Here is a 55720-nt window from a genome sequence, read left to right as displayed (position 1 = left end):
CTCGCTGCTGCGGCGAGACCTGCCGCTGCTCCGCGAGGCCGCCGAGCACGTCCCGGTCGACCTCGGAGTCTCGATCGCCGTCTACGACGAGGGCCTCCAGCGCTCCGTCGAGCCGGGTGCGCCGACCGCGGCGGCCAGGCTGGCGACGGTGACCGCGGCACGGGAGGCCGGCTTCGACTGCTCGGTGTTCCTCATGCCGATCCTGCCGTTCCTCACCGACACACGGGCGCACCTCGACGAGTCGCTCCGGGCCTGCCGCGAGGCGGGCGCCAGCACGATCATGTACTCGACCCTCTACCTCAAGCCCGGGGTGAAGGAGTGGTTCCTGCAGTGGCTCGGGCAGGAGCACCCCGAGCTGGTCGACAAGTACCGAGCGCTCTACCCGGGCCGCGACGCCTACGCGCCTCTCGAGTACCGGCGCTGGCTCTCCGCGCGCATCCGCCCGCTGATGCGCGCGCACGGGCTCGAGCGCGGCGAGGAGGACCCGGCCACCGGCTCCGTCAAGTCCTCCGCCCTGAATTCGCTGGGGACGCTGCGGACCCTCGGCGGCGAGCGGCGCTCCCTCCAGCACGACGGGCTGCTGGTCGGGGAGCTCGGGCCGGAGCGCGCCGCGATCCTGCCCGGCGTCGGGCAGCCGACGCTGTTCTGAGCCGGGGGCGGGCCCGGCCGCGGCTAGGATCGTCCGCATGGTCACCCGCTCCGGTGAGCCCTCGGGCTCCTCCGCCCGGAGTGCCCGCGACGCGGCACCCCGTGCGGTCCGGCTCGGCCTGCTCGACCCGCGCGAGGACCTGCTCGCGGCGACGAGCGCGTGGATCCGCACCCACGCCCTGGACTTCGAGGTCGTCGTGGCCGCCTCCACCTGGCACGACCTGGTGACGAGCGATGTCTTCCCCACCCAGGTGGTCGTGATGGACGTCGAGCTGCGCGAGCCGATCTCGATCGAGGCGCGGATCCGGACCTGCCGGGCGGCGGGAGCCGCGGTCGTGGCGCTCTCCGCGAGCGAGGACGACGAGGTCCGCGAGCGCGCCCTGAAGGCCGGAGCCGTGCGGCACCTGGCGAAGTCGCGCTCGCTCGCCGAGGTGATGGAGCAGACCCGCGCCGCTCTCGAGATGCGCTCGGCCGACATCTCGTCCGCGCAGTGGCGGCCCCTGCCGTCCGGAGTCGCGGCGCAGCAGCGCCCGCGGCTCAGCACCGGCGAGCTGGAGGCGCTGCGCCTCTACGCATCCGGATCGAGCACCCCCGAGGTCGCCGCCAAGATGAACGTGCAGTTCGAGACAGCGAAGACCTACCTGCAGCGCGTGCGCCGCAAGTACGTCGCCGTCGGCAGGCCCGCGAGCCGCCGGGCCGACCTGATCCGCCGCGCCGGCGAGGACGGGTTCCTCCCGTGACCGGCCCCTGCTCACCCCGGGGGCCCCGCCTCCGGACCCGCCCCGAGGAGACCTGATGGCCAAGCTGTACTTCCGCTACGGAGCGATGAACAGCGGGAAGAGCACGTCGCTCCTGCAGGCCGCGCACAACTACGAGGAGCGCGGGCACCGGGTGCTGCTGGCCAAGCCGGCCGTCGACACGAAGGGCGAGGAGCTGATTGTGTCGCGGCTCGGCGTGACCCGTCCGGTGGACATCCTGTTCGAGCCCGACGGGGACCCGGTGGCCGTCTTCACCGCCGCCCGGGCCCGCGTGCTGGCCGAGTCGAAGCGCGACGTGAGTGCTCTGCTCGTCGACGAGGCGCAGTTCCTGCCGGAGTCGCACGTCGACGATCTGCTCCGGATCGCCATCCTCGAGAACGTGCCCGTCCTGGCGTACGGCATCCGCACGGACTTCCGCACCGCCGCGTTCCCGGGCAGCAGGCGACTCCTGGAGATCGCCCACAGCCTCGAGGAGCTGAAGACGATCTGCCGGTGCGGGCGCAAAGCGATCTTCAACGGGCGCGTCGTGGACGGCCGCTTCGTCTTCGACGGCGATCAGGTCGCGATCGACGGAACGGCGGTCACCTACGAGTCGCTGTGCGGCGCGTGCTACCTCCAGGAGAGCCGCGGCCGGCTCCGCGGCTGACCGGTCGAGCGTTCCTCACCGGTGCGACACCCCTCCGAAACGAGGAAGTGGGTAGCCTGACGACGTGACAACACCGGAAACGGAATTACGCCTTTCGAAGCAGCAGGAAAGGTCGGGGGAAACGATGACGGCGCAAGGGGCACCGCTGAGGCGTCGGCCGTCGTGGGAGCAGGACTACCGGCGACGGCTGCTCATCACGGACGTCGTCGCGATCGTCCTCTCCGTCTTCGGCACGCAGCTCTTCTGGTTCGACCTGAACCTGAACTCGGATCTGGGGTTCAAGAACCCCGCCGACATCGCGGTCAGCTACACCTGGGTGTCCGTCGCCCTGTCGGTCGGCTGGCTCCTCGCCCTCCAGGTCTTCGACACGCGCGACCGCCGGATCGTCGGCACCGGCTACGTCGAGTACCGCCGCGTCGTCGACGCCTCCATCTGGCTCTTCGGCATCGTCGCGATCATCGCCTACCTGCTCCAGATCCTGCTCGCGCGCGGCTACATCATCACGGCGTTCCCCGCCGGGATCGTGCTGATCTGCGTCGGCCGCCTGGTCTGGCGCTCCTGGCTCACCCGGCAGCGCCGGGCGGGCCGCTTCTCGAGCCAGGTCGTGCTCCTCGGCTCCCGCGCGAGCGTCCTGCACACCGCGCGCGAGCTGCGCCGCGGCACCGAGGCCGGCTACAAGCTCGTCGGCGCCGTCTCGACCTCGGTCGGCGGTGCGGACGCGCTGCGGAGCGAGCAGGAGCTCTCGGGCCTCGCGGTCCACGGGTTCACCGGGATCGACGGCGTCCGCGCCGTGATGGACGCCACCGGTGCCGACACGGTGGTCGTCACGAGCTCCGACGAGCTGGCGCCGCAGCGGATCCGCGAGCTGAGCTGGACGCTCGAGCCCGGGCGCGAGCACCTCGTCGTGGCGCCGAGCCTCACCGACATCGGCGGTCCGCGCATCCACACCCGCCCCGTCGCGGGCCTTCCGCTGATCCACGTCGAGACCCCGCGCTTCGACGGCCGCCAGCGGTTCGCCAAGCGCCTCTTCGACATCCTGGCGTCGACCATGCTGATCATCCTCAGCGCGCCGGTGCTCGTCGTCGTCGCCGTGCTGGTCAAGGTCACCAGCCCCGGGCCCGTGCTCTTCCGGCAGGAGCGCATCGGCCTGAACGGCGCGACCTTCGAGATGCTGAAGTTCCGCTCTATGGTCGTCGACGCGGAGGCGCGACTGGCGGCTCTCGCGTCGCAGCAGCGTGCAGAGGGGAACTCGATCCTCTTCAAGATGGCGAAGGACCCGCGCGTCACCCGGGTGGGTGCGATCCTCCGGCGCTTCAGCCTCGACGAGCTGCCCCAGTTCCTGAACGTCTTCCGCGGCGACATGTCCCTGATCGGCCCCCGCCCGCCGCTGGCCCGCGAGGTCGAGCAGTACGAGGAGCACGTGCACCGCCGCTTCCTGATGAAGCCGGGCATCACCGGGCTCTGGCAGGTCAGCGGACGCTCGAACCTCTCGTGGGAGGACACCGTCCGCCTCGACCTGTACTACGTCGAGAACTGGTCGATGACCGGCGACATCGTCATCCTCTTCAAGACCGCGCGCGCCGTCCTCGCCCGCGACGGGGCGTACTGATCGCCGGGGGGAGGGGCGCCGAGCCCCGCACCCTGTCCGTCTCGGTCCTCGAGACCCCGTTCCGCGTGGTCTTCGGACGCGGCGTCGGCGACGAGGACGCGGCGCGGATCGCCGACAGCTGGGCCGCGTGCGCGTCCGAGCCCGACGCGGGAGCACGCGACGTCCTCGCCGAGGTGGGGCACGATCCCTCCGTCCCGGTCGACGGCTCGCCCCGGGTCTCGAGCGCCACGCTCGCGCAGCTCGAGGAGTCCCTGACCTCGACCCTGACCCTCGAGGCGATCGGCGCCCGGCGCGCCGACCTGCTGATGCTCCACGCCTGCGGGATCTCCGACGAGTCCGGCCGCGTGCTGGCCTTCGTCGCCGCCTCCGGGACCGGCAAGACCACCATCGCCCGGACGCTCGGGTCCCGCTTCGGCTACGTCACCGACGAGACGGTCGGCGTGACCCCGGAGGGGCGCGTCCTGCCCTATCCCAAGCCGCTGTCGGTGAAGCCGCTGACCGGATCGGCGCCGAAGGCGCAGCTGGCCCCCGGGTCGCTCGCCCTCCGACCGGTCCCGGAGGCGCCCCTGCGGCTGGCGGGCGTCCTCCTGCTCGAGCGCCGCGACGGCGTCGGGACGCCCTTCCTCGAGCACGTCGACCCGGTCGACGCGATCGAGGATCTGGTGCCGCAGACCTCGTACCTCTCGGCCCGACCGCGGCCGATCGCCGATCTCGTCCGCACCCTCTCGGCGCTGGGCGGCGTCCGGCGACTGGTCTACTCCGAGGCCGCGAGCGTGGTGCACCTGGTCGAGGAGGTCTTCGCGTCCCTCGGCGCCGAGGCCCCGTCCGCCTGGTCCGAGGTGGTCTCCGTGCCGCTCGACGCCGTGGGCGAGGCCCTGCCCGGCACCGTCCTGCGCGCCCCTGCGGACGACGCGGTGGAGCTCCCCGGCGGCGAGCTGCTCGTGTTCTGCGGCGGCACCCTCGTGCGCCTCTCCGGCATCGGCCCGACGATCTGGCGGCACGCCGGCCGGGGATCCGATCTGCCCGGTCTCGTCGCCGCAGTGCTCGAGGAGGCGGGCCCGCCGCCCGCCGACGTCGATGCGGCGGCGGTCGTCGAGTCGGCGGTCGTCGAGCTCGAGGGCCTCGGAGTGATCACGAGAGGGACTCCGCCGGAGCCCACCCCCGACGGGTGGCACGGTTGACGCGCCTGGCGCCGAGGGCGCGGAAGCGCTGTGTCAGAATTCGGAAGAACCCGTCTCCGGCGCCCGCCGCGTGATCCGTACCAGCGAAGGAAATCTGACTCTGTGGAACTTCGAGACGTCCTCCGGCTGCTGCGCGACCACTGGATCCCGATCGTCGCGGCGATCCTCCTCGGCACTCTCGTCGCCTTCGGCTGGTCGCTGACGCAGAAGCCGCGGTACGTCGCCGACTCACAGGGCCTCGTCTCCGTCGCCACCACCGGTGCCGACGACAGCCAGGCGATCTACACGCAGCAGATCGCGCAGTCCGTCGCCAAGTCGAGCCTCGCCACGTACGTCCCGATCGCCACCTCGCGCGACGTGGCGCAGATCGCGATCGACAGCCTCGGCCTCGACGTCTCGCCCGCCACGCTGATCTCGGCGATCGCGGTGCAGGCCGACACGGTCGCCCCGGTGATGAAGGTCAGCGCCACCGCCTCCACCCCCGAGGGCGCGCAGAAGCTCGCCGACGCCTGGGTCGCGGCCATCGCCACCAAGGTGCAGCAGGTCAACCAGGAGACGGGCGTCGGCGACACGGTCTCCCTCACCGTCCTGCAGACCGCGGCGCTCCCGTCCTCGCCGGCGTTCCCGAACCTGCGCCTCGTCCTCGCGGTCGGCGCGCTCGCGGGCCTCGTCCTCGGTCTCGTCTACGCGTTCGTCCGCAACACGCTGGACCGGCGCATCCGCACCGCCGAGATGGTCGAGCGCCTGTTCGACCTCCCCGTGGTCGGCACCCTCCCCGTCGACAAGCGCCTCAGCGAGACCAACCGCATCGTCCCCGAGGCCGACACGACCGACTACATCAAGGCCGACGGCAAGCACGCACTCGCCGAGGCGCTGCGCGAGCTCCGCACGAACCTGCAGTTCATGAACATCGACAGCCCGCCGCGCATCATCGTCGTGACGAGCCCGCTGCCCTCGGACGGCAAGTCGACGGTGACCGCGAACCTCGCGGTGACGCTCGCCGCCTCCGGCCAGCGCACCGTCGTCGTCGACGGCGACCTCCGCAAGCCGACGGTCGCCAAGTCGTTCGGCCTCGTGCCCGGCGTCGGCCTGACCGACCTGCTGATCGGCAAGGCGGAGCTGCAGGACGTCCTGCAGCCGTGGGGCCCGTCCGGCAACCTCTGGGTGCTCGGAGCCGGGTCGATCCCGCCGAACCCGTCCGAGCTGCTCGGCTCCAACGGCATGGACATCCTCCTGCACGAGATCGCCCGCGAGGCCATCGTGATCGTCGATGCGCCGCCGCTCCTGCCCGTCACGGACGGCGCCATCCTCACCGCCCGCACCGACGGCGCGCTCGTGGTCATCTCCGCGGGCAGGACGACGACCGACGAGCTGGGCAAGGCGATCCAGAACCTCGAGCGGGTCAGCGGCCACACCCTCGGCGTGATCCTCAACCGCGTGCCCGCGCGCGGCCAGGTCGGCCGGGGCTACGGCTACTACTACACGAGCTACTACGGCTCCGAGCGATCGGGTGCCCGCCCGGACACGGCCGTCGAGCCCGAGCCCGCGTCGACCTCGGCCTGAGCGCCCCGCGATGATCTTCCCGGGAGACGACTCCGCCCGCCCCGCCCGCCGGAGCTGGCGACCGGACGAACCGGTTGCCGCCTCCGCCGCCCCCGTCTTCACCGTGCTCTCGGTCTGCACCGGCAACATCTGCCGGTCGCCGATGGCGGAGCAGCTGCTGCGCGCCGCACTCGCCGACGCGACATCACCCGCGGGAGGTCCGCTCTTCGCGTTCACGAGCGCCGGAGTGAGGACGCGCGACGGGCTGCCGATGGACCCGGTCTCGGCCCGCTTCTCGGCTCAGCACGGGGGAGACCCGGCCGCGCACACGAGCGCGGTGCTCGGCGACGCGATCGTCGGCGACGCCGACCTCCTGCTCACGATGACGCGCGACCACCTGGTCGACGCCTCCCGGCGCTTCCCGTCGCTCCTCCTCCGCGGCTTCACGCTGCTCGAGTTCGCCCGCGTGCTGCCGTTCGTGCTGCGGGAGGTGCCGCTGCCGACGGTCGAGGACCCCGCCGCGCGGCTCCGCGCCGTCGTGCGGCTCGCCGCCGCCCACCGCGGGCGCGCCCCGCAGGGCGAGGGCGGCGACGACATCGAGGACCCGATCGGCCGCAGCGAGGCCGTGCACGAGCGCGTGGCGGCGCAGATCGCGGCGGCTGTCGCCGACGTCTCCCGTGATCTGAGAGCATTGGCGCGGCGGTAGTCGCGCGTCCGCGGGCGCGCTGACGCGTCGCCGCATCGCATCGCTCCTCCTCACCGTCGCGACCGCGACACGAACCCGCCACGATTCGGAGAACCCCTGTGAAGCTTTCTGTCATCGGCTGCGGCTACCTCGGTGCCGTCCACGCTGCCGCCATGGCCGAGCTCGGCCACGACGTCATCGGCATCGACGTCGACCAGAAGAAGATCGACGCCCTGGCCGCCGGCACCGCGCCGTTCTTCGAGCCCGGCCTCCCAGAGCTGCTGTCCTCCGGCGTCGCCTCCGGGCGCCTGCGCTTCTCGATCGACATGGCCGACGCCGCCGGTGCGGCCGTGCACTTCGTCGCCGTCGGCACCCCGCAGAAGCCGGGCGAGAACGCCGCGGACATGACCTACGTCGACTCGGCGATCGACGGTCTCCTGCCCTACCTCGAGGCGGACTCCCTCGTCGTCGGCAAGTCGACCGTCCCCGTCGGCACCGCCGCCCGCCTGGCCGACCGCATCGCCTCCTCCGGTGCGACCCTCGCCTGGAACCCCGAGTTCCTCCGCGAGGGCTTCGCCGTGAAGGACACGATCAGCCCCGACCGCCTCGTCTACGGCGTGCCCGCAGGCGAGGCCGGAGCAGCGGCGAAGGCGACCCTCGACGAGGTCTACGCAACGGCGCTCGCGGCCGAGACCCCGCTCGTGGTCACCGACTACGCCACCGCCGAGCTGGTGAAGGTCTCGGCCAACGCCTTCCTCGCGACCAAGATCTCGTTCATCAACGCGATCGCCGAGATCGCGGAGGTCACCGGCGCGGACGTCACGCAGCTCGCCGACGCGATCGGCTACGACGTGCGGATCGGCCGCCGCTTCCTGAACGCGGGCATCGGCTTCGGAGGCGGCTGCCTCCCGAAGGACATCCGCGCCTTCTCGGCCCGCGCCGACGAGCTCGGCGTCGGCGAGTCCGTCGCCTTCCTCAAAGAGGTCGACGCGATCAACCTGCGTCGCCGTCAGCGCGTCGTCGACCTCGTCACCGAGGGCCTGGGCGGCTCCGTCGAGGGCCGCCGCATCGCGGTGCTCGGTCTGGCGTTCAAGCCGGAGTCGGACGACATCCGCGACTCGCCGTCGCTCGACGTCGCCGCTCGCCTGCACGACCTCGGTGCGACCGTGGTCGCGACCGACCCCGAGGCGATCGAGAACTCGCGCCGCCGCTACCCCGAGATCACCTACACGACCGACGTCGACGAGGCGCTGGCCGGCGCCGACGCCGTGGTCGTCGTGACGGAGTGGAAGCAGTTCCGCGCCCTCGACCCCGCGGCCACGGCGGCGAAGGTGGCCAACACCTTCCTCGTCGACGGTCGCAACTGCCTCGACCCCGCCGCCTGGCGTGCGGCCGGCTGGGAGTACCGCGGCCTCGGCCGCTGACGCGGCAGAGCCGTCGTCTCAGCGGACGCGGCTCGGCTGATCCGCCACGACGCCGGAGGTGCCGCGGAGGGGGATGTGCGCGAAGGCGTCGTCCCACTCCGCCGCCCTCCGGCGTCGTCGTGCGCGGACGACCATCCGGAGCAGGACGCCGGCGACCGCGCCGAGGAGGGCGCCGGAGGTGTTCATCACGACGTCGTCGACGGTGGCGAAGCGCGCCGAGAGGAAGAGCAGCTGGCCCGCCTCGATGAGCGAGCTCACGACGGCGCCGACGGCGACGGCGACCCACGCCCTCCGGAGCCGCAGGTTGAGGGCCAGGAGCAGCCCCAGGGGCACGAACAGGGCGATGTTGGCAGTCGACTCGATGAACGCGTAGTCGACCATCGGGAGGCCGTGCCGGGCGAACCAGGAGGTCACTCGGCCGAGATCCCCCCGCACTCCCGCATCGACGGGCGTCGGCCAGAAGGCGATCGCTGCGAGCGCGACCACGTAGGGCACGCCGATGGCGAGGGTGAGGCGGGTGAGCGACCGGGTCACGGTGCTCCTCTCGTCGGTCGTCGGGCGGGGGCGGCGACGACGGCGGAAGAACAGTCTCGCTCCCGGCTGCTGGGATCGGGCCGGGAGGCGCGGGGGAGTGGTCTGGAGGCACGCCCGTGCGCAGGACGCTCGGGACGCCGACAGGGGTGCTCGAGCCGGAGAGCGCGGGGCGGTGATCGCGCCGACTCCGTCGTCGACCGGGCTCCGGCCCGGGCGAGCATCCGCCTGCGGGCGAGCCCCGCCACAGCAGAATTCCGAGAACGCCCCGGGAACGACGAAGCCCGGCCGGATCATCGATCCTGGCCGGGCTTCTCACCGGTCGGGGTAGCGGGATTCGAACCCACGACCTCCTCGTCCCGAACGAGGCGCGCTACCAAGCTGCGCCACACCCCGGTGTGCTCATCACGGAGAACCGCTCACGAGCCTCGACAATAGTAGCCGATTTCCGGACCGCCGTCGGACACCCCTCGTCAGGCCGCCGGAGTGAGCGTGACGAGGGTCACCTCGGGCCGGCAGGCGAAGCGCACCGGTGCGTAGATCGAGGTGCCGACTCCGGCGGACACGTTGAGGTACGAGCTGCGCAGTCCGTTGTCCCACGTCGTCGAGCCGGCGACCTTGTCGCGCGGGATGTCGCAGTTGGTGACGAGGGCGCCGAAGCCCGGGACGCAGACCTGCCCGCCGTGCGTGTGCCCGGCGAGGATCACCTCGGCGCCGCGGGCGACGAAGTCGTCGAGGATGCGCTGGTAGGGCGCGTGCGCCACGCCGATGCTGACCCCGGCCGGTCCGTCCTCCGCGCCGCGCAGCTCGTCCACGGCTCCGGCGACGAGGTCGATGCGGTCGAGGCCGATGTGCGGGTCGTCGACGCCGAAGAACTCGATGCGCGTCCCCTTCACCGTGATGCTCTCGGCGCGGTTGTTGAGGTCCACCCACCCGAGCCCGTCCGAGAAGAAGCCGGTCAGCCCGTCGGTGTCGAGATCGGCCTCGTGCTGCTTGGGGTTCTTGGAGGGGCCGACGAAGTAGCGGAGCGGGTTCTTGATCCGAGGGCCGAAGTAGTCGTTGGATCCGTTGACGAAGGCGCCGGGGATCCCGGCGAAGGGCTCCAGGGCCCGGCGGATGCCGAGCACGCCGTCGCGGTGGCCGAGGTTGTCGCCGGTGTCGACCACGACGTCGGGCGCCAGGGCGAGGAGCGAGCGGATCCACTCCTGCTTCTTCGTCTGCCACGGGGCCATGTGCAGGTCCGACACGTGCAGGACGCGGATCGGCTCGGAACCGGCGGGCAGCACCGGGAACGACGTGCGCCGGACTGTGAACAGCGTCCGCTCGACGCCGATGCCCCAGGCCGCGGCGACGGCTCCGGCCGCGGCGACGGTCGCGAGGGCGGTGGTGAGGGGGCGACGGGTGCGTCCGGTCATGGGTCCTTCTCTCGCACGTCGGCCGCGAGCGCGGCCGCGTTCATTCTGCCGGACGCTCCCTCGGGAGCAGCCGGGGGTGCAGGGGCTCAGCCCGCGCGGGGCGGGGCGCCCGGTCCGGCGCTGATCTGCAGGGTGATCTCCGCGCCCCGGGAGACGCGCGACCCGGCGGGCGGGTTCGTCTGCGCGACCGTCCCTGCCGGGCGGTCGGAGGGGACCGGAGAAGTGTCGACGCGGACCGTGAAGCCGACGGAGCGCAGTCGTGCGGCCGCCGCAGAGGGGCTCTGGCCGGTGACCTGGGGCACGGCCTCCTGCGGAGCGTCGACGAGCGAGCGGACCGGCGCCGGGAACGCCGTCCCGCCGTACTTGGCGTCGGCGACGCGCATGATGCGCGGCCAGATCTGGTGGCGCACCTGACCGGCGTTCACCCGGTTGAGACTGAATCCGCGCATGGAGGTGAAGCCGGTCACGTTGCCGACCCAGGTGGCGGTGGCGACCTCGGTGCTCGCGCCGACCATCCACGTGTGCAGCGCGTCGTCCGTGGTGCCGGTCTTGCCGATGTGCGGCACCCCGGTGCGGGGGTTGGAGGGGGCGCCGGTGCCGCCCGTCACCACCTGCTGCAGGGCGTAGCCGGCGGTCGCGGCCACCTCCTCGGACATCCCCTGGCTGCACTCGGAGGCGGGCGGCGCGACGTCGGCGCCCGTGCGGTCGACGATGCGGTCGATCGCGATGGGCGTGCAGACGGTGCCCTTGTTCGCGAAGCCGGCGAAGGCCGTGGCCATCGTGAGCGGAGCGATCTCGTTGGTGCCGAGGATGGTCGGCGCGAGCTTCTGCAGCTCGGTCCCGTCGGCACGGTGCACGCCCATCGCCAGCGCCGTGTTGCGAATGCCGCAGAGGTCCAGCTGCTGGGCCATGGCGGCGAACGAGGTGTTGATCGAGCCGGTCGTGGCCTGCAGGGCCGTGGTCACTCCTCCGTTGCCGCCCTCGTCGTTCCCGGGGTTCCAGGACTCGCCGTAGTAGACGCCGTCGGGCTCGCAGCTGTCACGGAAGGTCGTGTAGGCGCGGCGGGTGCCGTCGACGCTCTCGCCGAGCGAGTGCCCCTCCTGCAGCCACTCCGCGAGGGTGAACACCTTATAGGTCGAGCCGACCTGGAATCCCGAGGAGCCGCCGTACCCGAAGTCGGTGTTGTAGTTGACGCTCGTGTAGTTGGGGCCCGTCAGGTCCGGATCGTTGGAGTAGTCCTTGTTCTGGGTCATCGCGAGGATGCGGCCGGTGCCGACCTCGACCGAGACGCTCGCGCTGCCGATGTTCACGTTCGCCATCGACTTGGGCACCCAGTCGTCGGTGGCCGAGACGGCGGCCTGCTGCAGATCGGAATCGAGGGTCGTGTAGATCCGGTAGCCGCCGCGCTTGAAGGTGGCGTCGCGCTCGTCCTGGCTCGCACCGAACGCGTCGTCGTTCTTGATGACCCAGGTGACGTAGTCGCAGAAGAAGGCCGCGACTCCGGCCGTCTGGCAGCCGGTGCTCGGCTCGGTGATGTTCGGCGTCACGGGCTCGGCGACGGCCGCCTGCGCCTGCTCGGACGTCACCTTCGACTCGAGATCCATGCGGGTGACGATGTAGTCGCGCCGGTCCCGGGTCTGCGGGTAGCCCTCCGCGGCGGGGTTCGCCGGGTCGCCGGGCCGGTCGAAGCGGAACTTCTCGGGGTTGTTCACGATCGCGACGAGCGCGGCGGACTGCGCGAGCGAGAGGTCCTTCGCGCTCACTCCGAAGTAGTAGCGGGCGGCCGCCTCGACGCCGTAGACGGTGCCGCCGAACAGGGCGATGTTGAGGTAGCCCAGCAGGATGTCGTTCTTCGGATACTCCTTCTCGAGCCCGATGGCGAGCCGCATCTCCGCGACCTTGCGCTCCGGAGTGGTCTCCGTGGCCTCGCGGTAGGCCGCGTCGCGCTCGATCGGATCGCTGAGCGCCTCCGCCTTCTGCACGAGCACGTTCTTGACGTACTGCTGCGTGATGGAGGAGCCGCCCTGGACGTCCCCGCCCATGGCCGTCGTCGCGGCCGCGCGGACGGTGCCGAGCAGATCGATGCCGCCGTGCTCGTAGAAGCGGGGGTCCTCGGAGGCGACCACGGCGTCCTTCACGAACGGCGAGATCTCGTCCCAGCCCACCTCGACGCGGTTCTGGGCGTAGAAGGAGGCGAGCAGCACGTCGCCGCCGGAGGAGTCCTTCGCGTACACGTCGCTCTTCTCGGCGAGCGTGCCGATCTCGAGGTACTCGGGGAGGTTGTCGAACATCTCCACCGTGTTGCCGGCGGCCATGCCGCTCAGCGCGATCGCCGGCGTCACCGAGGCGGCCACCAGGACTCCCGCGACGACGCTCATGGCGACGATGCCGATCAGACCGCCGACGGCGCCCCCGATGGTCTTCACGACTCTGGTCCCGCCCTGCCCCGACATAGAATCAGCGTAGTCGCCGCGCTCGGACGAGCCGCGGCGCTCATCCCGCCGACGCGCGGCGCTCAGCAGTCGTCCCGCACCGGCCGCACCCGAGGAGAGCCATGTCCGTCCCGCGCTGGGAGTACATCACCACCCCGCTGATGATCCACAACACCACGGCGATCCTGAACACCTGGGGATCCGAGGGCTGGGAGCTGGTCCAGATCGTGACCGGTCCCGAGGGCGGCCTCGTCGCGTACCTCAAGCGCCCCGTCGCCGAGGCCGGCGCGTGATCGCCGAGCGCCTCGCGGAGCTCGGCGTCGAGCTGCCGGCGGTCGCGGTCCCCGCCGGCGCCTACGTCCCCGCCGTCGTGCACGGCGGCCTCGTCTACACGGCGGGGCAGATCCCCTTCGTCGACGGCGCTCTGCCGCTGGTCGGCAAGGTCGGCGACGAGGTGTCGCCCGAGCAGGCGAAGGAGCTGGCCCGCACCTGCGCCCTCAACGCGCTCGCGGCCGTCGCCGACGCGATCGGATCGCTCGACCGGGTGACGCGGATCGTGAAGCTCACCGGCTTCGTCGCGTCCGCCTCCGGCTTCACCGGGCAGCCCGGCGTGATCAACGGCGCCTCGGAGCTGCTCGGCGACGTGTTCGGCGAGCCCGGCCGTCACGCGCGCTCGGCCGTCGGGGTGGCGGAGCTGCCCCTCGGCGCTCCCGTCGAGGTCGAGCTGATCGTCGCCTTCGACTGACGCACCGCCCCCTCCGGCCCACGCGGCGGGAGGGGGCGGCGCCCGGTCAGTCCGCGGCGATCGCGGAGGAGATCACCGCCATCACCTGCGTGTCCGCGAGCGTCGTCGTGTCGCCCACGGCACGTCCCTCCGCCACGTCGCGCAGCAGCCGGCGCATGATCTTCCCCGAGCGGGTCTTGGGCAGCTCCTGCACCACGAAGATCCGCTTCGGGCGGGCGATCGCGCCGATGTGCTCGGCGACGTGCGCCTTCAGGGTGGCCTCGAGCTCGTCGTGTCCGTGGGCCAGCGCCTCGGCCTGGCTCGCCTTCGCGATCACGAACGCGACCACGGCCTGGCCGGTGGTCTCGTCCGCGGCTCCCACGACGGCCGCCTCGGCGACGACCGGGTGCGAGACGAGGGCCGACTCGATCTCGGCCGTCGAGAGGCGATGGCCGGAGACGTTCATCACGTCGTCCACTCTCCCCAGGAGCCAGAGGTCGCCGTCCTGGTCGCGACGCGCTCCGTCACCCGCGAAGTAGCGGTCGCCGAACTTCGACCAGTAGGTCTCGACGTAGCGCTCCGGGTCGCCCCAGATGCCGCGCAGCATCGCCGGCCAGGGCTCGGTGATCACGAGCAGTCCGCCCTCGTCGGCGCCGACCGGCGTCCCGGAGTCGTCGACCACGTCGATCGAGATCCCCGGCAGAGCTACCTGCGCGGACCCGGGCTTGAGAGTCGTCACCCCGGGCAGGGGGGACACCATCATCGCGCCGGTCTCGGTCTGCCACCACGTGTCGACGATGGGGGTGCGGCCGCCGCCGATGACGTCGCGGTACCAGACCCACGCCTCCGGGTTGATCGGCTCGCCGACCGATCCGAGCAGGCGCAGGCTCGAGAGGTCGAAGCGCTGCGGGATCTGCCGGCCGAGCTTCATGAAGGAGCGGATCGCCGTGGGCGCCGCGTAGAGGATCGTCACGCCGTGCTTCTCGACGATCTCCCACCAGCGGCCGGGATGCGGGCTGTCCGGAGTGCCCTCGTACATCACCTGGGTGGCGCCGTTGGCGAGCGGGCCGTAGACGACGTAGCTGTGCCCGGTGATCCAGCCCACGTCCGCGGTCGACCAGTAGACGTCCGACTCGGGGTGCAGGTCGAAGACCGCGCGGTGCGTGAAGGCGACCTGGGTGAGGTACCCGCCGCTGGTGTGCAGGATGCCCTTGGGCTTCCCGGTCGTGCCGCTGGTGTAGAGGATGAAGAGGGGCTGCTCGGCGGGGAACGGCTTGGCGACGTGGTCGGCGTCGACCGCCACGATCTCCTCGTGCCACCAGAGGTCGCGCCCCTCGTGCCAGGCGACCTCGTTGCCTCCGCGGCGCACGACCAGGACGTGCTGGACGCTGGACTCGCCGCCGAGGGCGAGCGCGGCGTCGACCGCCGGCTTCAGGGGCGAGACGGCGCCCTTGCGCCAGCCGCCGTCGGCGGTGATGACGAGTGTCGCCTCCGCGTCGTCGATGCGCGCGCGCAGGCTCTCGGCGCTGAAGCCGCCGAAGACGACGGAGTGGACCGCCCCCAGCCGGGCGACGGCCAGCATCGCGATGACCGCCTCCGGGATCATGGGCAGGTAGATCGCGACGCGGTCGCCGACGCGGACGCCGAGGCTCGTGAGCAGGTTCGCGGCGCGCTTCACCTCGGCGGTGAGCTCGGCGTAGGTGATCGAGCGGGAGTCGCCGGGCTCGCCCTCCCAGTGCAGGGCGACGCGGTCGCCGTGGCCGGCCAGGACGTGGCGGTCGAGGCAGTTGTAGGCCACGTTCAGCTCGCCGTCGTCGAACCACTTCGCGAACGGGGGCTCGCTCCAGTCGAGGGTGCGCGTGAACGGTCGGTGCCAGTGCAGGAGCTCGCGGCTCCGGTCGGCCCAGAAGGCGAGGCGGTCGGCCGCGGCCTCGTCGTAGAGCGCGGCGGTCGCGACCGCTCCGGCGGCGAGATCGGCCGGCGGCGGGAACCGGCGGGTCTCGTGGAGGAGGTTGTCGATGGCGTTCCGGTCGGCGGCCGGGGCGTCGGGGGGAGTGGACATCTGCGATTCGCTCCTTCGCGAGTGAGACGTTCGCCGGCCCGCGCGGTCGGCGTCGCACCACCGTAGCGCCCGCCTCCAGCGGGGATCGCCGAGCGCCGCAAGCTGAGTGCGGGGCGGGTGTCGGATAAGAGTCCGCAGAGAACAGGATCCGGGCTTGGCGAATCGCGATCCGTCCCCTACAGTTGCATACGGCCGAATGAACTTCGGCCCAGCGGCGCAAGTGATTCCCCCCAATCCAGCGCCGCCGAGGCGGCACCTGTTCCCCCCAATGGGTGCCGCCCCCTTCTTCCCGCCTGATCCGGCGGACGGACGCCCCCGCTCGAGCCCTGCTCGCGGGGGCGTTTCCGCGTCGCCGGGACGTCTCCTCGTCGACTGGGCTTCTCTGCGCCGTGGGGCCCCTCCTCGGAGCGGCTCCCTGCCGAGAGCCCCGGGCCGCCCCTGCGCTCGCGTCCGGCCCGGGTCGTTCCTCCACAGGCGCCGACGCGGGCGTCTCTCCTCCGATCGGGCAGGGAGCGCCCCGGCGCGCGGAACGGGCTCCTAGCGTGCCGGGATGACCCGCGACTTCGTCCCCCTCGTCCCCGCCGAGCACCGCCGCGACCCGCTGCCGGTGCGGCCCGCCGCCGCCGGTCTCGGGCTGCTCGCGCCGCACGCCGCGGATCCCGCGGTGACCGACCTCTTCGTGAACGGCGGCGCGGGCCTCTGGATCGACCGGGGCGGTGGTGCGGAGCGGGTTCCGGAGTGGACGCTCGACGCCGCCGGAGCACGGCGGCTGGCCGTCGCGCTGGTCGCGGCCGGTGGACGGCACGTCGACGAGGCGAGCCCGTGCGTGGACGTCAGGCTCCGCCACGGGGTCCGCGTGCACGTCGTGCTGCCGCCGGTGGCGACCGGGGGAGCGCTCGTGTCGGTGCGGGTGCCGCGGTCGGACTCCTGGACGCTCGGGGAGCTGCAGGCGGCCGGGATGCTGGACGACGACGGAGTGCGGCTTCTGCGCCGGGCGGTCCGCGAGCGGTGGAACCTGCTGATCACGGGAGCCGGTGGATCAGGCAAGACCACCCTGCTCGGCGCCCTGCTCGGGTGCGCGGCGCCGACCGAGCGGATCGTCGCCATCGAGGACGTCGGCGAGCTCCGGCCCGCGCATCCGCACGTCGTCTCGCTCGAGGCGCGGCAGCCCAACCTCGAGGGCGCCGGTGCCGTGGGCCTGGACCGGCTCGTGCGGGAGGCGCTGCGGATGCGTCCGGACCGCCTGGTCCTCGGCGAGTGCCGCGGCGTCGAGCTGCGCGAGCTGCTGTCCGCGCTGAACACCGGGCACGACGGCGGTGCGGGGACCCTCCACGCGAACTCCCTCGAGGACGTGCCCGCGCGTCTCGAGGCGCTCGGGGTCCTCGCGGGGCTCGGGCCCGAGGCGATCGCCCGCCAGACGGTCAGCGCGATCGACCTGGTGCTCCACCTCGAGCGCCGCGACGGGCGGCGGCGGCTGGCGGCATTCGGGACGTTCGCGCTCGACGCGGCCGGCCGCCTGAGGGTCGAGGACGGGTCGCTCCCGAGCGCCTCGAGGTCGAGCGCGTGACGGGCCGCGACGGGCTGGACGAGGTCGCGGCCGTCGTGCACCGACTGGCCGTCCTCCTCGCGGCGGGAGTGGCTCCCGCGTCAGCCCTCGGGCATCTCGCGGGGGCGGAGGGGGCGGACAGCGGGGACGCGCGGCGGCGGCGACTGCTCCGGGCGGTGTCGGAGGAGGCCGGCCGCGGGGGCGACGTGACGGAGGCGCTGCTGCGCGGGTCGCCGGTTTCGCGGCGGAGCGGCCCGGACCGGAAGCGGCCGCGACGGCGAGCGCCGGACACCGGTGAGGCGACCGCGTGGGCGGCGCTGGCCGCCGCGTGGCGGGTGGCCGCCGACTCCGGCGCGCCGGTCGCCGCCGCTCTCGGCGAGCTGGCGGAGTCCCTGCGCGAGCTGGCGCGCGCCCGCCGGGACATCGAGGTGGCTCTGGCCGGTCCCTCCGCCACCGGGAGGGTCGTGAGCGCGCTGCCGCTGGCGGCGCTGGGTCTGGGGGCACTGCTGGGCTTCGACGTGGTCGGCGTGCTCCTCGGGACGGTGCCCGGTGCGGTCTGCCTGGTCGGGGGAGCCGGGTTGATGGCGGCCGCGCACGCGTGGACGCGGCGCCTCGTCCGAAGCGCGGCCCCGGCCGATCCGGCGCCCGGGCTCGCGCTCGACCTCCTCTCGGTGGCGCTGGCCGGTGGCGGCTCGATCGAGTCGTCGCGCGCCCGGGTCGTGGCGGCGCTCGTCGAGTGCGGGCTCGACTCGGGCGAGCGCGTGTTCTCCGACGCGGACCCGGTGCTCGCCCTCTCCGCGGCGGCGGGCGTGCCGGCCGGACGCCTGCTCCGGAGCGAGGCGGCTCTGGTCCGGGCACGGGCGTCCTCCGGGGCGCGGGAGCGAGCCGCTCGGCTCGGCGTGACCCTGATGCTGCCGCTCGGGATCTGCGTGCTGCCGGCGTTCCTGCTGCTCGGAGTGGCTCCGATGGTCGTCTCGGTGCTGCTCTCGACGTTCTCGGTGGCGGCGTGACGCGGTCGACCGCTCCTCCACAGGGGCGGGACCGGGAGGCGTCTCCACGGATCGGCCGGAGGGTCGATCGGTGGGATCGGGAGTCCGCGATCCTCGGAGGAGGGGCGCGGAGCGGGGCGGAACGGAGCAGGACGGATGAGAAGTGACACGGCGATCAGCGGCGGGGGAGTCTCCCGGAGTCGAGGACTCGGTAGGAGCAGGGATGCGGGAAGTGGTGTGCCCGGAACGAGCCGGGGCTCGAGGAGCGGCGGAGGTGCGGCGTCCGGCGGAGGAACGGGCATCGACGTCTCCGCGGGGCGCGTCGAGTGGCGCCGACCCGGGTGGGGAGGTCTCGGCGCTCTGGGCGACGAGGAGGGGTCGGCGACGGCGGAGTACGCGATCGCGACGATGGCCGCGGTCGGTTTCGCCGGGCTGCTGGTGGTCATCCTCAAGGGCGACGAGGTGCGGAGCATCCTGACCGACCTGGTGACCCGCGCGCTCACCGCGGCGGGATGAGAGGCCTTCCGCTGCTGCGCGGGCGGCTCGTCCAGGAGGAGGGCTCGGCCACTGCCGAGCTCGCGCTCGTGCTCCCGGCGGTGGTCGCGGTACTGGCGCTGTGCCTGGGGTCGGTGGCGGCCTCGGCGCAGTACGTCCGGCTCGTCGACGCGGCGGCCGACGCGGCCCGGTCCGCGGCCCGGGGCGACGATCCTCACGCGTCGCTCGCCCGGGTGGCGGGGGCGTCACTCACGGCGGGGAAGCAGGACGGACTGGTCTGCGTCGACGTCGCGGCTCGGCTCCGGCCGCTCCCGGCGGTGTCGCTCCCGGTCTCGGTCCGATCCTGCGCGCTGGGCGGAGGCGGATGATGCGCCGGCTCCCCGGGGCTGTCCGCGACGGGGAGGAGGGATCGGCCGCGGTCGTGGCCGTCGGAGTCGTCGCGGGCACGATCCTGGTGACGGCCGCCGTGCTCGCCGGCTGCGCAGGAGTCGTCGGGCACCAGCGAGCGGTCGCCGCTGCGGACGCCTCGGCACTGGCCGCGGCCGACGTCGCCTCCGGTCTGCTGGCCGGGGATCCGTGCGGGCGGGCCGGCACCGTGGCACGGGCGAACGGCGCCGAGCTCGTCCTCTGCGAGGTCGACGGCGGCGTCGCGAGAACGGAGGCGGCCGTCGCCGCGGGTCCGCTCTCCCTCACGGCGCGGTCGAGGGCCGGCCCGCCGCCCTGAGGGCGGAGGCAGCAGCGGGCGTCGTCCGGACCGAGGTCCGGGCGACGACGCGGGAGCGCGTCAGTCGGAGGAGAGTCGCTGGTACCGGTACGCGGCGGCGGTCGGCAGGGCGCCCGCGCCCTCGTCGTGCTCGAGGCCGCCGGCGAGGAGGTAGATGTAGCGGGAGCCCGCCCTCGCCCCGGGGATCTCGAGGCGTGCGGCGGGGGCCTGATCGTCGCCGTATCCCCGGCGGAGGGTCTTGCCCTCCAGCGGTCCGTCGAGGAGCTTGGCCGTGTAGGCGGAAGTCGTGGTGGTGTGCGTCGTTGCCATGCCTCATCATGCGCCGATCGGCGCCGCGCGTCACCCCCCGCCGACGGCAGGCCGGGCAGGCGGCTCCGAGGCCGTGTCCAGCGTCCTCCCGAGGTCCCCGTGTCCTCGGGAGGGGGCAGGACGTCCGGGGTCAGTGTGTATGGTGTGCCTGTCGGGCGCCCCCGCCGATGGGGACGCGTCGCCGTTCCCCGCACCACGTCGCCGCGCACCGTCTCCCCGCAGCAGGGGACGTCGGACCACTGGTCGTCCGACCCGACAGCACCAATCGAGGAGAACTGTGTCCGGCACGAAGAAGCTGGTGATCGTCGAGTCGCCGGCGAAAGCCAAGACCATCGCCCAGTACCTGGGCGACGGCTACGAGGTGCTCGCCTCCGTCGGGCACATCCGCGACCTCATCGAGCCGAAGAACCTCCCCCCGGAGCTGAAGAAGGGCCCGCTGGGCAAGTTCTCCGTCGACGTCGACAACGGCTTCGAGCCCTACTACGTCGTGTCCGACCAGAAGAAGAAGACGGTCGCCGACCTCAAGCGCGCGCTGAAGAACGCCGACGAGCTCTACCTCGCCACTGATGAGGACCGCGAGGGCGAGGCCATCGCGTGGCACCTCCTCGAGGAGCTCAAGCCCAAGGTCCCCGTGCACCGCATGGTCTTCCACGAGATCACGAAGGACGCGATCCAGAAGGCGCGCGACAACACCCGGGACATCGACACCTCCCTGGTCGACGCCCAGGAGACCCGCCGCATCCTCGACCGCCTCTACGGCTACGAGATCTCGCCCGTGCTGTGGCGCAAGGTCGGCCCCGGGCTCTCGGCCGGCCGGGTGCAGTCGGCCGCGACCCGCCTGGTGGTCGACCGCGAGCGGGAGCGCCTGGCGTTCGTGTCGGCGAGCTACTGGGACCTCGCCACCGTGCTGGCGCCCGAGTCGGACGCCGCGGCGGGCTTCAACGCCCGCCTGGCCCGGCTCGACGGCAAGCGGATCGGAAGCGGCCGCGACTTCGACGACCGCGGTCAGCTGAAGGGCGACGTCACCGTCCTCGACGAGTCCACCGCCGGTGCCCTCGCCGAGGCGCTGCGCGACCCCGCCACCACGGTCCGGGTCTCGAACCTCGAGTCCAAGCCGTACTCGCGCCGCCCCGCCGCCCCGTTCACCACGTCCACGCTCCAGCAGGAGGCGGCGCGCAAGCTCCGCTTCTCGGCGCGCCAGACGATGAGCGTCGCGCAGTCGCTCTACGAGAACGGCTTCATCACCTACATGAGGACCGACTCGCCCGGGCTCTCGCAGCAGGCGCTGAACGCCGCACGCACTCAGGCCGCGTCCCTCTACGGAGCCGAGACCGTCCCGGACAAGCCCCGCCTGTACTCCGGCAAGAACAAGAACGCGCAGGAGGCGCACGAGGCCATCCGGCCCGCGGGCGAGACCTTCCGCACCCCGGACCAGCTCTCGGGCACCCTCCGCGGCAACGACCTCCGCCTCTACGAGCTCATCTGGAAGCGCACCGTCGCCTCGCAGATGGCCGACGCCAAGGGCTCGACCGCCACCGTGACGCTGCTCGCCGAGCCGGCCGGCGACGTCGCGAAGACCGCCGAGTTCACCGCCTCCGGAACCGTCATCACCTTCCGCGGATTCCTGCTCGCCTACGAGGAGGGGCGCGACGAGGAGCGTCACGGCGCCCGCGACGAGAAGGACGCCAAGCTGCCGGTGCTCGAGGTCGGCCAGAGCCTGGTCGTCGCCGAGGTCGAGGCCAAGGGCCACGAGACCTCGCCGCCCCCGCGCTACACGGAGGCGAGCCTGGTCAAGGCGCTCGAGGAGCTCGGCATCGGCCGGCCCTCGACCTACGCGTCGATCATCTCCACCATCGTCGACCGCGGCTACGTCACTCCGCGCGGGACCGCCCTCGTGCCCAACTGGATCGCCTTCTCGGTGGTCCGGCTGCTCGAGGACTTCTTCTCCGACCTGGTGGAGTACGACTTCACCGCCGAGATGGAGGGCGACCTCGACCGCATCGCCGGCGGCGAGGAGGACCGCGTCGCCTGGCTCAACCGCTTCTACTTCGGCGGAGGCACGCACCCCGGGCTCCGACACGTCGTGGACAACCTCGGCGAGATCGATGCGAAGAGCATCAACTCCGTCCGGATCACGGACGACATCACCCTGCGCATCGGCAAGTACGGCCCCTACCTCGAGGTGGCCCAGGAGGAGGGGCAGGAGACGCCGCGTCGCGTCAACCTGCCGCTCGAGCTGGCTCCCGACGAGCTCACGCCCGCCAAGGCGCAGGAGCTCGTCGACGCCCCGGTGCAGACCGACCGCGTGCTGGGAAGCAACCCCGACTCGGGCAAGACCGTCGTCGTCAAGGACGGGCGCTTCGGCCCCTACGTGACCGAGGTCGATCCGGAGCCGGAGACCGCGGCGGATCCCGCCACCGGGGAAGTCGTCGAGCCCGCGCCCGCGAAGCGCGGCGCGAAGAAGCCCGCTGTCGTGAAGCCGCGCACCTCCTCCCTCTTCAAGTCCATGGACGTCGCGTCGATCGACCTGGCGACGGCGCTGCGCCTGCTCGACCTGCCGCGCACGGTCGGCGACGACCCCGAGAGCGGCGAGCCGATCACGGCTCAGAACGGCCGGTACGGCCCGTACATCAAGAAGGGCACCGACAGCCGGTCGCTCACCAGCGAGGACCAGATCTTCGAGGTCGACCTGCCGACGGCGCTCGAGATCTTCGCCCAGCCGAAGTACGGGGCGCGACGCGCGTCGAGCGCGCTGAAGGAGTTCGAGGCGGACCCCGTCAGCGGCAAGCCGATCCGGATCCGCGACGGACGCTTCGGCGCCTACGTGACCGACGGCGAGACCAACGTCACGATCTCCAAGGGCCTCACGATCGAGGAGATCGACTTCGAGCAGGCGGTCCAGATGCTCGCCGACAAGCGCGCGAAGGGCCCGGCCAAGAAGGCTCCGGCCAAGCGCGCGCCGGCCAAGAAGCCCGCGGCGAAGACCACGGCGGCCAAGACGACAGCGGCCAAGACGACGGCGGCTAAGACGACGGCGGCCAAGACGACCGCGGCCAAGACGGCCGCGGCCGCCAAGAAGACGACCGCAGCGAAGAAGCCCGCCGCGCCCCGCGCCACCTCCGCGAGCCGCGCGGCCGCGGCGGCCGCCGCCGAGACGTCGGACGCGACCGAGTCGTGACCGGGCTGTTCGTCACCCTCGAGGGCGGGGACGGCGCGGGCAAGACCACGCAGGCCCGGCTGCTCGAGGAGTGGCTGGGCACGCGGGGCGAGACCGTCGTCCGCACCCGCGAGCCCGGGGGCACCGAGGTGGGCCTGCAGATCCGCGAGATCGTCCTGCACCACCGCGGCGAGATCGATCCGCGGGCCGAGGCCCTGCTCTACGCGGCGGACCGCGCCCAGCACATCGGGACGCTCGTGCGACCGGCGCTCGAGCGGGGCGAGGTCGTCGTGCAGGACCGCTACATCGACTCCTCCGTCGCCTACCAGGGAGCCGGGCGGGTCCTCGACGCCGTCGAGGTCCGGCGGCTCTCGGAGTGGGCCACCCACGACCTGAGGCCAGACCTCACCGTCCTGCTCGACCTCGACCCCGCCGTCGCGCGGGGCCGGCTCGACGCGGCCCGCACCCGCTTCGACCGGCTGGAGGCCGAGAAGGCGGAGTTCCACGGGCGCGTGCGCGAGGCGTTCCTGGCGATCGCCGAGACGGACGCCGAGCGCTTCCTCGTCGTGGACGCCGCTCTCCCCGTCGAGGAGATCGCGGCCGCGGTGCGGGAGCGGGTCGCCGCGCTCCTCGACGGTGCGTCGGCTGTCGGTGCTCGCGGTTAGCCTGGTGGCATGACCGTCTGGAGCCAGCTCGTCGGGCAGGAGCACGCCATCGGCGCCCTGCAGGACGCCTCGACGCCCCGGGACGACCGTGGCCGGGAGTCGTCGTCGATGACGCACTCCTGGCTCATCACCGGCCCTCCCGGGTCCGGCCGCTCGAACCTCGCCTACGCGTTCGCCTCCGCACTGCTCTGCCGCCACGGCGGCTGCGGGGAGTGCCCCGACTGCCGCCAGGTCGCCGCCCGCTCCCATCCCGACCTCGCCGTGCTGACCACCGAGCGCGTGATCATCTCGATCGACGAGGTGCGGCGGCTGGTCAGCAGCTCGCAGTACTCGCCCTCGGTGTCGCGCTACCGCGTCATGGTCATCGAGGACGCCGACCGGATGAGCGAGCGCACGTCCAACGTGCTGCTGAAGGCGCTCGAAGAGCCGCCGGAGCGCACGGTCTGGATCCTGTGCGCCCCGAGCGAGGCCGATCTGCTCCCCACCATCCGCTCCCGCGTCCGCTCCGTGCGGCTCCGCGTGCCGAGCATCGAGGACGTCGCCGGTCTCCTCGAGCGCCGCGACGGGGTCGACCCCGAGACCGCCGAGCGCGCCGCCCGCCAGGCTCAGAGCCACATCGGGATGGCGCACCGCCTGGCGACCGACGCGAACGCGCGCGAGCGCCGCGAGGAGACGCTCCGCATCGCCCTGCGCCTCCGCGGCGTCTCGGACGCGGTGCTCGGCGCTGCGCGGATGATCGAGGTCGCGACCGAGGACGCCAAGGCGATCACCCTCGAGCGCGACGAGGCCGAGCGGCAGCAGGCGCTGCGCTCGCTCGGCGTCGAGCCCGGGGGCACCGTGCCCGCGCAGCTCCGCTCGCAGCTGCGGGCGCTCGAGGAGGATCAGAAGCGACGCGCGACGCGGAGCCTCCGCGACGGCCTCGACCGGATCCTCGTCGACCTGCTCTCCCTCTACCGCGACGTGGTGCGCCTCCAGCTCGGAGCGCCCGGCGGCGTCATCAACGAGGAGGTCCGGACCGAGATGACCGCGCTCGCCGACGCGACTCCGCCCGACCGCACGCTCGCCGTCCTCGACGCGATCGCGACCGCCCGGCAGCGGATCGACGCAAACGTCTCCCCGGTCCTCGCTCTCGAGGCGCTGCTCGTCGTTGCGGCGCGCCGCCCGGTGGCCGCGTGAGGCGGGGGCGCCGGTCGGCCGTCGTCGTCGCGCTCGCCGCGGCCGCGTCCCTCCTGACCGGCTGCTTCGCGCCCGGCCCGAGCGTCGACCGGACCTCCACCCCCTATCCGCAGACCGTCGACGACTCGCTGGAGCGCTACTACTCGCAGGTGCTGGTCTGGGACGACTGCGGCGACGGCGCTCTCTGCACCGACGCGACAGTCCCGCTCGACTGGGACGACCCCTCGGGGGAGACGGCGTCGATCGCCCTGGTGCGCCGACCCGCGACGAAGGGACCGGCGATCGGCTCCCTGCTCGTGAACCCGGGCGGACCGGGAGCGTCGGGCGTCGACTTCATCCGCGACAGCGCCGACTACGCGGTCGACTCCGCGCTCGCCGCCCGGTACGACGTCGTCGGCTTCGATCCGCGCGGAGTGGGCGCCTCCACCGCGGTCTCCTGTCTCGACGCCGCGGGCCTCGACTCCTACCTCTACGACATCACGCCGGGGGAGCGGGGCAGCGACGAGTGGATCCAGGCGCAGCGCACGACCGCTGCCGCGTTCGCCGCCGCCTGCCAGGAGCGCAGCGGGCCACTGCTGCCCGAGGTCGGCACCCCGAGCGCCGCCCGTGACCTCGACGTGCTGCGCGCGGCGCTCGGCGACGAGACGCTGCACTACCTCGGCTACTCCTACGGCACGTTCCTCGGAGCGACCTACGCCGGGCTGTTCCCGGACCGGGTCGGCCGCCTCGTCCTCGACGGCGCTATCGATCCGGCGGCCACCTCGTTCGACGTGGTGCGCGAGCAGGCGAAGGGGTTCGAGAGCGCACTGCGCGCCTACCTCGCCGACTGCCTCCGCTCGGACGACTGCCCGTTCACCGGCACCGTCGACGCGGGGATGGCCCAGCTGAAGCGCATGCTCGAGGACGTGGACGCCTCGCCGATCCGGGCCGCCGACGGCCGGGAGCTCGGCGCGAGCACGCTGTTCACCGCGATCGTCTACCCGCTCTACGACGCCACGGCGTGGGGAGCGCTGAGCGAGATGCTGGCCGGCGTCCGCCGGGGCGACCCCGCGGTCGCGTTCCAGTACGCGGACGCCTACAACGGGCGCGACGCGGACGGCCGGTACGCGGACAACACCACCGAGGCGTTCCTCGCGATCAACTGCGTCGACTACTCCTACGACGCCGACACCGCCTCGATGCGCGCCGACGAGGCCGCTCTCGAGCAGGCCGCGCCGACCATCGGCCGCTACATGGCCTACGGCGACATCCTCTGCAGCGAGTGGCCGGCGGCGTTCGAGGGCTCCCGCGAGCCGATCACCGCGGAGGGCTCGGCGCCCATCCTGGTCGTGGGCACCACGAACGATCCCGCGACGCCCTACGTATGGGCGCAGGCGCTCGCGGGCGAGCTCTCCGCCGGTCACCTGGTCACCTACGACGGCGAGGGCCACACGGCCTACAACAAGTCGACGTCCTGCGTGAACGACGCGGTCGACGCGTACCTGCTCGAGGGGACCGTCCCGGAGGTGGATCCGCAGTGCTGACCGAGCAGGAGCGGTCCCGCGAGCAGCAGCCCGGGCTTCGCGAGCGCAAGCGCCTGGCCACGCGGCGGGCGATCGAGATCGCCGTCCTCCGCCTCGCTAGCGAGCGCGGGCCGGAGCGCGTAACCATCGACGACGTCTCGCGCGCCGCCGACGTCTCCACGCGCACCTTCTTCAACTACTTCGCCTCGAAGGAGGACGCGCTGGTCGGCGGGCTCCCGGTCATCGCCGACGAGACGGCGGCGGCGTTCGTCGCGGGCCGGGGCGCCGTGCTCGAGGACCTGCAGCGGGTCTTCGTCGCCGCGATGGAGGAGCCGCTCGAGGAGGACCGGGAGCTGCACGTCCTCCGCCGCGCGCTCTTCCGCGAGCACCCGCATCTGGTCGGTCTGAAGATCGCGGGCATGCGCGAGTTCGAGCTCGCGGTCGAGGGGCTCGTCGCCGAGCGTCTCGGCCAGGAGGACGACGACGCGGAGCGGGTGCGCAGCCGGGCGCGGATGCTGACGCTCCTCGGGCTCGCCGCCGTCCGCCACGCCTGGGCGGCCTGGGTCGATCACGACGGCCGGGAGGCCCTGCCCGGACGCATCGCCCGCTCCTTCGAGGAGCTCCGCGGCGCGCTCGCCTGAGCCGAGCGCGGCGGTCGCCGCCGCCGTCGCGGAGCCTCTGCTCGACCGCGCCGTCCTGATTCACGCCCGGGGGCGCGAGCAGGCTATGCTGTGTAATCGTGTCCGGGGCTCAGGCCCCGCGTGCACGCCGCCTTAGCTCAGTCGGCAGAGCGTCTCACTCGTAATGAGAAGGTCGTGGGTTCGATTCCCACAGGCGGCTCCCTCTCCCGTCATCCGCGACGTCCCGGCCGGATCCGCGAGTTCCCGGCCTCATCCGCGGCGTCCAGGTCGCGTCGAACTCGCGTCGCTACCCTGTTGCGGATGACCGACACGCCTCCTCCCCGCCGTCGCCGCACTCTCGTGGTCGCCGCGGTGCTCGTGGCCGCCGTGCTCGGTGGCGGCGCCTTCGGCGTGGGGACGGCCCTCGGCAGCGCCGCGGAGCCCGGGGCGCTGCCCGTCGTCTCGACCCCGACCGCCACCGCGACTCCCGCACCGACGCCGACGGCCACGGCGCGGCCCACCGCCGAAGCGGCGGCCGAGGCGCTCCGCACCTGCTCGGTGGCGGGGCTCGCCGCCGACCCGCGCCTGGGCTCGATGCAGGCGCGTGTGGTCGACGCCGCGACGGGCGAGGTCCTGTTCGACCGCGGGGGCGGGACCGCGTCCCGCACCGCCTCCGCCCTCAAGATCCTCACAGCCGCGTCGGCGCTCGCGGTCCTCGGCCCGGACACGCGCATCGCCACCACCGTGGTCCGCGGGAGCGAGCCCGGAAGCGTCGTCCTCGTCGGCGGGGGAGACCTCACCCTGACCCGGCTCCCGACCGGCCGGGAGTCGACCTACGCCGGAGCGGCCCACCTCGACGACCTCGCGGCGCAGGTCGAGAGCGCCTGGGAGGCGGACCCGTCCACCGCCGGGACGCCGATCACGTCGCTGGTGCTCGACTCCTCCCTCTACTCGGGCGAGACCTGGCAGCCGAGCTGGAACCGCAAGGAGCAGGTCGACGGCTACATGCCCGAGATCACGGCGCTCCAGGTGGACGGCGATCGCGAGGACCCCACGGCCTCGACCTCCGAGCGCGGCACGGATCCGGTCGGCCGGGCCGGAGAGGCGTTCGCCGACGAGCTGGACGGCTCGCCCGTGGTCTCCACCGGGACCGCTCCCGCGGGCGCCGCGGTTCTCGGCACGGTGGAGTCGGCTCCGGTCGGCACGCTCGTGCAGCAGATGCTGCTCGTCTCCGACAATGCGATCGCCGAGATGCTCGCGCGGCTCGTCGCGATCCGCACCGGCGCGGGCAGCGAATTCGCTGCCGAGCAGGCCGGTGTGCTGCAGGGGCTCGCCGGTTACGGCGTCGACACGTCCGGGATCGCGATCGTCGACGGCTCCGGCCTGAGCGACGACAACGCGGTCGCGCCGGCGTACTTCACCGAGCTGCTCCGGAAGGTGCAGGCCCGCGAGGGGCAGCTGGGGATCCTCCTGGACGGCCTGCCGGTGTCGGGCCGGACGGGCTCGCTCTCCTACTCCGACCGCTTCGCCGGCGACAACGCCGCGGCCGACGGCGCGGTGCGCGCGAAGACGGGCTGGATCGACACCGGCTACACACTGGCCGGCGTGGTCACCGCGGCGGACGGCACCGAGCTGACCTTCGCGGTCTACGCTCTCGGCGACGTCTCCGACTCGGCGAAGACCGCGATCGACACCCTCGTGACGGGCGTCTACCGCTGCGGATCCTCGCTCTCCGACTCCTGACCCGGACGGGTCGACCTCCCGCTCCTCCTCTCCACCTCCTCCCGGAAGGCCCACGATGACCACCGCACTCCTGATCGTCGACGTGCAGAACGACTTCACCGAGGGCGGCGCGCTCGCCGTCACAGGCGGCGCGGCCGTCGCCCAGGGCATCACCGCGCATCTGGCGGCGCACGCCGACCGGTACTCCGCGGTGCTGGCCTCCCGCGACTGGCACGAGGGCGACTCCGACAACGGCGGCCACTTCGCGGTGGAGCCGGACTTCGTCGACAGCTGGCCCGTCCACTGCGTCGCCGGCACGGACGGCGCGCGGTTCCACCCGGCCCTGGACACCGCTCGGATCGACGTGCAGATCCTCAAGGGGCAGGGCCGCCCCTCCTACTCGGCCTTCGAGGGCACGACGGAGGCGGGCGAGGAGCTCGGCGCCGTGCTCGCGGAGCGGGGCGTCACCGCGCTCGACGTCGTGGGACTCGCGACCGACCACTGCGTGCGCGCCTCGGCACTCGACGCGCGACGGGCGGGGCTCGAGGTCCGCGTGCTCGAGGACCTGATCGCGGGCGTCTCCGAGGAGGCGAGTGCCGCGGCGCTGCGCGAGCTCACGGAGGCGGGAATCCGCGTCGAGCGGTCCGTCTGAGGGCTCGTCCCTCCACAGGGCTCAGGGAGGCGCAGGTCCTCGAGGCTCCCGGCGACCCCGCCCCCGGAGCGATCGCCCGTCCTACACTGGGAGGACGAGAAGCTCCTCCTGGCGCGGTCTGCGCGCTCCGATCCGAAGAAGTGGTTCCCTCCTGTGACTGATTCCGTCGCGTCCCGCGCCGCCGAGACCGCTCTGCTCGCCCGCATCCCCACGCAGCTGCTGATCGGCGGTGAGTGGGTGGACGCCTCCGGCGGCGGCTCGATCGACGTCGAGGACCCGGCCACCGGAGCGGTCCTGGTCTCGATCGCCGACGCGACTCCGGAGGACGGGGTCCGGGCGCTCGACGCCGCCGTCGCCGCCGGTCCGTCGTGGGCCGCGACGGCGCCGCGGAAGCGGGGCGAGATCCTCCGGCGGGCGTTCGACCTCCTGCAGGAGCGCACCGAGGAGTTCGCGCTCCTGATGGCGCTCGAGATGGGCAAGCCGGTCGCGGAGGCGAGGGGCGAGGTCGTGTACGGCGGCGAATTCCTCCGCTGGTTCGGCGAGGAGGCGGTGCGCATCAGCGGACGCTACGGAGTCTCGCCCGAGGGCAGCGGCCGGATGATCGTCTCGCAGCACCCGGTGGGCCCCTGCTACCTCATCACCCCCTGGAACTTCCCGCTCGCGATGGCGACGCGGAAGATCGCTCCGGCGCTGGCGGCGGGCTGCACCGTCGTCGTGAAGCCGGCCGAGCTCACTCCGCTCACCACGCTCGCCTTCGCGGCACTGCTCGCCGAGGCGGGGCTCCCCGACGGCGTGCTCAACGTGGTCACCACGTCCTCGGCGGGAGCCGTGTCGGCTCCGATCCTGTCGGATCCCCGCCTGCGGAAGGTGTCCTTCACCGGCTCCACGCCCGTCGGGCGCACGTTGCTGCAGCAGGCCTCCGAGAACGTGCTGCGGACCTCGATGGAGCTGGGCGGCAACGCGCCCTTCGTCGTGTTCGAGGACGCCGACCTCGACCGGGCGGTCGAGGGCGCGATGCTCGCGAAGTTCCGCAACATCGGCCAGGCCTGCACGGCCGCCAACCGCTTCTTCGTGCACGAGTCGATCGCCGAGGAGTTCGCCGCGCGGATCGTGGAGCGCGTGCGCGCTCTGCGCGTCGGCCGCGGCACCGAGGACGGAGTGACCATCGGCCCGCTGATCGACGAGCGCGCGGTCGAGAAGGCGTCCGCGCTGGTGGAGGACGCCGTCTCCCGCGGCGCGCGCCTGCTCACCGGCGGCGATCGGATCGAGGGGGCGGGCCACTTCTACCGGCCGACGGTGCTCGCGGGGGTCGACCGGGAGAGCGAGATCCTGCGCACCGAGATCTTCGGCCCGGTCCTCGCGATCGTGCCGTTCACCGACGAGGACGACGCCGTCGCGCTCGCCAACGACACCGAGTACGGACTGGTGTCCTACGTCTTCACGCGCGACCTCGCCCGCGGTCAGCGGATGATCGAGCGGCTCGCCACCGGGATGATGGGCCTCAACGTCGGCGTGGTGTCGAACGCGGCGGCGCCCTTCGGCGGGGTGAAGCAATCGGGCCTCGGTCGCGAGGGCGGACTCGAGGGGATCCACGAGTACCTCAGCACCAAGTACACGCTCACCCCCGACCCCTTCGCCTGATCCGGTGGAGCGGATCGAGGTCACCGCGCTCGACGACCCGAGGCTGCGCGACTACGCGCACGCGACCGACGTCGCGCTGAAGAACGCCCGCGGCCCGCACGGCCTGTACATCGCGGAGTCGGCGCTCGTGCTCGAGCGCGCGATCGCCGCCGGGCACCGGCCGCGCTCGGTGCTCGCCCTCGGCGGTTCGGCCGGCGAGGCCGAGCGCCTGGTCGGCCGCTTCGACGTGCCCGTCTTCACGGGCACGGGTGAGCTCCTGGCCGAGCTCACCGGGTACACCCTGCACCGCGGCCTGATCGCGGCGATGGACCGGCCCGTGCTGCCCGACCCGGCCGGCCTGCTCGCGGGAGCGCGCCGCGTCGTCGTGCTCGAGGACGTGGTCGACCCGACGAACGTCGGCGCGATCTTCCGCTCGGTCGGGGCCATCGGAGCCGATGCCGTGCTGGTGACGCCGCGCTGCTCCGATCCGTACTACCGCCGCGCCATCCGCGTGAGCATGGGAACGGTCCTCCAGGTGCCCTGGACGCGCGTCGGCGACTGGCCGTCGACGCAGCGGCTCCTGCACGGAGCGGGCTTCACGATCGCGGCGATGGCTCTGACCCCGGAGGCGGTGCCCCTGCGGGACTTCGCCGCCCGCGCTCCGGAGCGCGTCGCCCTCGTGCTCGGCACCGAGGGGCAGGGTCTCACCGCCGAAGCGCTCGCCGCCGCCGATGTCGCCGTCCAGATCCCGATGCGGCACGGAATCGACTCGCTCAACGTCGCTGCGGCGTCGGCGGTCGCGATGTGGGCGCTCGCCGAGCCCTCCTGAGAGGTGCGCCTGTGCCCCGTTGGGGGTGCCACTGAGACCTGAGAGCGCGCCCAGCGCTCGCCGGAAGCATCGACTGCGCTACCGTGGCCGCACTCCTGCCCGCAGCCGTCACGAACGAGGTCGTCCATGCTCCTGCGCACGACGCTCCGCCCGCCCGTCGCGCTGCTCGTCGGAGTCGCGCTCGCACTGAGCCTCACCGCCTGCTCCGGTCCCGCCGCGGAGGTGCCGGACGGGACCGTCCGCGACTCCGGCTCCGTCGCGACCGCCGCCCCGGCGCCCACCGGCACAGCCGATCCCGAGAGCGGCGCGCGCATGACCCGCCTGATCAGCGACTGCCTCGCCCGCTACGGCCTGAGCGACCGGCCGCCGCTCGCGAGCCCGCTCGCGGAGGAGGAGGTCCGCCTGGCGGCGCAGCGCGCCCGGGACGCGTACGACGCCACCCTGACCGACTGCTCGGCGCAGGCGCTCGCGTCCGGAGAGCCGAGCAGTGATCCGACGGGGGAGCCCGGCAGCGAGCCGACCGACGATCCCGACGCCGACTCCACCCCCGCTCCGGCGGGCTGACCGTGCGACTCGAGGGGACGTCCGCGCTGATCGCGGGGGGAGCGTCCGGACTGGGAGCCGCGACGGCGACGGCGCTCGACGCCGCAGGAGCGCACGTGGTCGTGCTCGATCTGCCGCACGCGGTGGAGGCCGCGCGCCTGCCCGCCTCCGTGCAGCTGATCGCCGGGGACGTCCTCGATCCTGACGCCGTCTCGCGCGCCGTGGAGGCGGCGGGGGAGCTGCGCGTCGCCGTGAGCTGTGCGGGCGTGGCCACACCCGGGCGGCTGCTCGGACGCGACGGGCCGCTGCCGCTCGAGCAGTTCGAGCGGGTGCTGCGGATCAACACGACCGGGACGCTCAACGTGCTGCGCCTCGCCGCGGCCTCGATCGCCGAGCGGGAGCCCATCGACGGGGAGCGGGGAGTCCTGGTGACGACCGCCTCCGTCGCCGCGTTCGAGGGGCAGATCGGACAGGCGGCCTACGCCGCGTCGAAGGGAGCCGTGGCGGCGATGACTCTGCCGCTCGCGCGCGAGCTCGCCGCCCGGCTCGTGCGCGTGGTGTCGATCGCACCGGGCACGTTCGACACGCCCCTGCTCGCCGGGCTGCCGGACAGGGCCCGCGAGGCGCTCGGCTCGGCGACGCCGCATCCGGCCCGCCTCGGACGCCCCGAGGAGTTCGCGGCCCTGGTGCGGCACATCGTCGAGAACCCCATGATCAACGGCGAGACCATCCGGCTCGACGGGGCTCTGCGGCTGCCGCCGCGCTGAGGGACGAGCGGGCGCAGGCTGCCGGTCGAGACGTGCGGGCGTCTCGACACGCCGCTGCGCGGCTGGTCGACCGGCATGAGGCAGCGGCGGTCGCGAGACGCCGCTGCGGCGTCCGTCAGACGAGCAGCTGGTGCTTGGCGAGGTCCCGGTAGAGCGGCGTCGACTCGACGAGCTCGGAGTGGGTGCCGACTCCCACGACCTCGCCCCTCTGCAGCACGACGATGCGGTCGGAATCGACCACCGTCGACAGGCGGTGCGCGATCACCAGCAGGGTCCGGTTCTCGGCGACCGCGTCGATCGCCAGGCGCAGGCGCTGCTCGTTGAGGCCGTCGAGGCTCGACGTGGACTCGTCCAGCAGCAGGATCGGCGGGGCCGCCAGGAGCGCGCGGCCGATCGCGAGGCGCTGACGCTCACCGCCCGAGAGCATCACTCCGCTCTCGCCCACCGGCGCGTGCAGGCCGAGCGGGTTGCGCTCGAGCACGTCGGTCAGGTTCACCGCCTCGAGCACCCGGAGGCAGTCGGCGTCGTCGGCGTCGGGGCGGCCGAGGACGAGGTTCTCGCGGATGGTGCCGGCCAGGACGGGGGCGTCCTGCTCGACGTAGCCGATCTGCGCGCGGAGCGCGTCGCGGTCGATGGCCGTGATGTCGACGCCGCCGAGTCGGACGACGCCGGCCTCCGGGTCGTAGAACCGCTCGATGAGGGCGAGGATCGTGCTCTTGCCCGCTCCCGACGGTCCGACCAGGGCGGTGCGCTTGCCGCGCGGCACGGTGAAGGAGACGCCGCGCAGGACGGTGCGGTCGCGCTCGTCCGCCACGGCCGCCGCGTCGGGCACGGCGCCCTCCTCGTAGGAGAACACCACGTCCTCGAAGGAGATGGCCTCCTCCGCCACGCCGGCGCCGAGGCCGCCCGCGGAGGCGTCGCCGTCGCCCTCGATCGGCAGGTCGATGATCTCCTGGATGCGGCCGAGGGCGCCCAGCGCCGAGTTCACCGAGGTGATGGCGCCGATGAAGTTGCCGAGCGGCATCACCATCATGAAGAGGAAGAGGATGAACGAGACCAGCTGGGCGATGTCGATCGCGCCGGACGCGACGCGGTAACCGCCGACGCCGAGGACGGCGAGGAAGGCGACCTGCATGGCGATCCCCGCCACCGGCACCACGAGGGCCGAGACGTGCGCGACGCGGATCCCGAGGCGGTACGCCTCCGTCGCGTGCTGGTCGACGACCGCGATCTCACGGTCGGTGGCTCCGGCGGCACGGATCGTCCGGACGGCGCTGATGGCGCGCTCGACGGCCGCGGCCAGATCGCCGACCTTCTCCTGCGCCTTGCGGCTGGCGGTGCGGATGCCGCGGCCGAGGGTCAGCGCGAGCCCGAGGGCCACCGCCACCACCGCCACGATGATCAGCAGCAGCACCCAGTCGATGACTGCCATCGCGATGATCGCGCCGACGAAGACGAGGGAGCCCGCGATCGAGTCGACGAGCCCCTGGGTCAGCACCGCGCGCAGGAGCGTGGAGTCGGAGCCGACGCGCGAGACGAGGTCGCCGGTGCGGCGCGCATCGAACTCCCGAATGGGGAGGCGCAGCAGCCGCGCGACGAGGCGGCGGCGGCTCGAGAGCACGATCCCCTCGCCGGTGCGCTGGAGCAGGTAGTGCGCGAAGCCCGAGATCAGCCCGGAGGCCACGACCAGGCCGACGAGGGCCCACACCAGCGGGCCGAGATCGAGACCGGACTGGACCCGGGTGATGACCTGGCCGACGAGCAGGGGCTGGCCGAGGCTCGCCGCCGCTCCGAACAGGCTGAGGACCACGACGACCGAGAGGATGCCGCGGTGCTCGAGCAGGTAGGGCACGAGCTGCGAGAAGGAGGCGCGGGGTCCGTCGTCGCGGGAGGGTCGTCGTCCGCCGCGCCGGGAGGTGGTGGTGCTCATCGCCGTCCATTCTGCCCCGTCGTCGCTGCGAGCAGGCCGCCAGAGGGCGGGCCCGGTGCTCAGGGAGGCGGCGGAGACGCGGACGGCCCGCCGGGGGATCCCGACGGGCCGTCCTCTGCAGGGAGTCCTACGACACGTTGTCGTGGTACGACGCGTTCTTCGTCTCCTTGGAGAGCAGGAGCGCGATCAGCGTCAGCACGGCCGCGGCGCTGAGGTAGAGGCCGACCAGCACGGTGCTGCCGCCCGCCGCCCTCCAGAGCGCGACCGCGATGATCGGCGCGAGGGCCGCTCCGAGGATCGACGCGAGGTTGTACGCCATCGCCGAGCCGGTGTAGCGGACGTTGGTCGGGAACAGCTCGGGGAGGACGGCGCCCATCGGGCCGAAGGTCAGGCCCATCAGCGTGAAGCCGAGGATCAGGACCGCCATGACGCCCGCGAAGCCGGCGCTGAACAGGGGCACGAAGAGCAGGCCGAACACGAGGATCGCCGCGGTCACCACGAGCAGCGTGCGGCGGCGGCCGAAGCGCTCCGCGAGCGGGCCGGAGACGAGCGTGAAGATCCCGAAGAACACCACGCCGACGATCAGCATGACGAGGAAGTCGTTGCGCGTGTAGCCGAGGCCCGGAACCGCGCCGTCGACGGGTGAGGTGCCGTAGGTCAGCGTGAACGTGGTCATCAGGTAGAAGAGCACGTAGGTCGCCAGCATGATGAAGGTGCCCAGGATGAGCGGGCGCCAGCTGGTGACGAAGACGCGGGCGAGGGGCAGCTTGGCGACCTCGCCCTTCTCGACGACCTTCTGGAACGCGGGCGTCTCGACGAGCTTGAACCGCACGTAGAGCCCGATGATCACGAGCACGGCGCTCGCCAGGAACGGCACGCGCCAGCCCCAGGCCGCGAACGTCTCGTCGCTCATCGTGCTCGCGAGCACCAGGAACAGGACGTTGGCGACGATGAAGCCGATCGGTGCGCCCAGCTGCGGGAAGGTGCCGTAGATGGCGCGCTTGCCGGCCGGTGCGTTCTCGGTCGCGAGCAGCGCGGCTCCGGACCACTCGCCGCCGAGGCCGAGGCCCTGGCAGAAGCGCATCACCACGAGCAGGAACGGAGCGAGGAACTCCCAGCCGGGCGTGAGCGCGGTGGGCAGGCAGCCGATCAGGAAGGTCGCGACGCCCATGGTGAGCAGTGAGGCGACGAGGGTGCCCTTGCGGCCGACGCGGTCGCCGAAGTGGCCGAAGATGATCGACCCGATCGGGCGCGCGATGAACGCGACGCCGAAGACGGCGAAGGAGGCGAGGAGGGCCGTGGCCGGGTCCTCGTTGACGAAGAAGAGCGACGGGAAGACCAGGACGGCGGCGGTCGCGTAGGCGTAGAAGTCGTAGAACTCGATCGAGGTGCCGATGAGGCTGGCGAGGATGACGCGGCCGCGGGAGTTCTGCGGGGCGGCTGCTGGCGCGTCGGAGACGGCGGGAGAAGACATGAGGGAGGGGCTCCGTGTGGACGGCGACTCCCCCTGAGCCGGCGGGGCGGGGCGTCGATCGGGCGTCGCGGACCGCTGGGGCGAGGGGGAGGAGAGAGGGGTCGCTCGTGACGACCCGACCACTTTACTCCGTGTTCTCCCAGGTTCGTGTGCGGGCGGCCCCAGGACGGGGGCCGCCCGCAGTGGTTCAGCTGCGCAGCGAGCGGAGGAGCAGAGCGGTCGAGACCGCCGCCTCGGCCGCCTCGCGCCCCTTGTCCTCCTTCGAGCCGGGAAGGCCCGCGCGATCGATGCCCTGCTGCTCGGTGTCGAGGGTGAGCACGCCGAAGCCGACCGGCTTGCCCGTCAGGATCGAGACGGTGGTGAGCCCGGAGGTGGCGGCGTCCGAGACGTACTCGAAGTGCGGGGTGCCGCCGCGGATGATCACGCCGAGGGCGACGACCGCGTCGGCCCCCGCCTCCAGGGCCGCCTTCGAGGCGACGGGCAGCTCGAACGAGCCGGGCACGCGCACGAGCGACCAGGATGCTCCGGCCTCGTCGAGGGCTCGGCCCGCTCCGGCGATCAGGCCGTCGCTGATCTGCTCGTGCCAGGTGCCCGCGATGACGACGACGCGCAGTCCCGCGCCGTCGAGAGGGGAGGTGGTGGGGGCGCCGCTACCGGCCATTGCTACTCCTTCGTGGTGGCGCCGGCGATCCCGGCGTCGAGGGCGAGGCCGGAGATCCCGGCGTCGAGGGGGTCGTGGTCGAGGACGCTGTCGAGGGTGTGGCCCATGCGGTCGCGCTTGGTCTCGAGGTAGCCCTCGTTGAAGGCGCCGACTCCGACGACGAGCGGCACGCGCTCGGCGACGACGATGCCGCGGTCGGTGAGCTGGCGGACCTTCTCGGGGTTGTTGGTGAGCAGGCGCACCTCGGTGAGGCCGAGGTCCTCGAGGATCCCGACCGCCGCTCCGTAGTCCCGCGCGTCGGCGGGGAGCCCGAGGGCGAGGTTCGCGTCGAGGGTGTCGAGGCCGTCCTCCTGCAGGCGGTAGGCGCGCAGCTTGTTGATCAGGCCGATGCCCCGACCCTCGTGACCGCGGAGGTAGACGACGACGCCGCCGTCCCGCTGGATCGTGTCGAGGGCGGCGTCGAGCTGGGGCCCGCACTCGCACTTCAGCGAGCCGAAGGCCTCGCCGGTCAGGCACTCGGAGTGCACGCGCACCAGGGCGGGCCGCCCCGCGGCGACCTCTCCCGCGAGGATCGCGACGTGATCCGCTCCGGTCTGCCGGTCGCGGTAGGCGCGGATCCGGAACGGGCCGTGGGTGGTCGGCACCGTGGTCTCGACCTCGAAGCTCACCCGCGCGCTCTCCGGGACCGCGACCGTGACGGGCACCTCCGCGTCGCAGTGGAACTCCTGCAGGTACGCGATGAGGGCCGCGACCGTGGTCACCGGCACGCCCTCGCGCTCGCCGAGGGCGAGCAGGCCGGGCAGCCGCATCATCTCGCCGTCCTCGGCGACGATCTCGGAGATCGCGCCCACGGGGTACAGGCCGGCGAGCTTCATCAGGTCGACCGCCGCCTCCGTGTGCCCGTCGCGCTCGCGCACGCCGCCGTCGACGGCGCGCAGCGGCAGGATGTGGCCGGGGCGGTTCAGGCGGGAGGGGGTCGCCTCGGGGTCGGCCAGCACGCGGAGGGTGTGCGCGCGGTCGGAGGCGCTGATGCCGGTGGAGAGCCGGTCGGCCGCGTCGACGGACAGCGTATAGGCGGTGCCGCGCGGGTCCTCGTTCTCGACCACCATCAGCGGCAGGGCGAGGCGGTCGGCGATCTCGTTGGTCATCGGCGCGCAGATGAACCCGGAGGAGTGGCGGACCATCCAGGCGATCGTCTCCTGGCTGGCGAGCTGGGCCGAGACGATGACGTCGCCCTCGTTCTCGCGGCCCTCGTCGTCCGCGACGATGATCGGGCGCCCGGCGCGCAGCGCCTCGACGGCCTCGGGGATGGTGGCGAGGCTCATGAGCGGGCCTCCGCGATCGAGCGCAGTGCGAGCATCCGCTCGACGTGGCGGGCCAGGACGTCGGTCTCGATGTTGACCTGATCGCCGATCGCGCGCGCGCCCAGCGTGGTGACGGCGAGCGTCTCGGGGATCAGCGAGACCTCGAACCACTGCTCCGGCTCGGCGGCGGGGCTGATCGCCGAGACGGTCAGCGAGACGCCGTCCACCGCGATCGAGCCCTTGTCGACGACGAGCGGAGCGATGCCGGTCGGCAGCGAGAACCGCAGCACCCGCCAGGCCTCGCCCGGTGCGATCGCGAGCAGCGTCGCCGTGCCGTCGATGTGGCCCTGGACGATGTGGCCGCCGAGCCGGTCGCCGACCAGCGCGGCGCGCTCGAGGTTCACAGGGTCGCCGACGCCCACGGTGTCGAGGGTCGACATCCGCAGGGTCTGCGCCATGACATCGGCGGTGAAGCCCTGGTCGGTGTGCTCGACCACGGTGAGGCAGACGCCCGAGACCGCGATCGAGTCGCCGTGCCGCACGCCCTCGACGGCGAGGGGCCCGCGGATGCTGAGGCGGATCGCGTCGGCGCCCGCCTCGACAGCGGTCACGACGCCCTTCTCCTCGATGATTCCGGTGAACATCAGTGGGTCTCCATCTGCAGGGCGTGGGGGAGGCGGGCCGGGGTGCCGGCACCGCCCGCGGGGAGGACGTCGGGGCGCGCGGTCACGAGGAGGTCGTCGCCGAGGATCTCGACCGAGCGGAGGGAGAGGCGCCGGGCCCCGCCGATGCTCTCCACGCCGAGGTCGCCGAGCGCGAGGCGGGGGCCGCCGAGGAGCGCGGGCGCGAGGAACACGAGGTACTCGTCGACCAGTCCGGCGGCGACGAGCGCGGAGGCGAGGGTCGGTCCGGCCTCGACGTAGACGCTGCGGATCTCGGCGGAGTAGAGGTGCGCGAGGACCGCGGCGAGGTCGCGGGTGCGCTCGACCACGACGGCGCGGGGGTGCTCGTGCAGGCGGGCGCCTGGCGGCACGGGGCGCGTGCCGACGACGACGGGCACCGGCTGGTGGGCGAGGAGCTCGCCTCCGTCGCCGCGGGCGGTGAGCGCGGGATCGTCGGCGAGGACGGTCCCGGTGCCGACGAGGATCGCGTCGTGCGCGGCACGCTGCTCGTGCACGCGCTGCCGGGCCGCCGCTCCGGTGATCCAGCGGCTGCTGCCGTCCGCCGCCGCGGTGCGGCCGTCGAGGGTCGAGGCCCACTTGAGCGTGACGAAGGGGCGGTGCAGGCGGGTCGCGGTGAGCCACGGGTGGAGGAACTGCTCTCCCTCCTCGGCGAGCACGCCCTCGATCACCTCGACGCCGGCCTCGCGGAGGGTGCGACCGCCGCCGGCCGAGCGCTCGCCCGGGTCCGGCACAGCGTAGACGACGCGGGAGACGCCCGCCTCGATCAGGGCGCGGCTGCAGGGACCCGTGCGCCCTGTGTGGTCGCACGGCTCGAGCGAGACGACGGCCGTCGCGCCCTCGGCGGCGCCCGCCGCGACGTGCGACAGGGCGTCGACCTCGGCGTGCGCGGTGCCGGCTCCGTGGTGCCAGCCCTCGCCGAGGACGGTGCCGTCGGGCGCGAGGATCACGCAGCCCACGCGCGGGTTGGGTCCGCGGGCGGGCCCGCGCTCGGCGAGCGCCAGCGCCCGGCGCATCGCGTGCTCGTAGTCGATCGTCATTCCCGGTTCTTCCGTTCGTCGCCGAACTCCGGGGTCTCGATCGACGGTGCGCGGGCACCGTCGCTCAGCATCGCGCGGTGATGCGCGACGCTCGTGCTGCCTCTCCTCCGGACTTTCACCGTCGGTCCTGGAGTTCCACCAGGTCAACCGCCGCCCCTCTCGAGGGGCTGCGGCTCGCGGACTGTGACCGCCGGTTCGGAATTCCCACCGACCCCGGAGCACGTGCTGTCCGGTCAGCCTACTCACCCGCCGCCCGGAGGGAGCCTCCGCGCGTCACACTCCCGGCGCACGGTCGGCTCCGTGCGTCCCGGAGCCCGTCGGCGCTGCGGTCGCCCGTCGTCTCCGCACGGTGGACGGCCGCGCTGCGTCCCCTCCGTCGATCACTCTTCGTTTGCCGTAGAGGTCGGTTGCATCCCAAATTGGATAGTCCGATCGTTCGACTCCGGTTGGCGTATACCGGCCGGGCTGGTCAGACACGGAATGTCCTCCACCGGCGACGGATATTTTCGCCGCTCAATGGCGCGACGAGAATCTCCGTCGATCGAGGCTCCGAGGTCAGCTCTCCCGCTCCTCCGCGCGCATGCGCCTCCTAGCGCGTCGAGCTACCTCCACGGTAAAAGCAGTGAGGACCAGTCCCGTTCCAGGCCCGACGAAGGGCGTGAGAACGGCGCGTGCATAGGTGAACCAGAACAGAAGCAATAGAACCGCTGTACCGCCGAACAGCAGAAGCGCCAATCCTCCAAGGATGGGATTGCGCAATTCTCGGCGCATCGCCCGACTGAGATCGTGATCAGAGGCCATTGAATCTCCTTCGCTGTTCTTCGCGCGCTCTAACAGCGCTGGATGACCGGGTGCAGAGAGCCACCTATAGTGAGGTAGCGTGCGCCGAGGCACTGGCCAGAGTTGTTCGCTTGAACTGCGGCGACGTGGAATACGGCGCCGTAAGCGCCGCACACCGCTCCGAGGGGGCGAATGCGGCCGTCATTGATCCGCACAGTAATCCTGCCGCTGCTGCGGTAGATTGCGACGCGGTTTTCGTCTCGGTTCTGTTGAGCATGATTGTACAGAATGCGATGTCACAGGCGAGGCTGGGGTCGGCGACCACGGGATAGGATGCGCCCGTGTGATGCACTCTCTGCACCAGCGTGCCGCCGTCGATCGAGAAACTGGTCCTGACAGGAGCGCCGGTGGAATCTGAGGCCCAGGCCGGATTTATGAAGTTGACGGTCCGTCCGTGTGAATCCTTCACCGCAACCGAGTGGTCGATGAACTCAAGGATGGCGGGTTCTCCATCCACGGTCACGTCGAATCTGTAATCAGATGGGGCTGCCTGGTCCTTGATGAGAGCAAAGCCCGCATTGAGAACATGGCCTGCCCCTGTGAACGCGTAATCGTAGGAGTCGCTCATGTTGTAGACGAGCGCGCCTGAAGGCCCGACGCTCGCCGATCGGACAGCGGTTCCTGGAGTGATGCCGACGCTGTGGTTCCTGTATTCGACCGTGAGGCCGGACTTCGTCGAGAGGGAGCCGCTCGGCTCCAGGTGCTCTGATTCGGAGCTTAGTCGAGCGGCGCGTTCACTGGAGGCGGCGATAGGCGTGAGCAAGCCGAAAGATTGCATTGTCGATTCTGCTGTTCGGGTCGCTGTGACGACTCCCGGATCGGCCGTCGCAGGTGTCGCGACCAATGAGGTGAAAGCAAGTACGGTGCCCATGAGCAGCGCTCGAACCGATCTTCTGGCGCCTGGCAAGAACATCTCCTTCTCTCAACGTCATCTTTGACACCAGTCACAATTGCAGGGTTATCGCAGATCATCAATGATCGGGCGGGTTCCAGAAGTCCGATGGCGCGTTCGGAGGACCATTCGCCTAATGGTGTCCTCGGCGGGTCGCTCTCGTCGAGTCCCGCGCGGCAGAGGACGCCCGGCTCAGTGCCGGTGCTCGTCCACCCAACGCGGGAAGGGGTCCGCGTACTCCGCCCAGGCGGCGGGGCCGGCCAGCAGCTCCTCGGGGGTGAGCAGGCAGCTCTGCAGGACGGCGGTCAGCCTCCCGGTGTCCAGGCCCGTCCCGAAGAAGGCGAGCTCCTGGCCGAGAGGCGCGTCCTCGTCCCAGCTGAGCAGGCTGGTCGGGTCCAGCGTCAGCACGTCGCCGGCGACCGACCACGAGCCGACCCGGTCGGCGCGCGTCGCCAGGCGCACCAGGCCGCGGGAGCGGAGGATGCGGCCCACCTTCTCCGCCACCAGCTCCCCGTGGACCGCCGTGCTCAGGCGGCCGGGGTGGAAGGGCAGCGGATCGCGGAACACGAACTCCTCGACGGTCGTGCCCGAGGCGCGGCGCCGCGAGGTCCCGTTGAGGGCGCACTGCCAGCCCATCGAGGAGGCGATCGCGTGCGCGCGCCGGGGGTGGAGCCTCCGTGGCGCCGCCCGGAGCTCACCGGCGGGGAGGAGATCGGCGGTGGGGGCGAGTGCTCGCAGGAGGTCGCGGACGAGTGCGGTCCGCTCGGGGTCGCTCTCGGAGAGGGGCTCGGCGAGGGCGATGAGGCTCGAGAACTCCAGGCGGGCGGCGAGGCGCTCCGCCGAGTCGAAGGAGGGGCCCGCGCCGCCGCAGAGCACGCGCAGGATCTCCTCCGTCGACGTCACGGCGACCACGTCGAGGATCGCGATGCGGGTGTCGGCGGGATGCCGCTGCGCGCAGAGGTGCTCGAGCACGAGTCCGATCTCGAGCGGGTCGGCCTGGCCATCGAGGGCGACGACCGTGTGACCGCGGTGGCCGTCGTCGGCGTCGGCCGCGAGGCGCCGGTGGAGCTCCTCGGCGAGAGCGGGACCGTCGGCGCCGGGCGGATCGACCTCGAAGGCGATCCGGGACTCGGGCCTGCCGGCGAGGAGCGCGGCGGTCCGCCCGGCGTCCCGGGGGTCGGTCGCGCTGACGAGGGTGACGGCGAGGACGGGGGGTGCGGGGTGCTGGGGCTCCATGGACCGCTACTCTATCGATAACAGTTCTCATTAACGACAGGAGCATCCGTGAAGGTCCGCAACTCCCTCAGGTCGATGAAGGCACAGCCCGGATCGCAGGTCGTCCGCCGCCGGGGCCGCGTCTTCGTGATCAACAAGCTGAACCCGCGCTTCAAGGCCCGTCAGGGCTGAGCGCCGACCGGAGGGTGCGAGCCCTCCCGTCGCGCACGGCCTCAGTGCTCGTCGTAGTGGCCGGAGTGAGCGGCGTGCTTGTGGCCGTCGTGGACGAAGTCCACGTGGTCGTCGTGCTGCACGGTCTCGTGCCCGCAGGCGTCGCCGTGCTCGTGGTCGGCGGTCGAGTGCTCGGCCTCCGACTCGTGCTCGTCGTAGTGGTCGCCGTGCAGGGCGTGGTGGTGCGTGCCGTGGACGTAGTCGACGTGGTCCTCGTGCTGCACGGCCGGGTGGCCGCAGCCCTCGCCGTGCTCGTGCTCGGTGACGGGGTGCTCGGCGTGGAGATCGGTGGTGCTCATTGTGCTGCCTTTCCGGATGCGGGGGCCGCGGACGCGACGGGCTCCAGTCGACCAGATCCATAAACGCATTGCAATGGATGCGCCTAATCGAGAGCGATCATCGTTCCCGACAGGGACGGAGGTCACCCCTCCAGGGCGTGCCGGACAGCGTCGTCGACGATGTGCGTGACGTGGGTGTCGGCGACGGAGTAGTGCGCCTCGCGGCCCACGCGCTCGACCGCGACCAGCCCGGCGGTGCGGAGCATCCGAAGGTGCTGCGAGACCAGCGGCTGCGAGAGCCCGGTCACCTCGGCCAGCCGCCCGACCGTCGACGTCTCCTCGGCGAGGGCCCGGAGCAGGCGCAGCCGGGAGGAGGAGGACAGCACCTTGAAGAGCTCGGCGGCGGGTTCGAGGTCCTCGGTCATCTGCTCATGTAAGCAGAGGTGCATGCGCCGTGTCCGCGCGGCGCCCCGCGCGCCTCCGGCTACCCTCGGTGCGATGGACGAGGACAGGTACGGGCAGGACGTGCTCGCCGGCGACTGGCGCGCCCGCGGCAGGGTCGAGGTGGCGGTGGTCGAGGCCGAGCGCGATCTGGTGGTCGAGGAGGTCGCCTCCGGCTTCGTGGGTGCCGTGCTCGGCGTGGAGCTGCGGATGGTGCGGCTGGAGGACCGGTTCGGCAAGGTCCGCGTGTTCCCGCTGGGGCCCGGGTTCCTCCTCGAGGGGAAGCCCGTGTCGCTGAAGGCGCCCGGGCTGAAGCGCGACGCCGGCCTCGGTCGCGCGCGCTCCGCCTCCGGCTCCTTCCACGTCGCCGACGCGAAGGCGCGGGTCGCCCTGCCCAGCCGCATCTACGTCGAGGGCCGGCACGACGCCGAGCTGGTCGAGAAGGTCTGGGGCCACGACCTGCGGGTCGAGGGCGTCGTCGTCGAGTACATCGAGGGCGTCGACAACCTCGACGAGCTGGTGCGAGAGTTCCGGCCCGGTCCGGGCCGCCGCATCGGCGTGCTCGTCGACCACCTGGTGCGCGGCTCGAAGGAGTCGCGGATCGCCGAGCAGGTCGCCGCCGGTCCGCACGGCGCCCACGTCCTCGTCGTCGGCCACCCCTACATCGACGTCTGGCAGGCCGTGAAGCCCGGCCGGATCGGCCTGGAGCGCTGGCCCGAGATCCCTCGCGGAACCGAGTGGAAGCACGGGATCTGCGAGGCGCTCGGCTGGCCGCACGAGGAGCAGGCCGACATCGCGCGCGCCTGGCAGCGCATCCTCGGCCGGGTGCGGACCTTCCAGGACCTGGAGCCGGCGCTGCTGGGCCGGGTCGAGCAGCTCATCGACTTCGTGACGGAGCCCGCATGACCCGGCACGCGGGGCTCGGCCTCGCCCTCGACGCCGTGCTCGTCCTGGTCTTCGTGCTGATCGGCCGCGGGAGCCACGACGAGGGGTCGGCGCTGATCGGCCTGCTCACCACGCTCTGGCCGTTCCTGGCGGCGCTCCTGCTCGGCTGGGTCGTCACGCGCTCGTGGCGCTTTCCGGACCGGATCGTGCCCGCCGGGCTCGTCGTCTGGGGGGTGACCGTCGCGGGCGGGATGCTCCTGCGGATCGCCTCCGGGCAGGGCGTGCAGTGGAGCTTCGTGATCGTGACGGCCGTCGTGCTGGCCGTGTTCCTCCTCGGCCGCCGCGCTCTGACGCGGCTGATCGCCCGCCGGCGCTAGGCGGACCGGCGGCTCAGCCCACCCGCACCCCGAAGTGCTCCGCGAACAGCGGCAGCAGGAGGCTGAGCTGCAGCTCGGAGAGGGTGGCGCCGCGGAGGCCGTCCAGCCCGGTGAGCACGTGCAGCTCGGCGCCGCGCAGATCGAGGTGCTCGATCCGGGCCCGGGAGAGATCGAGGGAGCGGACGTCGCAGTCGACCAGGCGCAGCCGCGTGCCGGTGGCACCCGCCAGGTCGAGCTCGTCGATCGTGCAGCGCTCGAGCAGCACGTCGCGCACCGCGGCGCCGCGGAGGTTCAGGTAGCCGAGCTTGCAGTCGGCCACGCGCACCTGCTCCCAGGTGCTCTCGTAGAGCTCGGCCGAGCCCAGCCGCGAGGCGAGCAGCTCGACGGATCGGAGCCGGCTCCGCGGCGCCGAGAGCCCGGGGACGTCCAGCCGCTCGAGCCGCGACTCCGCGATCGACGCGGCCCGCAGCAGGGCGCCGTCCAGGACCACTCCCTCCAGCGCGCACTCGCTGAAGGAGGCCGCGGTGAGATCGGCGCCGGTGAGGTCGGTGCCGGCGAAGCGCAGCCCTTCGGCGTGCTCCCGGGCGCCCGTGTCCCCGGCATACCCCTCGGCGAGGCCGTCGAGGAGGAGGGGGTCGAGCCGGGGAGGAGCGGTCGCGTCGCGCACGCGGCGAGCCTAGTGCTGGCACCATGGCGGCATGCCCCGCCTGCTCGCCGTGTGCCGCGTCGCCCGCCTCCTGCCCGACTCCGGCACGGTCGGCGTGACCGCGATCGACAAGCGGCCGGTCGAGGGTCCCGTCGGAGTGCGCGACCTGGGCCTCTACGGCGACGTGCAGGCCGATCGCGCGCACCACGGCGGCCTCGACAAGGCGCTCTACGCCTACTCCGACGAGGACGCGCTCTGGTGGGCGGAGCGCCTGGGGCGGCCGGTTGCCGCGGGGATGTTCGGCGAGAACCTGCGGATCGCGGGCCTCGACGTGAGCGGAGCCGCGATCGGCGAGCGCTGGCGGATCGGCGAGGCGGTCGAGGTCGAGGTGACGATGCCGCGGACGCCGTGCGCGACGTTCCAGCGGGCCCTCGGAGAGCCGCAGTGGGTGAAGCGCTTCGCCGACGAGGGGCGCACCGGCGCGTACCTGCGGGTGCTGCACCGCGGATCGGTGGAGGCGGGCGACGCCGTCGAGGTCGTGAGCCGGCCCGGGCACGGCGTCCCGGTCGACCGCTGGTACCGCGAGCACAGCCCGGCGGACGCGCAGGCGCTCCTCGAGGCGGAGGAGGCGGGCGCGTTCCGGCCGGCTCCGGCGCTGCGGGCGTCGATCGAGCGGGCGCTCGCCTGACCCGGTCTACTCCCCGCGCGCCTCACGCTTGAGGCGGCGCTTGACCGCTCGCTCCGTGAGCACCGTCAGGTAGTCCTGCACGGGCCGGTCCTGCAGGTCCGCGAGCTCCTCGCGCACGAGCGGCGCGACCTGCTCCTCGGAGTGGTCGGGGAACTTCTTGCGCACGTTCGCGGTCACGTCGCGCACCACCTGGTCGAGATCGAAGTCGGTCGTCATGCGGAGATCCTGGCCCCTCCAGGTGAACAGGAGGGGCGCGGAGCCCACGGCCCCGCGCCCCTCCTCCGTGCCGATGGTCAGCTCGCGGCGACGGCGATCTCGTTCGGCGTGACGTCGAGCTCGCCCGTGGCGACGACCTCTCCCGTGGTGAGGTCGACGGCGTGGATGCTGTCGGCGGCCGGGTCGGTCACGTAGGCGATGTCTCCGGCGACCGTGATCGCGGGGTGCGGGTCCTGCCACTCGACCGGGCTCTCCCAGGCGTCGACGACGGGGTAGGAGGCGGTCAGCTCGCCGGTCCCGGGGTCGAGGACGTGGATCGCGCCGTCCGAGGCGATCATGTACGCCAGGTCGTCGGGGCCGCGGGCGACGCCGCGGAAGGTGTACTCGACGCCCTCGGGCAGGTCGACGACGTCGAGGGTCTTCGCCTCGGTGTCGATCAGCGCCACGCGGTGCAGGAGGTAGCCCTCGGCGTCGCGGTCGTCCTTGTAGTCGCCGACGATGATCGGGCTGGTCTCGCTGACCCAGGCGTTGCCCATGCGGCCGTACGGCTGGTCCGGCGCCTCGAGCTTCGTGATCTCGCCGCCGTCGTAGACCAGGGCGCCGTTCTCGCAGCCGAAGACGACGACCTCGTTCTCGGCCGTGCCCTCTCCGTGGACACCGGGGCACTGGTCGTTCGTGGCCGTCACGGCGCCGGAGGCGTCGCGCACCTCGATGCCCTTGCGCCCGTCGGCGTCACCGACCGTGGTGAGGAAGGTGCCGTCCTCGAGGACGATCGAGACGCCGTGGTGCGCCTCGACGCCCGGGATGGTCTCGGTCTCGGGCATCCCGTCCGAGGACGCCAGGTCGGCGGTCTCGAGGACGGTCGTGTCGCTCGTGCCGTCGGCGTAGAGGACGGTCTTCCCGGCGTGCCGGACGACGTGGCCCGGGGTGTCCGCGGGGAAGACGATGTCCGTCAGCTCCGGCTCGCCGCTGGTGCCGGCGGCGGTGTCGAGGAGCTGGAACCCCTCGCTCATGGTGACCATGACGTGGCGGTCGTCGCCGGCGGGGTTGAGGCGGGTGAACTCCTCGGAGTCCATGTCCGCGACGGTCTCGAGGGTCTCGCCGTCGAGGACGAGGATGCCGCCCTCGTAGGCGACGGCGACGCGGGCGCCGGCGGCCGCCGCGGCCTCGGTGGCCGGTGCGGTGGACGCCGAGGACTCGGCGGCCGGGGTCGAGCTCGACGAGCAGGCCGCGAGGACCGTGATCGAGCAGGCGGCGATCAGGCCGAGGCCCGCCCGCCGGACGTGGGGATTCTGCATGGGTGCTTCTTCTTCCTGGTGGTGGATCGGAGGGCTCACGGGGAGAGCCCGGTGGCGATGCGCTGTGTGTTGACGCGCATCATGGCGAGGTAGTCGGGAGCGCCGCCCTCGGGCGCCGTCAGGGACTCCGTGAACAGCTCGACCACCTCCACGCGGATGTCGGCCTCGCTCGCGAGCGCCTGGACCAGGCGGTCGGGAGACGAGGACTCCGCGAAGATCGTGGGGACGCCGGTCTGCTCGACCGCGTCGACGAGATCGGCGAGGTCGGAGGCGGACGGCGCCGCGAGGGTCGTGCCTCCGGGGATGACGGCGCCGACGACGTCGAAGTCGAAGCGGTCGGCGAGGTACCCGAAGACGTGGTGGTTGGTGACGAGGGCGCGGCGCTCGGCGGGGATCGCGGCGAACGCCGCGGCCATCTCGGAGTCGAGCCGCTCGAGCTCGGCGCGGTAGCCGGCCGTCCGGTCCCGGACGGCGGCCGGATCGACGCCGTCGAGCGCGGCGAGCACGGGCCCGAGGGAGTCGACGACGTCGATCATCCGGCCGGGGTCCGTCCAGAAGTGCGAGTCCGGGCTCCCCTCCGCGTCGCCCTCGCTGTAGTCGAGGACGTCGACGGCGTCGCCGGCGACGAACGCGGGGACGTCCTCACCGGAGGCCTCGTCGAGGTGCTGCTGCAGGCCCTCCTCGAGTCCGAGCCCGTTCGAGACGACGAGGTCGGCGGAGCGCAGGCGCGCCGCCTCCTGCGCCGAGATCTCGAAGGAGTGCGGGTCGGCGTCGGGCTTCATCAGCGTGACGACCTGCGCCTCGTCGCCGACGAGCTCGCCCACGACGTCGCCGAGGATGTTGGTGGAGACGATGACGAGGGGCCTCTCGTCCTCCTCCGCGGACGTGCAGCCCGACAGGAACAGGACCGCCGCGGCGGAGGCGAGGGCCCAGCCGCGCCTCATCGGCCCGTCTCCGCCATGAAGGCCGGCTCGGTGGCGGTCTCGAAGGTGCGGGCGAGGCGCGCGCCGTCCGCGTAGTCGATCTCGTGCAGCTTCCGCTCGGCGGGCGCGCTGAGGTAGGCCCGCTGCTGGTCGGCGATCAGGACGGGCCGCGAGCCGTCCGCGGTCGTGTCCGCGACGAGGGGCGCGGTCTCGGCGAGGACCGCGCCGTCGGAGCCGTCGAGCACCAGCACGCGGCCGTCGGCGGCGAGGGCGAGGACGGTCTCGTCCGCGTCGTCCACCGCGGTGACCTGCGCCAGCGGGGCGGGAGAGGGGAGGAGGCTCCAGGAGCGCTCCCGGGTGTCGAGGAGCCAGATGCCCGCGTCCCCGGCGAGGCCGGCGACCGTGGGGCGGCCCTCACGGTTGTCGAAGGAGGCGGCGGGTGGCGCGGTGGTGCCGGCGGGGTAGGGGATCCGCTCGACGATGAGCTCCTCGTCCTCGATCGACGCCAGGAGTGCGCCGTCGGAGCAGCCGATGACGGCGCCGACGCGGGTGGTGATCGTCCCGGCGGGGTCGGGGCAGGCCTCGCGGAGGCCCGTCGGCTCGCCGTCCGAGTCGTAGCCGGCGACGGCCGCTCCGGATCCGGACCCCTCGGTCACCAGTGCGGACGAGCCGACGGGCACGACCATCCCGGGTCCGGGCTCGACGTCCTTCCGGAACCGCTCGACGATCGCGCCCTTCGACAGCGCCTCGGTGTCGAGGAGGACCGCCTCGCCGGTGTCGGGGAAGAAGAGTCCGGTTCCGCCGGTGGTCGAGAGGTTCGTCGTGGCGACGACGGCCGTCCCGGAGCCCTCGACCGTGCCGATCAGGCGGGGGTCCGCGCGGTAGTAGTGGAAGTGGTCGACGTGGTCCCAGGTCCACACGCCGCTGTCGACGATCTCGACGCCCGCATCGGTCTGGGCGAAGAGGTAGCGGCCGTCGGTCGTCATCGCGCTGGGTGCGCCGATGGTGCCGAGGCCGGTGACCGTCTCGTCGAGGAGGTCGAGGTGCGACACGGCGCCCGACGGGTCGATCGACGTCAGCCCCAGGCGCGGCTCGGCGAGCTCGGCGGCATTCGCGACGGCGCCGTGGCCGGAACCCGTGTCGTCCGCGGCCGGCGCGGAGGCATCGGTCGAGCAGGCGGCCAGGCCCAGCGCGAGAGCGCCCAGGAGGACGGTGGAGGCGGTGGTTCGGGAGTGCACGGAGTCCTTTCGAGGGTGAGCGGGGGAGGAGCGGTGCCGGCAGGGCCTCATGCGGCGACCGGCTGAGGGCCCGACCGGGACGCGAGGGCCGACGCGGCCGAGCGGACCGCCCAGGACACCGCGGCGACCGCGATGGCCGTGCCGGCGACCGAGGCGCCCGCCGCCGTGGCCGCGTGCCAGGAGACGAGCAGGCCGACGAGCACGGAGGCCGCGCCGAGGATCGACGCGAGCAGCATCCGGGTCGGGATGCGCGTGGTCCAGTGACCGGCGGCCACCGCGGGAGCCAGCAGGAGCCCGACGACGAGGAGCGAGCCGACCGCCTGGTAGGAGGCGACGACGGCGAGAGTCACCAGGCCGACCAGCGCGGCCTGAGCCGAGCGCGGACCGAGGCCGAGCACCGCGGCGATGCGCGGATCCAGCGCCAGGGCGACGAGCGGGCGGTGGAAGGCCGCTGCGACGAGGAGGCCGACTCCGGCGGCGGCGGCGAGCAGCCCGATGTCGACGGGAGTGATCGCGAGGATGTCGCCGAAGAGGATCGAGGTCGCGTCCGTGGCGAAGCTGCCCGAGTGCGAGATCACGATGACCCCCAGCGCCAGCATGGCGACGAAGAGCAGGCCGATGCTGGTGTCGTAGGACAGTCGTCCGCGCCGCTGCAGGGCCGCGATGCCGAGGCTCATCAGCACCGCGCTGGCTGCGCCGCCCACGAGGACGGGCGCGCCGAGCACCGTCGCGAGGGCGACGCCGGGGAGCATCCCGTGGGCGAGCGCCTCGCCGAGGAAGGCCATCCCGCGGAGGACCACCCAGGTGCCGACGACGCCGCAGAGGACCGCGACGAGGACGCCGCCGAGGAGGGCGCGCTGGAGGAAGTCGAGAGCGAACGGCTCGAGGATTCCGGCGAGGAGGCTGGGCATGGTGCCCGACCGTACACGATAATGAGAACAGTTATCACACCTGTACGCTCGTCGGGATGGACGTCTCACCCCTGCCCGAGCCCCCGGTCCGCCTCCGAGGCGCTCACGTCGACTTCGGCTCCCGCCGCGCTCTCGCGGGGGTCGATCTCGACGTCGCCGCGCGCTCGCTGACCGTGATCGCCGGGCCGAACGGCGCCGGCAAGTCGACGCTCCTGGAGGTGATCGCGGGAGTGCGTCCACTGACGTCCGGCACGCGGGACGTCACCGGAGCGATCGCCTTCGTGCCGCAGCGGGCGTCGATCCCGGACCTCCTCCCGGTGACGGTGCGCGACGTGGTCGCGGTGGGCACCTGGGGCCGGCTCGGCCGCCTCCGCCGCAGCGACGCGCGCGCGGCGGACGCGATCGCCACCGCGCTCGAGCGGATGGAGATCGCCGCGCTCGCCCGGGAGCCCTTCGCGGTGCTCTCCGGCGGTCAGCGGCAGCGGGCGCTCCTCGCCCAGGGGCTCGCCCGCGGGGCCGGCCTGCTGCTCCTGGACGAGCCCACCACCGGCCTCGACTCGGCGAGCGCGGAGCGGATCCGGTCGGTCCTGCGCGCGGAGGCGGACCGCGGCGCGACCGTGGTCTGCGTCTCGCACGACCCCTCCGTGCTGGCCGATGCCGACCGCGTCGTCGGACTCGTCGACGGGGCCCTCGCTCCGGCGGACCGATCCGTCACCCGCGGCCCGTGAGGCCGGGGGCGCACGGGCCGTCCGTGACGGATCGCACCTGAGCGACGGGCCGCGGGCTGGGAGGATGGGGGGATGACCTCGACGCTGCTCGACCGGATGCCGACGCCCGACGCGGACGGGCGCGTCGACGACGACGCGGTCTACCTGGCCTTCACCGAGTGGGCGGAGTCGCGCGGCCTCCCGCTCTACCCGGCGCAGGACGAGTCCATGCTCGAGATCGCCTCCGGCTCCAACCTGATCCTCTCGACGCCCACCGGCACCGGGAAGTCGCTCGTCGCGATCGGCGCGCACGCCGCGGCGCTCGCCTCCGGACGCCGCAGCTTCTACACGGCGCCGATCAAGGCGCTCGTCTCCGAGAAGTTCTTCGCGCTGGTCGACGTCTTCGGCGCCTCCAACGTCGGGATGGTCACCGGCGACTCCTCGGTGAACGCCGACGCGCCGATCATCTGCTGCACGGCCGAGATCCTCGCGAACCTCGCGCTCCGGCACGGCGAGGACACCCCGGTCGACCAGGTCGTGATGGACGAGTTCCACTTCTACGCGGACCCGGCGCGCGGCTGGGCGTGGCAGGTGCCGCTGCTCACCCTCCCGCACGTGCAGTTCGTGCTGATGTCGGCCACCCTCGGCGACGTGACGGCGCTCGCCGCCGACCTCAGCCGCCGTACGGGCCGGGAGACCGCCCGGGTCACCGGCGTGGAGCGCCCGGTGCCGCTGCACTACTTCTACGAGATCGCGCCGATCCACGACTCCATCGAGGAGCTGCTCTCGACGAACCAGTCGCCGGTCTACGTCGTGCACTTCTCGCAGGCGGCCGCTCTCGAGCGTGCGCAGGCGCTCACCAGCGCGAACATCGCCACCCGCGAGCACCGCGACCGCATCGCCGAGGTGATCGGCGGCTTCCGCTTCACCACCGCGTTCGGCAAGACCCTCTCCCGGCTGCTCCGGCTGGGGATCGGCGTGCACCACGCGGGCATGCTGCCGAAGTACCGCCGCCTGGTCGAGCAGCTCGCACAGCAGGGCATGCTGCGCGTGATCTGCGGCACGGACACCCTCGGCGTCGGCATCAACGTCCCGATCCGCACCGTGCTGCTCACCGCGCTGACCAAGTACGACGGCACCCGGACCCGCCAGCTCTCGGCCCGCGAGTTCCACCAGATCGCCGGCCGCGCCGGTCGCGCGGGGTACGACACCGCCGGGACCGTGGTCGTGCAGGCCCCCGAGCACGAGTCCGAGAACCGGAAGGCTCTCGACAAGATGGGCGACGACCCGAAGAAGCGGAGGAAGTGGGTCGCCAAGCGCGCGCCGCAGGGCTTCGTCAGCTGGGGCGAGCCGAGCTTCCGCAAGCTCGTCGACGCTGAGCCCGAGACGCTGACCTCGCACATGACGATCACCTCGGCGATGCTGCTGAACGTGATCGCCCGCGGCGGCGACGCCTACGCGAACGTGCACGCCCTGATCTTCGACAACCACGAGCCGTGGAAGCGGCAGCTGCAGCTCGCCCGCCGGGCGCTCGGTATCTACCGGACGCTGCGGGAGGCAGGAGTGGTCGAGCAGAGCGTCGGCGCCGACGGCGTGACCCGCATCCGCCTGACCGTCGATCTGCAGCCGAACTTCGCGCTCAACCAGCCGCTCTCGCCGTTCGCGCTGGCCGTGTTCGACGTTCTCGACCCGGAGTCTCCGAGCTTCGCGCTCGACGTGATCTCGGTGCTCGAGGCGACCCTCGACGACCCGCGCCCGATCCTAGGGGCCCAGCAGTTCCAGGCCCGCGGCGAGGCCGTCGCCGCGATGAAGGCCGAGGGGATCGAGTACGAGGAGCGGATGGAGCTGCTCGAGTCCGTCACGCACCCCAAGCCGCTCGAGGAGCTCCTCGAGGCGACCTTCGAGACCTACACCGCGGCGCAGCCGTGGGTGAAGGACTTCGAGCTCTCGCCGAAGTCGGTCGTGCGCGACATGTACGAGCGGGCGATGTCCTTCGGCGAGTACACCGCCTTCTACAAGCTCTCCCGCTCGGAGGGACTGGTGCTGCGCTACCTGTCCGACGCGTTCCGCGCGGCCCGGCAGACCATCCCCGACGAGCTGAAGAACGAGGAGCTGCACGACCTGATCGAGTGGCTGGGCGAGCTCGTGCGCCAGGTCGACTCCTCGCTGGTCGACGAGTGGGAGGAGCTGGTCAATCCGGCGCTCCACGCGGCGGACCAGGCGATCGTGCCGCCCGCTCCGCGCCGCCTCACCGCGAACCACCGCGCCTTCCGCGTGCTGGTGCGCAACGAGATGTTCCGCCGGGTGACCCTCGCCGCCCTCGACGACCACGAGGCGCTCGGCGAGCTCGACGCCGCCGCCGGCTTCGACGCCGACGCGTGGGGCGCCGCGCTGGACGACTACTACGACGAGCACGACAGCATCGGCATCGGGCCCGACGCCCGGGGGCCGAAGATGCTGCTCGTCACGGAGGAGCCGACGCAGTGGCTCGTGCGGCAGATCCTCGACGATCCGGCCGGCGACCACGACTGGGGGATCTCGGCGACCGTCGACCTCGCCGAGTCGGACGAGCAGGGTGCGGCCGTCGTCCGCGTCACCTCGGTCGGCCGCCTGGACTGATCAGCGGCCGCGCTTCTCCCGGCGCTGCATCTCGGCGGCGATGTCAGCCTCGGTGATCTCCTTGCGGGCGGGACCCCAGATCGACGCGGCCTGGCCGACGACGCCGATCCCGATCCCGATCATCGGCCAGATCGGCCAGAAGTAGCCGTCGGCCCCTGTGCCGACCCAGACGGCGGTCGTGATCGCCGAGACGCTCGCCCATCCGCCGAGCGATCCCAGGAAGTCGCGGCGCCGCTTGACCTCGCGCACGGCGAGCGCGCGCTCGGCGTCCTCGACGCGGGCGGTCTCCACCTCCTCGCCGGAGGCGGCCGCCGGGACGACCTCCGCGGACCGGTCTCGCCGGGCGGACGGATCCGGAGTTCCCCACTCGTTCGTCATGCGGCCAGCCTACGCACGGGCCGTCGGCAGCGGTACGCGGGCTTGAGGCGGCGGTACGCGGGCTCAGGGGGCGGCCGCCTGCTCCGGCTGGCAGTGCGGGCACCACCAGGTGCGGCGCTGCTCGGGGTCGTCGCGGACCTCGTCGCGGACGAGCACCGTCGTGCCGCAGCGCAGGCACGGGCGCCCGGCGCGCCCCGCGACCCAGTGCCGCTCGCCGCGGCGGGTGTCACCGGTGGTGGTCTGGAACATCCCCGGGATCGTGACGGAGGCGCGGAGGCCTCTCGCCGCGGTCGCCACGAGGGCGCGGACGTCGAGGGAGCCGATCGGCCGCCAGGGCCAGACCCCGCGGAGGAAGCAGACCTCGTTGGCCCAGAGGTTGCCGAGACCCGCGAGGCAGCGCTGGTCGAGGAGTGCGGCGACGACGGGCCGGTCCGGGAGGCGGGAGAGGCGCCGGACGGCCTCGTCGGCGTCCCAGTCCGCGCGGAGCGGGTCGGGCCCGAGGTGCCCGACGGCGCGCGGCTCGTCGCGGGTGGCGAGGAGCTCGACGACCGGGAGGTCGATGCCCCACAGGGTCGAGCCGTCGTCGAGGCGGAGGCGGACACGGACGTCCTTCTGCACCGAGCGGGGGACCGCTCGGCCGGGAGCGGTCACGGTCCAGGAGCCCTGCATCCGCAGGTGGGTGTGCAGGGTCGTTCCGCCGGAGAAGCGGGTGAGGAGGTGCTTGCCGTGGGTGTCGTGCTCGAGGATCCTCAGCCCGGCGAGGGAGGTGCCGGCCGCGTCCCCGGAGCGCAGCTCGCCCTCGAGGACGGTGCGGCCGTCCGCCGCCCGCCTGAGGCGGGCGGCGAGACGGTGCACACTGTCTCCCTCGGGCATCC

The 55720-nt window shown here is 72.8% G+C and carries 55 protein-coding genes, 2 tRNA genes and 1 riboswitch (1 of these 58 running past the window's edge); of the genes, 33 read left to right on the top strand and 24 right to left on the bottom strand.

Annotated features, from left to right (window positions below):
- From C5D36_RS07355 to C5D36_RS07320, 8 genes are all read left to right on the top strand, one after another.
- Positions 1-649 carry the 3' portion of an Rv2578c family radical SAM protein gene (locus C5D36_RS07355; RefSeq protein WP_104222165.1) on the top strand. Its footprint begins 479 nt before the window's first position, so 649 of the gene's 1128 nt are visible here — the last part of the coding sequence; its start codon lies beyond the left edge, outside the window; it ends in the stop codon at positions 647-649.
- Positions 650-686: 37 nt separating this feature from the next.
- The gene (locus C5D36_RS07350) at positions 687-1388 is read left to right on the top strand and encodes a response regulator transcription factor (protein WP_104295531.1); all 702 of its coding nucleotides are present in this window, start codon (positions 687-689) and stop codon (positions 1386-1388) included.
- Between the two features lie 55 nt (positions 1389-1443).
- Positions 1444-2052, top strand: coding sequence for a thymidine kinase (locus tag C5D36_RS07345; protein WP_104227256.1), 609 nt, complete (start codon positions 1444-1446; stop codon positions 2050-2052).
- A gap of 124 nt (positions 2053-2176) precedes the next feature.
- On the top strand, positions 2177-3661 hold the full coding sequence (locus tag C5D36_RS07340; protein WP_104222171.1) for a sugar transferase: 1485 nt from the start codon (positions 2177-2179) through the stop codon (positions 3659-3661).
- A gap of 65 nt (positions 3662-3726) precedes the next feature.
- A complete protein-coding gene (locus C5D36_RS07335) occupies positions 3727-4842 on the top strand; it encodes a hypothetical protein (RefSeq protein WP_104295530.1) in 1116 nt (371 codons plus the stop codon).
- A gap of 102 nt (positions 4843-4944) precedes the next feature.
- Positions 4945-6405: a polysaccharide biosynthesis tyrosine autokinase gene (locus tag C5D36_RS07330; RefSeq protein ID WP_159939611.1), complete on the top strand. Its 1461-nt coding sequence runs from the start codon at positions 4945-4947 to the stop codon at positions 6403-6405.
- 10 nt (positions 6406-6415) lie between these two features.
- Positions 6416-7090 (top strand): low molecular weight phosphatase family protein, encoded by a 675-nt coding sequence (locus tag C5D36_RS07325; RefSeq protein ID WP_104295529.1) that lies wholly within the window; start codon positions 6416-6418, stop codon positions 7088-7090.
- A gap of 98 nt (positions 7091-7188) precedes the next feature.
- Positions 7189-8493 (top strand): UDP-glucose/GDP-mannose dehydrogenase family protein, encoded by a 1305-nt coding sequence (locus tag C5D36_RS07320; RefSeq protein WP_104295528.1) that lies wholly within the window; start codon positions 7189-7191, stop codon positions 8491-8493.
- A gap of 18 nt (positions 8494-8511) precedes the next feature.
- Here C5D36_RS07320 and C5D36_RS17125 read toward each other — a convergent pair whose 3' ends face one another.
- From C5D36_RS17125 to C5D36_RS07300, 4 genes are all read right to left on the bottom strand, one after another.
- Positions 8512-9027 (bottom strand): VanZ family protein, encoded by a 516-nt coding sequence (locus C5D36_RS17125; protein ID WP_244229599.1) that lies wholly within the window; start codon positions 9025-9027, stop codon positions 8512-8514.
- A 319-nt stretch (positions 9028-9346) separates the two neighbouring features.
- Positions 9347-9420 (bottom strand) — tRNA-Pro (locus C5D36_RS07310).
- 77 nt (positions 9421-9497) lie between these two features.
- Complete coding sequence (locus C5D36_RS07305) at positions 9498-10439, bottom strand: metallophosphoesterase (protein WP_104222183.1); 942 nt, start codon at positions 10437-10439, stop codon at positions 9498-9500.
- Between the two features lie 86 nt (positions 10440-10525).
- Positions 10526-12892, bottom strand: a complete 2367-nt coding sequence (locus C5D36_RS07300; RefSeq protein WP_104233738.1) for a transglycosylase domain-containing protein — start codon at positions 12890-12892, stop codon at positions 10526-10528.
- Positions 12893-12993: 101 nt separating this feature from the next.
- On the opposite strand from C5D36_RS07300, the gene C5D36_RS16795 reads away from it, so the two are divergent.
- On the top strand, positions 12994-13164 hold the full coding sequence (locus C5D36_RS16795; protein WP_164861113.1) for a hypothetical protein: 171 nt from the start codon (positions 12994-12996) through the stop codon (positions 13162-13164).
- Positions 13161-13616 carry a RidA family protein gene (locus C5D36_RS07295; RefSeq protein WP_219812178.1) on the top strand — a complete coding sequence of 152 codons (456 nt, stop codon included), beginning with the start codon at positions 13161-13163 and terminating at the stop codon, positions 13614-13616. The genes C5D36_RS16795 and C5D36_RS07295 overlap by 4 nt, the downstream gene beginning before the upstream one ends.
- 46 nt (positions 13617-13662) lie before the next feature.
- Here the strand turns inward: C5D36_RS07295 and acs are convergent, their stop codons facing one another.
- Complete coding sequence (gene acs / locus C5D36_RS07290) at positions 13663-15657, bottom strand: acetate--CoA ligase (protein ID WP_104292271.1); 1995 nt, start codon at positions 15655-15657, stop codon at positions 13663-13665.
- 550 nt (positions 15658-16207) lie between these two features.
- Between acs and C5D36_RS07285 the strand changes: the two genes are divergently transcribed.
- From C5D36_RS07285 to C5D36_RS07265, 5 genes are all read left to right on the top strand, one after another.
- On the top strand, positions 16208-17224 hold the full coding sequence (locus C5D36_RS07285) for a TadA family conjugal transfer-associated ATPase (protein WP_104262896.1): 1017 nt from the start codon (positions 16208-16210) through the stop codon (positions 17222-17224).
- A complete protein-coding gene (locus tag C5D36_RS07280) occupies positions 17221-18213 on the top strand; it encodes a type II secretion system F family protein (RefSeq protein ID WP_104295526.1) in 993 nt (330 codons plus the stop codon). The genes C5D36_RS07285 and C5D36_RS07280 overlap by 4 nt, the downstream gene beginning before the upstream one ends.
- Positions 18214-18552: 339 nt before the next feature.
- On the top strand, positions 18553-18708 hold the full coding sequence (locus C5D36_RS17345) for a DUF4244 domain-containing protein (RefSeq protein ID WP_258068897.1): 156 nt from the start codon (positions 18553-18555) through the stop codon (positions 18706-18708).
- On the top strand, positions 18705-19055 hold the full coding sequence (locus C5D36_RS07270; protein WP_104295525.1) for a TadE family type IV pilus minor pilin: 351 nt from the start codon (positions 18705-18707) through the stop codon (positions 19053-19055). Before C5D36_RS17345 ends, C5D36_RS07270 begins: the two co-directional genes overlap by 4 nt.
- A complete protein-coding gene (locus C5D36_RS07265) occupies positions 19052-19411 on the top strand; it encodes an Rv3654c family TadE-like protein (protein ID WP_258062885.1) in 360 nt (119 codons plus the stop codon). The genes C5D36_RS07270 and C5D36_RS07265 overlap by 4 nt, the downstream gene beginning before the upstream one ends.
- Before the next feature lie 60 nt (positions 19412-19471).
- On the opposite strand, the gene C5D36_RS07260 is transcribed toward C5D36_RS07265, so the two are convergent.
- Positions 19472-19720 (bottom strand): hypothetical protein, encoded by a 249-nt coding sequence (locus C5D36_RS07260; protein ID WP_104222197.1) that lies wholly within the window; start codon positions 19718-19720, stop codon positions 19472-19474.
- 277 nt (positions 19721-19997) lie between these two features.
- Between C5D36_RS07260 and topA the strand changes: the two genes are divergently transcribed.
- The 12 genes from topA to C5D36_RS07200 all read left to right on the top strand — a co-directional run bounded on the left by topA (position 19998) and on the right by C5D36_RS07200 (position 32973).
- The gene (gene topA / locus C5D36_RS07255) at positions 19998-22898 is read left to right on the top strand and encodes a type I DNA topoisomerase (protein ID WP_104295523.1); all 2901 of its coding nucleotides are present in this window, start codon (positions 19998-20000) and stop codon (positions 22896-22898) included.
- Complete coding sequence (tmk, locus tag C5D36_RS07250) at positions 22895-23542, top strand: dTMP kinase (RefSeq protein ID WP_104233730.1); 648 nt, start codon at positions 22895-22897, stop codon at positions 23540-23542. Before topA ends, tmk begins: the two co-directional genes overlap by 4 nt.
- Positions 23543-23551: 9 nt before the next feature.
- The gene (locus tag C5D36_RS07245; RefSeq protein ID WP_104233729.1) at positions 23552-24718 is read left to right on the top strand and encodes a DNA polymerase III subunit delta'; all 1167 of its coding nucleotides are present in this window, start codon (positions 23552-23554) and stop codon (positions 24716-24718) included.
- Positions 24715-26241, top strand: coding sequence for an alpha/beta hydrolase (locus tag C5D36_RS07240; RefSeq protein ID WP_104233728.1), 1527 nt, complete (start codon positions 24715-24717; stop codon positions 26239-26241). Before C5D36_RS07245 ends, C5D36_RS07240 begins: the two co-directional genes overlap by 4 nt.
- A complete protein-coding gene (locus C5D36_RS16790) occupies positions 26235-26861 on the top strand; it encodes a TetR/AcrR family transcriptional regulator (protein ID WP_181027157.1) in 627 nt (208 codons plus the stop codon). The genes C5D36_RS07240 and C5D36_RS16790 overlap by 7 nt, the downstream gene beginning before the upstream one ends.
- Before the next feature lie 126 nt (positions 26862-26987).
- Positions 26988-27060: transfer RNA gene (locus C5D36_RS07230), tRNA-Thr, on the top strand.
- Between the two features lie 101 nt (positions 27061-27161).
- Positions 27162-28583 carry a D-alanyl-D-alanine carboxypeptidase/D-alanyl-D-alanine-endopeptidase gene (gene dacB / locus C5D36_RS07225; protein ID WP_104295522.1) on the top strand — a complete coding sequence of 474 codons (1422 nt, stop codon included), beginning with the start codon at positions 27162-27164 and terminating at the stop codon, positions 28581-28583.
- Positions 28584-28638: 55 nt separating this feature from the next.
- Positions 28639-29214, top strand: a complete 576-nt coding sequence (locus tag C5D36_RS07220; RefSeq protein WP_104227241.1) for a nicotinamidase — start codon at positions 28639-28641, stop codon at positions 29212-29214.
- A gap of 153 nt (positions 29215-29367) precedes the next feature.
- Positions 29368-30855: an NAD-dependent succinate-semialdehyde dehydrogenase gene (locus tag C5D36_RS07215; protein ID WP_104295521.1), complete on the top strand. Its 1488-nt coding sequence runs from the start codon at positions 29368-29370 to the stop codon at positions 30853-30855.
- 4 nt (positions 30856-30859) lie between these two features.
- Positions 30860-31663 carry an RNA methyltransferase gene (locus C5D36_RS07210; RefSeq protein WP_104295520.1) on the top strand — a complete coding sequence of 268 codons (804 nt, stop codon included), beginning with the start codon at positions 30860-30862 and terminating at the stop codon, positions 31661-31663.
- A 126-nt stretch (positions 31664-31789) separates the two neighbouring features.
- Entirely contained in the window at positions 31790-32227 is a 438-nt protein-coding gene (locus C5D36_RS07205; protein ID WP_104227238.1) for a hypothetical protein, read from the top strand.
- Between the two features lie 2 nt (positions 32228-32229).
- Positions 32230-32973 (top strand): SDR family NAD(P)-dependent oxidoreductase, encoded by a 744-nt coding sequence (locus C5D36_RS07200; RefSeq protein ID WP_104295519.1) that lies wholly within the window; start codon positions 32230-32232, stop codon positions 32971-32973.
- A 115-nt stretch (positions 32974-33088) separates the two neighbouring features.
- Here the strand turns inward: C5D36_RS07200 and C5D36_RS07195 are convergent, their stop codons facing one another.
- From C5D36_RS07195 to C5D36_RS07165, 8 genes are all read right to left on the bottom strand, one after another.
- Positions 33089-34903: an ABC transporter ATP-binding protein gene (locus C5D36_RS07195; protein WP_104257639.1), complete on the bottom strand. Its 1815-nt coding sequence runs from the start codon at positions 34901-34903 to the stop codon at positions 33089-33091.
- Positions 34904-35030: 127 nt separating this feature from the next.
- Positions 35031-36377: an MFS transporter gene (locus tag C5D36_RS07190; protein WP_104222221.1), complete on the bottom strand. Its 1347-nt coding sequence runs from the start codon at positions 36375-36377 to the stop codon at positions 35031-35033.
- Positions 36378-36564: 187 nt separating this feature from the next.
- The gene (ribH, locus tag C5D36_RS07185) at positions 36565-37038 is read right to left on the bottom strand and encodes a 6,7-dimethyl-8-ribityllumazine synthase (protein ID WP_104222223.1); all 474 of its coding nucleotides are present in this window, start codon (positions 37036-37038) and stop codon (positions 36565-36567) included.
- 2 nt (positions 37039-37040) lie between these two features.
- Positions 37041-38363, bottom strand: coding sequence for a GTP cyclohydrolase II (ribA, locus tag C5D36_RS07180; RefSeq protein WP_104295518.1), 1323 nt, complete (start codon positions 38361-38363; stop codon positions 37041-37043).
- A complete protein-coding gene (locus C5D36_RS07175) occupies positions 38360-38986 on the bottom strand; it encodes a riboflavin synthase (protein WP_104233719.1) in 627 nt (208 codons plus the stop codon). Before C5D36_RS07175 ends, ribA begins: the two co-directional genes overlap by 4 nt.
- Positions 38986-40062: a bifunctional diaminohydroxyphosphoribosylaminopyrimidine deaminase/5-amino-6-(5-phosphoribosylamino)uracil reductase RibD gene (gene ribD, locus C5D36_RS07170; RefSeq protein WP_258062884.1), complete on the bottom strand. Its 1077-nt coding sequence runs from the start codon at positions 40060-40062 to the stop codon at positions 38986-38988. Before ribD ends, C5D36_RS07175 begins: the two co-directional genes overlap by 1 nt.
- 91 nt (positions 40063-40153) lie before the next feature.
- Positions 40154-40286, bottom strand: a riboswitch (FMN riboswitch).
- 641 nt (positions 40287-40927) lie between these two features.
- Positions 40928-41680, bottom strand: coding sequence for a hypothetical protein (locus C5D36_RS16590; protein ID WP_146083721.1), 753 nt, complete (start codon positions 41678-41680; stop codon positions 40928-40930).
- Positions 41681-41986: 306 nt separating this feature from the next.
- Entirely contained in the window at positions 41987-43030 is a 1044-nt protein-coding gene (locus C5D36_RS07165; RefSeq protein ID WP_104295517.1) for a GTP-binding protein, read from the bottom strand.
- Between the two features lie 48 nt (positions 43031-43078).
- On the opposite strand from C5D36_RS07165, the gene ykgO reads away from it, so the two are divergent.
- Complete coding sequence (gene ykgO, locus C5D36_RS07160; RefSeq protein ID WP_104226896.1) at positions 43079-43201, top strand: type B 50S ribosomal protein L36; 123 nt, start codon at positions 43079-43081, stop codon at positions 43199-43201.
- A 41-nt stretch (positions 43202-43242) separates the two neighbouring features.
- Here ykgO and C5D36_RS17120 read toward each other — a convergent pair whose 3' ends face one another.
- Together C5D36_RS17120 and C5D36_RS07150 are read right to left on the bottom strand one after the other, a co-directional pair.
- Positions 43243-43539 (bottom strand): hypothetical protein, encoded by a 297-nt coding sequence (locus C5D36_RS17120; RefSeq protein ID WP_104257641.1) that lies wholly within the window; start codon positions 43537-43539, stop codon positions 43243-43245.
- 122 nt (positions 43540-43661) lie between these two features.
- Positions 43662-43943 carry a helix-turn-helix transcriptional regulator gene (locus C5D36_RS07150; protein WP_104222235.1) on the bottom strand — a complete coding sequence of 94 codons (282 nt, stop codon included), beginning with the start codon at positions 43941-43943 and terminating at the stop codon, positions 43662-43664.
- Between the two features lie 73 nt (positions 43944-44016).
- Between C5D36_RS07150 and C5D36_RS07145 the strand changes: the two genes are divergently transcribed.
- Complete coding sequence (locus tag C5D36_RS07145) at positions 44017-44865, top strand: DUF3097 domain-containing protein (RefSeq protein ID WP_104226898.1); 849 nt, start codon at positions 44017-44019, stop codon at positions 44863-44865.
- Positions 44862-45221 carry a DUF3054 domain-containing protein gene (locus C5D36_RS07140; protein WP_104295516.1) on the top strand — a complete coding sequence of 120 codons (360 nt, stop codon included), beginning with the start codon at positions 44862-44864 and terminating at the stop codon, positions 45219-45221. The genes C5D36_RS07145 and C5D36_RS07140 overlap by 4 nt, the downstream gene beginning before the upstream one ends.
- Before the next feature lie 13 nt (positions 45222-45234).
- Here the strand turns inward: C5D36_RS07140 and C5D36_RS07135 are convergent, their stop codons facing one another.
- A complete protein-coding gene (locus tag C5D36_RS07135; RefSeq protein WP_104257643.1) occupies positions 45235-45888 on the bottom strand; it encodes a pentapeptide repeat-containing protein in 654 nt (217 codons plus the stop codon).
- A gap of 31 nt (positions 45889-45919) precedes the next feature.
- Here C5D36_RS07135 and C5D36_RS07130 point away from each other — a divergent pair, with 31 nt between their 5' ends.
- Entirely contained in the window at positions 45920-46555 is a 636-nt protein-coding gene (locus C5D36_RS07130) for an MOSC domain-containing protein (protein ID WP_104257644.1), read from the top strand.
- A 6-nt stretch (positions 46556-46561) separates the two neighbouring features.
- Here C5D36_RS07130 and C5D36_RS07125 read toward each other — a convergent pair whose 3' ends face one another.
- The 5 genes from C5D36_RS07125 to aztB all read right to left on the bottom strand — a co-directional run bounded on the left by C5D36_RS07125 (position 46562) and on the right by aztB (position 51141).
- Entirely contained in the window at positions 46562-46771 is a 210-nt protein-coding gene (locus tag C5D36_RS07125) for a three-helix bundle dimerization domain-containing protein (RefSeq protein ID WP_104262881.1), read from the bottom strand.
- Between the two features lie 77 nt (positions 46772-46848).
- Positions 46849-48069, bottom strand: a complete 1221-nt coding sequence (gene aztD / locus C5D36_RS07120) for a zinc metallochaperone AztD (RefSeq protein ID WP_104295515.1) — start codon at positions 48067-48069, stop codon at positions 46849-46851.
- Positions 48070-48104: 35 nt separating this feature from the next.
- Positions 48105-49013 (bottom strand): zinc ABC transporter substrate-binding protein AztC, encoded by a 909-nt coding sequence (gene aztC, locus C5D36_RS07115; RefSeq protein WP_104295514.1) that lies wholly within the window; start codon positions 49011-49013, stop codon positions 48105-48107.
- Entirely contained in the window at positions 49010-50230 is a 1221-nt protein-coding gene (locus tag C5D36_RS07110) for an ABC transporter (RefSeq protein ID WP_104292291.1), read from the bottom strand. Before C5D36_RS07110 ends, aztC begins: the two co-directional genes overlap by 4 nt.
- Positions 50231-50277: 47 nt before the next feature.
- Complete coding sequence (gene aztB, locus C5D36_RS07105) at positions 50278-51141, bottom strand: zinc ABC transporter permease AztB (protein ID WP_104283876.1); 864 nt, start codon at positions 51139-51141, stop codon at positions 50278-50280.
- Between the two features lie 56 nt (positions 51142-51197).
- Here aztB and aztA point away from each other — a divergent pair, with 56 nt between their 5' ends.
- A complete protein-coding gene (gene aztA / locus C5D36_RS07100) occupies positions 51198-51869 on the top strand; it encodes a zinc ABC transporter ATP-binding protein AztA (protein WP_104295513.1) in 672 nt (223 codons plus the stop codon).
- A 72-nt stretch (positions 51870-51941) separates the two neighbouring features.
- Positions 51942-54467: an RNA helicase gene (locus C5D36_RS07095; RefSeq protein WP_104247346.1), complete on the top strand. Its 2526-nt coding sequence runs from the start codon at positions 51942-51944 to the stop codon at positions 54465-54467.
- On the opposite strand, the gene C5D36_RS07090 is transcribed toward C5D36_RS07095, so the two are convergent.
- Together C5D36_RS07090 and C5D36_RS07085 are read right to left on the bottom strand one after the other, a co-directional pair.
- Complete coding sequence (locus tag C5D36_RS07090; protein WP_104272851.1) at positions 54468-54845, bottom strand: 2TM domain-containing protein; 378 nt, start codon at positions 54843-54845, stop codon at positions 54468-54470.
- A 63-nt stretch (positions 54846-54908) separates the two neighbouring features.
- On the bottom strand, positions 54909-55718 hold the full coding sequence (locus C5D36_RS07085) for a DNA-formamidopyrimidine glycosylase family protein (RefSeq protein ID WP_104295512.1): 810 nt from the start codon (positions 55716-55718) through the stop codon (positions 54909-54911).
- Between the last annotated feature and the right edge of the window lie 2 nt (positions 55719-55720).

The organism is Rathayibacter sp. AY1C6 (assembly GCF_002931535.1).
Taxonomy (GTDB): Bacteria; Actinomycetota; Actinomycetes; order Actinomycetales; family Microbacteriaceae; genus Rathayibacter.
Note: the sequence above shows the minus strand (reverse complement) of the source record. Positions and strands in the feature narration are given on the sequence as shown.

Bases quoted from the DNA above. Each gene is read 5' to 3' on its own strand.
- C5D36_RS07350 (WP_104295531.1), top strand. From the start codon at position 687: ATGGTCACCCGCTCCGGTGAGCCCTCGGGCTCCTCCGCCCGGAGTGCC.
- C5D36_RS07345 (WP_104227256.1), top strand. From the start codon at position 1,444: ATGGCCAAGCTGTACTTCCGCTACGGAGCGATGAACAGCGGGAAGAGC.
- C5D36_RS07340 (WP_104222171.1), top strand. From the start codon at position 2,177: ATGACGGCGCAAGGGGCACCGCTGAGGCGTCGGCCGTCGTGGGAGCAG.
- C5D36_RS07325 (WP_104295529.1), top strand. From the start codon at position 6,416: ATGATCTTCCCGGGAGACGACTCCGCCCGCCCCGCCCGCCGGAGCTGG.
- C5D36_RS07305 (WP_104222183.1), bottom strand. From the start codon at position 10,439: ATGACCGGACGCACCCGTCGCCCCCTCACCACCGCCCTCGCGACCGTC.
- C5D36_RS07300 (WP_104233738.1), bottom strand. From the start codon at position 12,892: ATGTCGGGGCAGGGCGGGACCAGAGTCGTGAAGACCATCGGGGGCGCC.
- C5D36_RS16795 (WP_164861113.1), top strand. From the start codon at position 12,994: ATGTCCGTCCCGCGCTGGGAGTACATCACCACCCCGCTGATGATCCAC.
- acs (WP_104292271.1), bottom strand. From the start codon at position 15,657: ATGTCCACTCCCCCCGACGCCCCGGCCGCCGACCGGAACGCCATCGAC.
- C5D36_RS07285 (WP_104262896.1), top strand. From the start codon at position 16,208: ATGACCCGCGACTTCGTCCCCCTCGTCCCCGCCGAGCACCGCCGCGAC.
- C5D36_RS07270 (WP_104295525.1), top strand. From the start codon at position 18,705: ATGAGAGGCCTTCCGCTGCTGCGCGGGCGGCTCGTCCAGGAGGAGGGC.
- C5D36_RS07265 (WP_258062885.1), top strand. From the start codon at position 19,052: ATGATGCGCCGGCTCCCCGGGGCTGTCCGCGACGGGGAGGAGGGATCG.
- C5D36_RS07260 (WP_104222197.1), bottom strand. From the start codon at position 19,720: ATGGCAACGACGCACACCACCACGACTTCCGCCTACACGGCCAAGCTC.
- C5D36_RS07245 (WP_104233729.1), top strand. From the start codon at position 23,552: ATGACCGTCTGGAGCCAGCTCGTCGGGCAGGAGCACGCCATCGGCGCC.
- dacB (WP_104295522.1), top strand. From the start codon at position 27,162: ATGACCGACACGCCTCCTCCCCGCCGTCGCCGCACTCTCGTGGTCGCC.
- C5D36_RS07220 (WP_104227241.1), top strand. From the start codon at position 28,639: ATGACCACCGCACTCCTGATCGTCGACGTGCAGAACGACTTCACCGAG.
- C5D36_RS07205 (WP_104227238.1), top strand. From the start codon at position 31,790: ATGCTCCTGCGCACGACGCTCCGCCCGCCCGTCGCGCTGCTCGTCGGA.
- C5D36_RS07195 (WP_104257639.1), bottom strand. From the start codon at position 34,903: ATGAGCACCACCACCTCCCGGCGCGGCGGACGACGACCCTCCCGCGAC.
- C5D36_RS07190 (WP_104222221.1), bottom strand. From the start codon at position 36,377: ATGTCTTCTCCCGCCGTCTCCGACGCGCCAGCAGCCGCCCCGCAGAAC.
- ribH (WP_104222223.1), bottom strand. From the start codon at position 37,038: ATGGCCGGTAGCGGCGCCCCCACCACCTCCCCTCTCGACGGCGCGGGA.
- ribA (WP_104295518.1), bottom strand. From the start codon at position 38,363: ATGAGCCTCGCCACCATCCCCGAGGCCGTCGAGGCGCTGCGCGCCGGG.
- C5D36_RS07175 (WP_104233719.1), bottom strand. From the start codon at position 38,986: ATGTTCACCGGAATCATCGAGGAGAAGGGCGTCGTGACCGCTGTCGAG.
- ribD (WP_258062884.1), bottom strand. From the start codon at position 40,062: ATGACGATCGACTACGAGCACGCGATGCGCCGGGCGCTGGCGCTCGCC.
- C5D36_RS16590 (WP_146083721.1), bottom strand. From the start codon at position 41,680: ATGCAATCTTTCGGCTTGCTCACGCCTATCGCCGCCTCCAGTGAACGC.
- C5D36_RS07165 (WP_104295517.1), bottom strand. From the start codon at position 43,030: ATGGAGCCCCAGCACCCCGCACCCCCCGTCCTCGCCGTCACCCTCGTC.
- C5D36_RS17120 (WP_104257641.1), bottom strand. From the start codon at position 43,539: ATGAGCACCACCGATCTCCACGCCGAGCACCCCGTCACCGAGCACGAG.
- C5D36_RS07150 (WP_104222235.1), bottom strand. From the start codon at position 43,943: ATGACCGAGGACCTCGAACCCGCCGCCGAGCTCTTCAAGGTGCTGTCC.
- C5D36_RS07145 (WP_104226898.1), top strand. From the start codon at position 44,017: ATGGACGAGGACAGGTACGGGCAGGACGTGCTCGCCGGCGACTGGCGC.
- C5D36_RS07140 (WP_104295516.1), top strand. From the start codon at position 44,862: ATGACCCGGCACGCGGGGCTCGGCCTCGCCCTCGACGCCGTGCTCGTC.
- C5D36_RS07130 (WP_104257644.1), top strand. From the start codon at position 45,920: ATGCCCCGCCTGCTCGCCGTGTGCCGCGTCGCCCGCCTCCTGCCCGAC.
- C5D36_RS07125 (WP_104262881.1), bottom strand. From the start codon at position 46,771: ATGACGACCGACTTCGATCTCGACCAGGTGGTGCGCGACGTGACCGCG.
- aztD (WP_104295515.1), bottom strand. From the start codon at position 48,069: ATGCAGAATCCCCACGTCCGGCGGGCGGGCCTCGGCCTGATCGCCGCC.
- aztC (WP_104295514.1), bottom strand. From the start codon at position 49,013: ATGAGGCGCGGCTGGGCCCTCGCCTCCGCCGCGGCGGTCCTGTTCCTG.
- aztB (WP_104283876.1), bottom strand. From the start codon at position 51,141: ATGCCCAGCCTCCTCGCCGGAATCCTCGAGCCGTTCGCTCTCGACTTC.
- aztA (WP_104295513.1), top strand. From the start codon at position 51,198: ATGGACGTCTCACCCCTGCCCGAGCCCCCGGTCCGCCTCCGAGGCGCT.
- C5D36_RS07095 (WP_104247346.1), top strand. From the start codon at position 51,942: ATGACCTCGACGCTGCTCGACCGGATGCCGACGCCCGACGCGGACGGG.
- C5D36_RS07090 (WP_104272851.1), bottom strand. From the start codon at position 54,845: ATGACGAACGAGTGGGGAACTCCGGATCCGTCCGCCCGGCGAGACCGG.
- C5D36_RS07085 (WP_104295512.1), bottom strand. From the start codon at position 55,718: ATGCCCGAGGGAGACAGTGTGCACCGTCTCGCCGCCCGCCTCAGGCGG.